Raw genomic sequence first — 43,682 nt, forward strand, 5'->3', positions numbered from 1 at the left:
CAACGCTTTTCCCTACCGAGGTTCCTGTTCTATCAAAAGAGGATTTTATTCAGGCTCGTGAGCTACAGGGGCTTGCGTTACGAGATGTCGCTGTCTCTGTTTTAAACAAAAAGGGCAAGGTGCTCGTAACACATCAAATGGATATGCTCTTTACTCATTTCGGAATAAGCGGTCCTGCAGTTTTACGCTGTAGTCAATTTGTCGTAAAAGAATTAATGAAAACAGGTTATGAGCCTGTGACAATGCGTATTCAAACTCTTGTTGATTATAATGAGGAAACATGCCTGCAATATTTAAACAGACTCATTAAAGAAGATCCAAAAAAAGCTGTAAAAAACGTTTGGAAAGGAATTGCGCCTGAACGCTGGCTATTATTTTTATGTGAACGTGCAGACATCGATGTCCAAATGACAGGCAATGAATTATCACAGGAAAAAATCCGCAACTTAGCTAGACTACTCGTCAATTTCACAATGACAGTTAGTGGTACGCAATCCCTTGAAAAAGCATTTGTCACTGGAGGCGGCATCTCTGTTAAAGAGATTGAACCAAAGACAATGGCTTCGAAGAAAAAGATTGGTTTATTTTTCTGTGGAGAAATCCTCGACATTCATGGCTACACAGGTGGCTATAATATAACGTCTGCACTCGTTACAGGACGTATTGCAGGGATGAACGCAGGAATGTAATATACTCTATGTCTCGGACTTCTATCAGCGATTTTTCGGGAGTTATCGGCGATTTCGATCCTTTTATCAGCGATTTTCAGCGAGTTATCGGCGATTCCAGGTTTTTATCAGCGATTTCTTTCAATTTATCAGCGATTCGAGCTACTTTCTATCATATAAAAAGCGAAAAGCGTGTCCTAAAAATACAGGACACGCTTTTTTAGCTATCTTTAGACATATATACTTCCTCATATGGTTGAATGATGACAAAACCTTCACCTGAAAAAGCCATCTGAATAGATTCACCACTACCACGGCCGATAAATGTTCGGAAGCTAATATCTGTTTTAAATTCTGGTGCCAAATTACCTGACCATGCTACTGTGGCATGTGGATCAGTATAGATCGTTTCACCAGGCTTCACTAACAATGTTAACGGTTCGAAATGAGTTGTAATGGCTACCTTCCCTCTTCCTTGTAAGGTTACATTAAACAGCCCACCTGACATGACTCCTGCCATTTTACGCATTAAATGAATATCCCAATCTATACTTGGCTCAAAGGCGAGTAAATCATTGCCGTTTACACAAATACTTTCATCCTTTAAATCGAAAACCGTTATTTTTTTCCCTTGATCGGCTAAATAAAGTCGCCCCTTACCTTTCGCTTTCATAAGTTGTGTACCTTCGCCTGTTAATGCTTTTTTAAACATTTTACCTAGGCCATGCTCTAGCACACGTTCACGCTCAAATTTTATATCTCCTATGTAAGAAATCATCGCGCCCATTTTCGACCAAACCTCGCCATTTAGGTTGACCTCTAATACACGCTCAGTTTCTAACTCGAAATATTCATTTTCGTTGTCGTCCTGCTGTGTTTTATTAATAAACTCATTTAAAGAAAATTTCCCCATATCAATCTGCCTCCTCATTTACTTTATATACGCATTAACTTTTAAAAAGATTCAATCAACAAAAGGTATACTTCTACTTGAATTTAGCACTCTAACTAGACTTACTCAATAGATCATTAGCGGTTGCTATTTTTCTGACAAATACGATTCCAACTAGCAATAAATCAATGCACAAGGCAGTACTGTTATTATTTTATGCTGAATGAAGATAAAATAGGGTGAAAAAAATCCCTAGTTTTAGGAAACCCTTTTGAAAATTGATTATTGAACCATGCATTTGCTTTCCGTTACAAAATTTCTCTTTTGGTAGCGAAATCACTTTATTTCCCGTAATGATATTGACATCAGACACCGACTGTTATACATTAAACAGAGATTAATCAAGTGTTATATAACAACAACTATAAAAAAAGACCATACAAGCGTCATGTGCGAAATGACACTCATATGGCCAATACCTTCAAGTGCGAATTGAAAGTATTATTTATTGTGTAGCGGAGACGTCTCCAACCTTTTGAGAAGCTTCTTTTAATGCTGTGCGTTTACGTACATCTGCACGTAAAGTTAATGAAATAATTAATGAAGCTGCAATTAACCCTGTAAACACATAGAATACTGGAATATAGCTTCCATAAGCATTTTTAATTGCGCTTACTAAAAGTGGGCCAAATACGCCACCTATTGACCATGTAGTTAATAAATAACCATGAATAACACCAAGTTGCTTCGTACCGAATAAATCACTTGCAAATGCAGGTAAATTCGAGAATCCTCCACCATAGCAACTAACAACTAAGAAAATAAGTGCTTGGAAAATAATTACGTTTGTTGTATATGGTAAGACGATAAATGTAACTAGCTGTGCGATAAAGAAAATTACAAAGACGTTCGAACGACCAATATAGTCAGACACAGCAGCCCATACTAAACGACCACCACCATTAAATAATCCCATTACTCCTACCATTGCTGCGGCTCCCGCAACTGATAATCCTACAATTTCCTGAGCCATTGGAGATGCAACAGAAATCATCATAATACCTGCTGTTACGTTTACTAAATGCATCGACCATAGCATCCAGAAATGCTTAGTTTTTACAGCTTCACGCGCTGACATTACTGCTAAATCTTTTTTCACAACTTCTTTACCATTGTTTGCAGCCGCTTTCATATTCGCTGGCATATAATCAGGTGCAGGCGGTACTATATATAAAGCCCCTAAAATCATTAACGTGAAATAACTTGCCCCTAAAATAAAGTAAGTTGTAGAAATACCCACAGCCTCCATTAAGTTAGCTGCGACAGGCGCTGTAATTAGTGCCCCTGATCCAAATCCAAGTACAGCCATACCTGTTGCTAAACCTCGACGGTCTGGGAACCATTTTACTAATGTCGATACAGGTGAAATATAACCAATACCCATACCCAATCCACTTAGTAAACCATATGTTAACCAGTACATTGTTACGGAATCCATTGAAATCGCCACACCAGCACCAGCTTGTCCTGCTCCAAATAGAACAGCTGCTATCATCGCAGATTTACGTGGCCCCATTTTCTCTACTAAGCTACCAAATAACGCTGCGGAAGAACCAGCAAGCCCCATCATTATTGTAAAGGCAATCGTTACGTTTGTTTCGCTCCATCCCATTTCTGTGACAATCGGTAGCTTGTATACACTGTATGCATAGGCTCCACCGATCGAAAGATGAATAGCGATTGCGGATAATGCAATTAACCATCTATTTTTATTCATAAATTCTCTTTTCTCCCCTCTTTTGCTACCTGTGAAAGTTTTATGAACGTCCATGTAAAACAATTTACCATTTAGAATTATTCAAATGCAAGATGTTTTTTTAAAAAATATTATTTCTCCAAAAAGTATTTTATTTTTTACCCTAGTAATATGATAACGAAAACCCTACAGTCTCTAAGTAAATAGATGTTTATTAAACGAAAATTATTACATTTTTTAGCTAATATTATTTTTCTACTCTATTATCCAACCACTATTAAATTATTTTGATATAATTAATTTTGTGCATATTTTCACATGTAACCTATATGTATTTCACTTTTCCTCCCCCTCACAATTTCTCCATACTTCATTAAAAGACCATAAACAAATATTCATTACATAGAAATATCTAGAACAAAAGAGAATTTTAAAACTTAAATAAATGAATTTCTTTCGTATAAAAAGGAAATCAAAAAAAATATTATATTACACTTTTAACTTTTAATGGATTTTAAATCAAATAAATACAATACACATTTTGCATATTTCAAAATGAATAATCATTACCCATTCATTTTTATTATTCAAATATATATTTTTTCTTTTAAAAAGAATCCTGCATATTCTTTTTAACTATGGCCAGTCATGCTTTTAAATTCAAAAACAACTAAACCTATCAGTTTTCATAAATACATTTGCTATAGCACACAAATAAAAACAGTTCTTTTTAAATGGAGTTCATAATTAATCTAGTAATATATCAAAAAGAGATGCTCTGGAATAATTCGAGCATCTCTTTTTCTTTAGTTTCTCTTTTTATAGAGAATAAAAGAGAAATATAATTATTGTAGGTCCTATTACGATCGATGAAATAATCGTTACGTAATGTCTTTTTTCTTCACGCCCATAATAATATTCAATCATAATAGAACTTACCATGGCGACAGCTAAAAATCCGCATATTGCTGCTGTATATAAAAACCAGCCATTTATATTAAATAAAATTATAACCACTGCATTTATAAACTTAGCAATATACGTTGTAAGTTGATGGCCTGTATTGATATATTTTGGCTCCTTTGGAATGCTAAACATTTTTCGAATAGCTTTTTCAATAAGCCACAATAGAAAGAGAGCAATTATTAAAAAAGTAAACATCTCACCGAAACTAATATCTTTATCATCTTTTCGCATAAGGGCAATAAATGCTAAGGCAGTATCTTCATCTTTCACTTTGTAAAAGATATTTGTATGTCGATCGCTAAAAGCTAGCTGCTCATCGTTTAAGAACATTTTCAGTTGCACAGCCTGCCCATTGTCAAACTCCACCCATACATCACGAAATGCAAAATAATTAGTATCCTTCTGCGATATAACTGCTTTCTGTAGCACATTGGCTATGAGCGTTGTTTCTGAATCTTTTTTATAAGCTCGTTGTCCTATGATCCAGCCAGTTCTTCCAGCCTTAAAGGAATCTCCCTCCCAATTATGTGCACTAGTAAATTGTTTAATATCTTCATGTTGGGCTAGTTCAACAACCGTAGCATGCTTAGCTGTATCTATTTGCTTCCATGGACCAATTAAAATCAAACAGAGTAACGTCACGACTGCTCCAATGATAATCGCTGGATATTGCCATCTATGAGGTTGTTTATTTTGCTGATATACATTTTGCAAAATACTCTCCTGCAATTGTTGCGAAAACCGTGGGGCTTCTCCAAGTTCTTTATCCAGTTTATCCTTAAAAGATGTCATCTTCTAGCACCTCCCAATGACTTTTGTCCAGTTTTTCCTGCAATATTTGTCTAGCTCTACGCAGTCTTGTTTTCACTGTATTTTCTGTACATACAAGAACCTCTGCTATCTCTCGAACCTTTAATTCTTGATAATAATAAAGAATTATAACCTCTCTATAGATGATCGGAAGCTCAAACAAGGCTGCTGTCAAAATTCTTAGCTCATCCTTTTCAAGTAAATTTGTTTCAGGCGTTCGCTTGCTGACTCCGATGTGCAGCTTTTCAAATAAAATATGACGTTTATTTTTCCAGCTTCGTAAATAGTCATGACTTTTATGTACTGTTATTTTTACTAAATATGTTTTTAGTGAGGATCTTTGTTCAAAGCGCTCCTGCTGCCGATAATAGGCAAAAAACACATCTTGAACGATTTCTTCTGCAATTGTCCAGTCTTTAACATATAGATAAGCTACTCGAAGACAATACTCACCATGCTCATCCATAATATTCGCTAAATGCTCACTCAAACAAACACCTCCTATTCACACTATAGTCGTATCGAAATCTCAGTTGGTTTCAGTAGAAAAGAAAAAAGCGCCCAAATATTGGACACTTTTTACATTATTATTTAACTACAATATTAACAAGCTTGCCTGGAATGACAATAATTTTTATTAAATTTTTGCCTGCCATATACTCTTGTACTTTGTCATCTGCAAGTGCTACTTTTTCGATTTCTTCTTTTGAAGCATCTTTCGCTACGATGATTTTTGCACGTACTTTGCCGGCAACCTGAACTGCGATTTCCACTTCATCATCAACAAGTTTAGACTCGTCATATGTTGGCCATTCCTTATATGCAAGTGTTTCGTTATGACCTAAAATCTGCCATAACTCTTCTGCAACGTGCGGAACCATTGGAGCTAACATCTTCACAAAACCTTCAGCGTATGCTGTTGGAATAACATCTGCTTTGTAGCAATCATTGATGAATACCATCATTTGTGAAATAGCTGTATTGAAGCGAATTCCTTCGTAATCCTCTGTCACTTTTTTCACAGTTTGATGATATGACTTTTCAAGAGTTTTGTCATCAGACGCTTGAATTTTAGCAGCGATTGTACCGTCTTCTTCATTGGTAAATAAACGCCAAATACGATCTAAGAAGCGACGTGCCCCGTCCAAGCCATTTGTTGACCATGCAACAGAAGCTTCAAGTGGCCCCATAAACATTTCATATAGACGTAAAGTATCAGCACCATGTGAAGAAATGATTTCATCAGGGTTAACGACATTGCCTTTTGATTTAGACATTTTTTCATTACCTTCACCAAGAATCATCCCTTGGTTAAATAATTTGTGGAATGGCTCTTTCGTGTGTACAACACCTAGATCGTATAATACTTTGTGCCAGAAGCGAGCGTATAGTAAGTGTAATACGGCATGCTCTGCCCCACCGATATAAATATCAACTGGTAACCAGCGTTTTAGTAACTCAGGGTCCGCAATTGCTTCTTTATTTGTTGGGTCAATATAACGTATGAAGTACCAGCTAGAACCTGCCCACTGTGGCATCGTGTTCGTTTCGCGACGACCTTTTTTGCCTGTTTCAGGGTCAACAACATTTACCCATTCAGAAATATTCGCTAGTGGAGATTCACCAGTACCTGAAGGACGAATATTATCTGTTTTAGGTAGCATTAATGGTAATTCTGATTCCGGCACTGGTGTCGTTGTACCATCTTCCCAATGAATCATAGGGATTGGCTCACCCCAGTAACGTTGACGAGAGAATAACCAGTCGCGAAGACGGTAAGAGATTTTCTTCTCCCCTACGCCTTTTTCCTCAAGCCATTCAATTGCCTTAGCAATACCGTCCTCTTTGTTTAAGCCATCAAGGAAGTCAGAGTTAATGTGCTTACCATCCCCTGTGAATGCTTCTTTACTAATGTCTCCACCTTCAAGTACAGGAATAATTTCTAAACCAAATTCTGTTGCGAATTCATAGTCGCGCTCATCATGTGCTGGAACCGCCATGATTGCACCAGTACCGTATGATATTAATACGTAGTCCGCAATCCAAATCGGCATTTTTTTACCGTTAATTGGATTGACTGCATAGGCACCTGTGAATACGCCTGTTTTTTCTTTCGCTAAATCTGTACGCTCTAAATCAGATTTCAATTTTACTTTATCTAAATAAGCTTCAACAGCTTGACGTTGTTCAGCAGTTGTAATTTGCTCTACTAATTTATGCTCAGGTGCAATAACACAGTATGTAGCACCAAATAATGTATCAGGACGAGTTGTAAACACTGTGAAGTTTTCATCTGTGCCATCAATGTTAAATGTTACTTCTGCACCTTCCGAACGACCAATCCAGTTACGTTGCATATCCTTAATAGACTCTGGCCAATCAACTTCCTCTAAGTCATCGATTAAACGGTCAGCATAGGCTGTAATTTTAAGCATCCATTGTTTCATTGGACGACGTTCTACAGGATGACCACCACGCTCTGACTTTCCATCAATAACTTCTTCGTTTGCAAGTACTGTTCCAAGTGCTGGACACCAGTTTACAGCTACTTCATCTACATAGGCTAAGCCTTTTTTATAAAGTTGGATAAAGATCCATTGTGTCCATTTATAATATTCTGGATCTGTTGTGTTAATTTCACGATCCCAATCATAGCTAAAGCCTAGCTCTTGGATTTGACGCTTGAATGTCGCAATATTTTTCGCTGTAAATTCTGCTGGGTCATTTCCTGTATCAAGTGCATATTGTTCTGCTGGTAAACCGAAAGCATCCCAGCCCATAGGATGTAGGACGTTATAGCCTTGCATACGTTTAAAGCGGGAAAGAATGTCTGTTGCTGTGTATCCCTCTGGATGCCCTACATGAAGACCTGCACCAGATGGGTATGGGAACATATCTAACGCATAAAATTTTGGTTTTTCTGTTTCATTTTCAGTTTTGAAAGTTTTATTATCAGCCCAATATTGCTGCCACTTTTTTTCGATTTGTTGATGATTAAAACTCATTATTTTTCCTCCTTTGAATGTGTCATGCTTTTCACTAGAATTGACAAAATATTTAAAAAATAAAAAAACTCGCCCCTTTCTTTATCAGAAAGGGACGAGAGAATTCGTATCTCCCGCGGTACCACCCAAATTAGTGATCACACTCGGCTCTAGCTTCCTTAACGCGGAAGGAACGGCACGCGCTATTTCACGCGGGCAGACTCAGAAGGCGAGTTCAATTTGCTTTCCTACTAGCTCCCACCAACCGCTAGCTCTCTAAAAAGAACCACAAATCTACTATTCCTCATCACTGTCTTTACATGTATTGCATTTATTCTAATGGAAAGTACTAAAAAGCACAAGCCTTTGTTAACATACTAACCCATTACTGAATAATTAAATCCTTTTTCTCCGTTGGTAGGGGGGATAACTCCTGACATTCACGAAAAGCAAAATGCTTACATCCAATGCATTTATTTGTATCTAAATAGCTGAAAGCTTTATTAATCGCCTCTCCTGTATGCTGATAGAAATTCTCTTCACCAATTGCAGTATATAAGCCATTGTTTTGTAGTGCTATTTTCAAATCATCTTGCACACCTGTAACTAAAATGGTACCACCCTGCGTTTTGAAATTTTGAATGATATTACTAAAATACGCCTCACCTGTTGAATCCATAAAGGGCACTTTACTCATGCGTAATATCAAAACTTTTTGTTGATGATGAATGGAACTTACAATTGCCTGCTCAAAAGTTTGAGCTGCACCAAAGAAAAGTGGGCCCTCGATCGTATAAATACTAATTTGTGGACAGTCATGCTTCTGATGAACAACATGTGATTGCACTTTTCCACTCTTTAACGAATGGTCTGGTAATACCTTTGTTACTACTAGCTTTTCGCTCATACGCTTCGCAAATAATACGACTGCTAACACGAGCCCAACCTCTACAGCTAATGTTAAACTTGTAAAAACAGTAAGAAGAAACGTAATGATTAAAACGAGAGAATCTCCTGATTTTAATTTAACAATATGTGCAAAATGCTTTTGTTCACTCATATTCCATGCCACAACCATTAAAACTGGAGCCATACTTGCTAATGGAATATGTGAAGCAAAGGGCGCTAACAATAATAAAGTGACTAATACAAATACACCGTGAATAACACCTGATATTGGTGATACTGCTCCTGTTTTTATATTCGTCGCAGTACGAGCAATAGCACCCGTTGCAGGAATCCCACCAAAGAAAGGAGTGATAATATTAGCAATTCCTTGACCAACAAGTTCTCGATTACTATTATGTTTTGTATTTGTCATGCCATCCGCTACTACTGCAGATAGAAGTGATTCAATTCCACCAAGCATGGCAATTACAAACGCTGGCCCAATAAGTAGCTGAATTCGCTCAAATGTGATATCCGGAATTGCAAAATTCGGTAATGTATTCGGAATTTGACCATAGGCCGTTGCTATTGTGGCAACTTGTCCAGAAAAAAAGAACGTTGCAACTAATGTAGAAACAACAATCCCCGCTAGCGCCCCTGGTACTTTAGGTAATACTTTCGGTGTTATTAAAATAATAATAAGACTAATGATTGCCGTTAAAACACTATAAAGGTTTGTCGTACCAATATGCAAAACAATTTCTTTTACATTGTCAATAAAATACTCATGTCTCTTAATATTAGTCAAACCTAAGAAATTGGCAATCTGACCTGTAAAAATACTAACCGCAATTCCTGCTGTAAATCCTATCGTTACAGGACGAGGAATAAATTTAATTAATGAGCCAAGTTTAAAGATACCCATTAAACACAAAATAATCCCGGCCATTAATCCTGCGACCAGTAAGTTTTCATAGCCATACGAAATGACTATTCCAAGCAGAATTGGCACAAAAGCACCTGTAGGTCCCCCGATTTGATACTTCGAACCACCCAAAAGTGAAATAAGTATCCCAGCAATAACAGCTGTATATATTCCATACTCAGGCTTAACACCTGACGCAATGGCAAAGGACATTGCCAGCGGTATTGCCACAATCCCGACAATAATCCCTGAAATTAAATCTTTCTTCAAATGATGAACAGAATATCCTTCATATCGTCCTGTAAACAGTGACTTCATCTATAAATCTTCCCTTCAAAATAATAGCAAGGTAAATGTTTCATAAGAACTCAGTCTACAAAATTTACATATCCTCTTCATTATTTTCGTTAATAGTCATTTCTTCTAATCTTGAAATTGTATTTATTAAGTGATTGTTGAAAATATCTTTTGCGACACCAAGTAATTCTCCAATCATCGGATCACTCAAAGAATAGTAAACTTTTTTCCCCTCTTTCGTCCCATACACAATATTTTTGCTCCGTAATACACTTAATTGCTGGGAAACAGCTGAGCCTTCTTTTTCTAAGCAGCTTTGAATTTCATTGACATTCTTTTTACCATCTACTAATAATTCCAATATTCTAATTCGTAATGGATGTGCTAAAGCTTTAAAAAAGTCTGCCTTAAATTGCTGCAAGCTCTCTTCCACATAAATCCCTCCACGGAACTTCATTTTTATATATTCAAATATTTGAATATGTATGAATGATTGTACGCTAATATATGCTTACTTTCAATATCAAACATTAAAAAACGAACAAAAAACGTGTTTCCCACACAGTTTTTGCTCGTTCCCTCAAAATATTTGTTAAATTTACCCTATTAATCTGTCACTGTTTTATTCTTTCGTAAAGGATAATCATAGATAAGGCATGGAATAATCGCAAACAATACAATAATTACTAGAATTGATACGAGCGCAATCATGCCAAACTGATCGACCATAACACCACCAAATAATGGGCCAATCATACGACCTGTTGTTGCTGCACTATTAATAATTCCTTGATAAAAGCCCTGACGCCCTTTTGGTGCAAGCTGATTGGCGATGGTAGGTAAAGCAGGCGTATAAAACATTTCACCAAAAGTTAACACGACCATTGCTGCCCCAAACATTTTAAAATCACTTGCAAATGCAATGATTCCAAAGGATATTGCGATGAGGGTAACACCAAATACTAATTGACGCTTCAATTTATTTTCCCAACGTTTTACTAGCGGCGCAATTAGCGGTTGCCCTAAAACGATGAGAAGGCCATTAATAGTCCATAGTAAGCTGTACTGTTTCAATCCTAATCCTAAATCTTGCGTATAGGAAGAAATAGTCGCACTCCATTGTGAATACGCTAACCAGCATAGCACAGAGGATGAACTTATAATTAATAATGCATAAAACGGTGCTTTATTAATAATTCGCTTACTTTCACTCACGACATTCTTCGGAGCAATGCTACCCTCTTCTAATTGTTTAAAAGTAAATAAAGCTATAAAAAAGAACAAAATATACATGGCTAAGTTGACCTTAAAGACGTAGTCAAATTGGTAATCAGCAACAACCCCGGCAAGTGCAGGTCCAATTGCCACTCCTAGATTTTGAGCTAAATAAATAGCGTTAAAGGCCTTTCGTCCACCCTCAGGCCACGCAGTTCCAGCTAAAGCAAACATCCCAGGGAATACGATACCTCCACTAAAGCCAAGTATCGTTAATATCCACACATAATGTGGCCAGCCATGCCAAATCGTTAGGGCTATTAATGAGGCAATCGTCAAAAGAATGCCAAACATTGTTGATTTATAGCCACCTATTCTATCAAATAAATAACCACCCAAGAGATTCCCTATTACACCGGCAGCAGAATTCAACATCAACACAAAGCCAGCCATCGCAAGTGACTTCCCTAAATAATCGTGCAAATAAATGGCGTTTAATGGCCATAAAAATGAGTTGCCCGTCGTGTTCACAAGCATTCCGATAATTAAAAACCAAACGCTTTTTGGCATAAAATATCCTCCAATATTTCGCTACTCTAAATAGTTAGTTTATGTTGAAAAATACAAAAGTACAAGAAAAATAAATTTACTCTTTTTACATAGACTTTAGAACGCTATTAATGAAGGTATTTTTAGTGTTGGTTACGAAAAGCACTCTTTGATTCGCTCAGGTCATTGTCCTTTTTGCTCAGCTACCTCCATGATTCGCACCAGTCGTCTTATTTTTTCGCTCAGCTTTCCCAGTATTAAATAGTAAAGTCCTTAATAATAAATTCTTACCTCATGACGGAACCATTGACACATGATAAAATATAGTGTTAGAGGAGTGAAATAAATGACAGAAACAAACTTTCCTTTTCCTTCAGACGGGAAAAGATATTATACATGGAATCGCTATTTACGTGAGCAATTTGGTCATAAAGTTTTTAAAGTAGCACTAGACGCAGGCTTCGACTGCCCAAATCGTGATGGAACCGTTGCCTTTGGAGGTTGTACGTTTTGTAGTGCAGCAGGTTCAGGTGATTTTGCGGGCAACAAAGTTGATCCTATTGAGGTGCAATTTGCTGAAATACGTGACAAAATGCATCAAAAATGGAAGGATGGCAAATACATGGCCTACTTCCAAGCGTATACAAATACACATGCGCCGCTACCAGTGTTAAAGGAAAAATTTGAAGCTGCGTTGGCTCAAGAAGGTGTTGTTGGATTATCCATCGCAACTCGCCCGGACTGTCTACCAGATGATGTAGTCGAATATTTAGCTGAATTAAACGAGCGCACTTATTTGTGGATTGAGCTTGGGCTTCAAACTGTTCATGAAAAAACTGCAAATCTTATAAATCGTGCCCACGATTATGCAACCTATGTGGAAGGTGTTGAAAAGCTACGAAAACATGGTATTCGAGTTTGTTCGCACATTATTAATGGTCTTCCTCTTGAAGATTATGACATGATGATGGAAACTGCTTGTGAAGTTGCAAAGCTCGATGTACAAGGTATTAAAATTCATTTACTGCACCTTTTAAAGGGTACACCAATGGTTAAGCAATACGAAAAGGGTATGTTAGAATTTTTAGATCAGGACGTTTATACAAAACTTGTAGCAGATCAACTTGAAATTCTACCACCAGATATGGTTATTCATCGTATCACGGGCGATGGACCAATTGATTTAATGATTGGCCCGATGTGGAGTGTTAATAAATGGGAAGTATTAAATGGCATTGATGCTGAGCTTGAACGACGTGGAAGCTGGCAAGGGAAATTTTATCAAGCTGAGGTTGCCAAATGAAGTTACAGCGCGTTTTACAATATGCTCAACAGCTAATAAAAGAAACAGTTAAAGAGGGCGATACTGTAGTGGATGCCACAGCAGGAAACGGCTACGATACATTGTTTTTAGCACAGCTTGTCGGCGATGAAGGCCAAGTATACGCCTTTGATATTCAAAAGAGCGCTGTTGATGCAACTCTCCATCGCCTTTTAGATAATGGCTTAGAGCATCGTGCACTTGTCTTACATAGAGGGCATGAAGAAGTAGTCAACTATGTACACAAGCCAGTAGCTGCTGCAATTTTTAATCTTGGGTATTTGCCTGGAAGTAATCACGACATCATTACACAGCCAAATACGACAATACAAGCAATTGAAGATTTACTACAACTGCTCAAAATCGGTGGTCTTATTGTCCTTGTCATTTATCATGGTCATCCGGGTGGTAAGGAAGAACGAGATGCTGTCATAGAATATGTTAGTCAACTTCCCCAAAAATATGTACATGTATTAAAATACGAGTTTCTAAATCAACAAAATGATCCACCCTTTGTGATTGCTTTAGAAAAAGTGAAAGATTACTCGTTAAGTTAATTAGCTAGTTTTAATATTTAAGGCATGATTCCGATAACGCATTGGAATCATGCCTTTTAATTTAGAAAAAAAATATCCCCCGATGGCGCGGGGGGCATCCGATGATCCCCAAGGAGTTGCCTAGCCTCCACTACAATCAACTTATACATTTGGCATACGTTTTAACAAATTTCATCTACAACTTTTGGTGTTAAGTCTTTTTTATAGCAAACAAAAAAACTATCTAATAGAATGTTAAATCTATTAGATAGCTTTCTCTCTATCATCTATTTATTTTTACGTTTCTCATTATAGTCTACCCAGAAATCTGCACCTTTAATTCCTAGTTTACGAGGATCAAAAACAGGATCTTTTCCTTCTTTTTTCTGTTTCTCATAATCCTTTAATGCGACTATAGCAGGCTTCATAATAATTAAAATTGCTATAACGTTAATCCAAACCATTAAGCCAAGTCCAACATCCCCCATTGCCCAAGCAAGGTCGGATGTACGAATAGTACCGTAAAATGCAGAAATTAAAATTGCAAATTTAGCTAGCCAAATGACGACTTTTTCTGTAGCTCCTGAGAATAAATAAGCCACATTTGTTTCGGCAATGTAGTAGTATGCCATAATCGTTGTAAAAGCAAAGAAGAATAATGCAATCGCTACGAATGGTCCACCAAAACCTGGTAGTGAAGAGTCAACTGCATATTGTGTGTATGCTGCGCCTTCTTTAATACTTTTCGCAAATGTGATTTGTTCTTCCCCAGTTAATCCACCTTTATTGAAATCGCCAACATAAACAAATGAATCAGCGCCCGCTTTTTCATCGTGTACATTATACATACCAGTAAATAAAATCATAAATGCTGTAGCTGTACAGATTAATAAAGTATCAATATATACAGAAGCTGCTTGTACGATACCTTGTTTAGCAGGGTGTGATACTTCTGCAGCCGCTGCCGGATGCGCACCTGTCCCTTGACCTGCTTCATTTGAATAAATACCGCGTTTAACCCCCCATGCAATAGCGGAGCCAATAATACCACCAAAGATTTCTTGTGCACCAAATGCGCTAGAAAAAATTAATGAAAATACAGCTGGTACTTCTTTAATATTCATTGCAATAATGATGACGGCCATAAGAATATATGCTAATGCCATAAACGGTACAATGATCTGTGCAGCATTGGCAATCCATTTAACACCACCGATAATAATAGTGCCTAATAATACAACAATAATAAGTCCTGTAATCCAAGTCTTAACATCGAAAGCGTTTTCAACCGCTGTCGCAATTGCATTCGATTGAACACCCGGCATCAAAATTAACATGGCAGCCAATGCGGCAACAGCAAAAATAACTGCAAACCACTTTTGCCCCATTCCTTTTTCTATGTAAAAAGCTGGCCCACCACGATATTCTGTATCTTTTTCTTCTTTATAAATTTGAGCCAACGTCGACTCAACGTAAGCAGTTGCCGCACCGATAAAGGCGATTGCCCACATCCAAAATACAGCACCAGGTCCCCCCATCCCGATTGCTGTAGCTGTACCGGCTATATTACCTGTACCTACTCGACCAGATAATGCGATAGACATCGCTTGGAAAGATGAAATCCCCTTATCCGATTTTTCGCCTTTAAACATTAAAACAAACATATCTTTAATGTGTCTTACTTGTAGGAACCGTGTAATGATTGAAAAAAAGAGCCCAATTAACAAAATGCCATAAATAAACCACGGTCCCCATAAAATCTCATTAATTTTCCCAACAATTGTTTCCATTTAACCCCTCCAATTTGAAAAAATGTAACTTAAGACATTATAGTATTACACTTTTCAGAAAATTACAACATTATATTCAAGTAACAATAAGTTAGTAATTTTCTAGTTAATTAGAGAGGTAATTCACTATTCAATTATATAGCCAATTCTTCGAAGAGCATTATTAATAAAATCACGTATATAAACAAAAATCTCATCACGTTCTACTTCATGGAATAAATTATGATAACAGTTTGCCCATTCTTTGAATTGAAACTCTGTAAATTCCATCTGATGTAGCCAGTTTCGTGTTTGTTTAGTTTCAGTAATATTATCTTTTTCAGCTGTCATAACTAACATAGGCATATTAGGGAATTCAGCCTTAGGTAATAACACTAAATTGCGCATCATTTGCTGTAGTTCTCGATACCATTTCACTGAAACGACTGACGAAAAAGGAACCTCATCCTTCATCTCATCTCTACCTTCTAAACTGCGCGTTATTGATTCTAATGTAATTTCATGGGTCAGCTTCACATTTGCAGTCAGGGCACTTAAACTAGTTAAAGCATTTGATAGTTTACCTGGTAATAGTTTTAAATGAAGCCAAGGTGAAGTTAAGATAATCCCTGCACATTCATATTTTCGTTTTTGCATGGTATGTAGTAATAGTGTCGCACCAAGCCCATGTCCTATTAAAAAGACAGGTAAATTATACGAAAAAGCATTCTCGATTAAATGCCTTGTATATTTGTTGTATTCTTTAAAATCTTCATCGTGAACACGAGAAAACCCTACATTTACTCCATGATTAGGTAAATCACCCATGACTATGTGGAAGCCTTCCAATCTAAGTTTTTCTATAAGCCATGCATACCATCGGTGATTTTCATATGCACCATGAAGAATAGCAACCACAGCCTTTGCTTGTCCATCAGCTTCCCATTTCCACATTTCACATAGTCCTCCTAAAAAAATAATTACACAATGATTATATCGGAATATCTAGCACATTTTAATTTTATATTTCCATCAAGTTGCGTATTTGATACGATAATATTACATCATAGAAAGAAAAGAGGCGATCCTCATGATCTATCCATTTAAAGGTAAAACACCCAATATCGATCCATCTGTTTTTATTGCCGATTATGCAACCGTTACTGGTGACGTTACAATAGGTGCTGAAACTACAATTTGGTTTAATACAGTTATTCGAGGAGATGTATCACCTACAATTATCGGAAAAAGAGTTAGTATTCAAGACCTCTGTTGCTTACATCAAAGCCCTAAATATCCACTTATTATTGAAGATGAAGTAACAGTCGGACATCAAGTAACTTTACATAGCTGTACGATTCGTAAAAAAGCCTTAATAGGTATGGGCTCTATAGTATTAGACGGAGCGGAGATTGGAGAGGGTGCATTCATTGGGGCCGGTAGTCTTGTACCTCCAGGCAAAGTCATTCCTCCAAATAGCTTAGCATTAGGTCGTCCCGCAAAGGTTGTAAGAAAATTAAATGATGAAGATATAGAAGATATGGAACGCATCATACGTGAATATGTAGAAAAAGGGCAATACTATAAATCTCTTCAAACAGAAAATAAATAGCTATATCAACAGCTCCACGTTTGCTTGGACAACCGAGCCATACATATTAGGAGCTTTTTTTCGATAAAAAAAGTGAAAGGGGCTATTAGAATGTTGAGCCCCTTTCTGTAATAATATTTTAAAATATTTTTTCAGCTACTTTATTACTTTAGCTAGATAGTTTATAAACCTGCTTTTTCTTTTAATGCGTCAGCTTTGTCTGTTTGTTCCCAAGGTACATTTAAGTCTGTACGACCGAAGTGACCATATGCTGCAGTTTGCTTATAAATAGGGCGACGAAGGTTAAGCATTTTAATAATCCCTGCTGGGCGTAGATCAAACAGCTCGCGTACCCATTTTACAATTTCACTTTCCTTCACTTTTCCTGTCCCAAATGTATCGACAGCAATGGATACAGGTTGAGCAACACCAATCGCATAAGCTAGTTGTACTTCAGCTCGATCTGCTAAGCCAGCTGCTACAATATTTTTTGCTACATAGCGTGCTGCATATGCCGCTGAACGGTCCACCTTAGTTGCGTCTTTACCAGAGAAAGCACCTCCACCATGACGCGCATACCCACCGTATGTATCAACGATGATTTTACGTCCAGTTAGACCAGCATCCCCTTTTGGACCACCAATTACAAATCGGCCAGTTGGGTTGATGAAATATTTAGTATTGGCATCTAGTAATTCACTTGGAACTACTGGGGCAATAACGAATTCTTTTAAGTCTGCTTGAATTTGTTCAAGTGTAGCTTCTTCATCATGCTGTGTTGAAATTACAATTGTATCAACGCGTACTGGTACATTGTTTTCATCATATTCAATCGTTACTTGCGTTTTTCCGTCCGGACGTAAATATGCTAGTTCGCCAGATTTACGCACTTCCGTTAAACGACGAGCCAATTTATGCGCTAAACTAATTGGTAATGGCATAAGCTCTGGCGTTTCGTTACATGCATAGCCGAACATTAAGCCTTGGTCACCTGCGCCAATTGCTTCAATATCTGCGTCAGTCATAGAGCCTTCACGCGCCTCTAATGCTTGGTCAACACCTTGAGCAATATCTGGTGATTGCTCGCCAATAGCAACAAGTACAGCTAGGTTTTCAGCATCAAAGCCATATTTTCCGCGTGTATAACCGATTTCTGCTACAGTATCACGAACGATACCTTTAATATCTACATATGTAGAAGTAGTAATTTCTCCTGCTACTAATACTAAGCCTGTTGTTACTGTTGTTTCACACGCTACACGTGCGTTTGGATCTTCTGCTAAAATAGCATCTAAAATGGCATCCGAGATTTGATCACAAATTTTGTCTGGATGTCCTTCTGTTACACTCTCTGATGTAAATAGTCGACGGTTTGTCATTTGATTTTCCTCCTATTACTTTAACAAATAATATTTGCGAATTAATACGGTACTCATTACCCATGTTCAAGTCCGCTCCTAAGGATTGAACTCTCAAGCCGTTGTTGCTGTCGCTACGTTCGCACTACGCTTTCGCACAGAAAAAACATTTGTTGCTGTCGCTACGTTCGCACTACGCTTTCGCACAGAAAAAAACATTTGTTGCTGTCGCTACGTTTGCACTACGCTTTCGCACAGAAAAAAACATTTGTTGCTGTCGCTACGTTTGCACTACGCTTTCGCACAGAAAAAACATTTGTTGCTGTCGCTACGTTTGTACTAATAAACAGCTCTGCTTTTAACACGAGGATTTCGAAAGATCCGTCATTTTAATAAGGAAAGGACTATATATACCTTTGCATTCGTTTTTGACAATAAAAAAATCCTTTTCTCACGCTTACTTAACATGAGGAAAGGAATAATGACTTCGTAACCTTTCACTCTTATCGTTCAAGGGGTGTCCCTTGCATCAGGTTGGCACCAGCGCATGTCGTGAAATAGTTCATGCAGGTTGCCGGGTTTCACAGGGCCTGACCCTCCACCAGCTCGGGATAAGAGTATCCGTTCAATATCTCATAATACGTAAAAGGTCGAACGTTGTCAAATATTTTTAATGTATCTTATTAAGTAAGTATGGGAGAAACTAATTTGGATTATGCTGTAAATTGAAACAAAATAATCCCTATTCTCCACCTCACATCATGTGTTAACATATGTGTGACCCTTTACAGCACATTTTGTAGCGAAAGCAAAGCGTCAGCTCCGGAAGACCATCAGTACATGTGGTGGATGAATATGATTGTAGCCCCTTTTCAGTAGGCGACAAGCTCCAATTGATAATAAAACTAGCTAAACTTCACATCCTGTGCGAACCTCATGTTATCCAAAGGCTTCTAAAAGCAATTTTGCTGTGTCGAAAGTGATTGTAAAATCACTTAATAATAAATAGGGTAAAAAGCATTATCAAAACGAATCAATTTACTTTTTGTCGTTTTCTTGAAAAGTAATAAAATCGCAAAAATAATTTCTGAATTAGTATAGATTATTTAAGCAATTGTGTTATACTATTTTTGAAATTAAGAAAATCTCCCTCAGACTCTAGGGAATACTATAAAAAAGGATGGTATTTAATCGATGAATTCAGTAGAAATTGCAAACGAACTGAAGGAATTATTAAGCGGCGGTAACATTAATGTTCAACTTTCAGTACCACAATTAGCTGAAAAAGCTACATCTCGTGGTGAAGCTATGTTAACAGTAGATGGCGCAGTTCGTGCAGAAACTGGCAAATACACTGGTCGTTCACCTAAAGATAAATATACGGTAGAAGAAGAAAGCACAAAGGACAAAATTGACTGGGGAAAAGTTAACCAACCAATTTCTTCTGAAGTGTTCGATAACTTATATGTAAAAGTAGTAAAATATTTAAAAGAACGTGACGAATTATTCGTATTCAAAGGCTTTGCTGGTGCTGACAAAGATTCACAATTAAGCATCCAAGTAATCAATGAATATGCTTGGCACAATCTTTTCGCTCATCAATTATTTATCCGTCCAACTAAAGAAGAATTAGCTTCTCATGTTGCTGACTTCACAGTTATCTCAGCTCCTAACTTTAAAGCAGACCCTGCTGTTGATGGCACTGCTTCTGAAACATTCATCATTGTATCACTTGAAAAGAAAATTATCCTAATCGGTGGTACTGAATACGCTGGTGAAATCAAAAAATCTATTTTCGGTATTATGAACTACTTATTACCACAACAAGGCATCCTTTCAATGCACTGCTCAGCAAACGTTGGTGAAGCTGGTGATGTTGCATTATTCTTCGGTTTATCTGGTACTGGTAAAACTACTTTATCAGCTGATCCTGACCGTAAGCTTATCGGTGACGATGAACACGGTTGGTCTGATAACGGTGTATTCAACATTGAGGGCGGTTGTTATGCAAAAACAATTAACCTTTCTGCTGAAAAAGAACCAGAAATCTACAACGCAATCCGCTTCGGTTCTGTTCTAGAAAACGTAGCAGTTGATCCAGAAACTCGAGTTTGTGACTATGACGATGGTTCATTAACAGAAAATACACGTGTCGCTTATCCAATTCAATACATTGAAAATATTGTTGATCCATCTGTTGCAGGTCACCCAAAAACAATCATCTTCTTAACGGCTGATGCATTTGGTGTATTACCTCCAATCAGTAAATTAACAAAAGAGCAAGCAATGTACCACTTCCTAAGCGGTTTCACATCTAAACTTGCTGGTACAGAACGTGGAGTAACAGAGCCAGAACCAGTATTCTCAACTTGCTTCGGTTCTCCATTCCTTCCACTTCCAGCAACAGTTTATGCTGAAATGTTAGGTCAAAAAATTGACGAGCATGGTGCACAAGTATACTTAGTGAACACTGGTTGGACTGGTGGCGAATATGGTACTGGTAGCCGTATGAAACTTTCTTACACTCGTACAATGGTACGTGCTGCAATTGATGGAAAATTAGCTGATGTTGAAACAATTCAAGATTCAGTATTCGGTTTAAACATTCCAACTTCTATTGAAGGTGTACCAACAGAAGTGCTTAACCCTCGTGATGCATGGACAGACAAAGCTGCTTATGATGCTAAAGCTGCTGAACTTGCTGGCTTATTCAACAAAAACTTCGAGAAATTCTCAAATGTTTCTGAAGCCATCACTAAACTTGGCGGTCCATTAAAATAAAGCAAAGGGAACGATTTAATAGTCGTTCCCTTTTTTGTATTGAAAAAGAAAATTTTTGTAAATATATAGCTCTTTAAATGAGGGTGATTTCCATTCTAGACTACTCGCTATCCTATGTATCTAGCCACTTCTTCTGCTTTGTGTTTTGCTAACTCTTCGATTTCGCACACAAAACAGTACCGTTTTATCACTATTAATTAGAGTAGCATGCCAGAAGATACATGCCGAGTGAAAGGATTGATTGGAGCGGAGACTGGGCGACTCCTTGGGGATCACAGCGTCACAGATGAGACCCTGGAGCGAGCAACGCGAGTGAAGCGGCTCATCGGACGCCCCCAGGAAGCTCTGCTCTGCGCGAAAGCGAAGCGTCAGCGGCAAAGCGCCCAGTCGGAGCGGAAATCAATCTCTCATTTTTGCCGAAGAGCCACACTAAATTATTAGCATTTCGACAACATTCAAAGGGAACGATTCAAGTCGTTCCCTTTTTTATATCCCCTTATTTTGAAAAGTCCACTTTTCATATTGTTAACTTTGTGTATAATTCATAATAGTAGTTTTAGGGGGATACATATGAAAAGAAAGTACAAAGTGATTATTACCATTGTCAGTCTTCTATTAGTATTGTTTGTTGGGGCTGGATTTTTTGCAGGGAATTATTTTTATAACTTCGCATTAAATCCTAATACTGATAAATCAGAAGTCTTTAATGCTCCGCACAATTCTATTGCTGTTAGTCCTAAGGATGCTAAAGAAAAAGAAGAGAGTGAGAAGTGGTTTAAAGAGAATTATGAGGATTCTTATATACAGTCTTTCGATAATTTGAAATTACATGCTTATACGCTTAAAAATACAAACGAAACAAATAAATGGGCAATTGTTTTCCACGGATATTCATCTGATGGCTCACAAATGACAAAGTACGCTAAGCATTTTTATGATACAGGCTACAACGTTCTCGTACCTGATGCAAGGGCTCACGGAAAAAGTGACGGTGACTATATTGGTATGGGCTGGCATGATCGACTTGATGTAGTCTCTTGGATTAATAATATTATCAGTTCTGATAAAAACGCTGAAATTGTTTTGTATGGTGTTTCCATGGGTGGTGCTACAGTGATGATGGCCTCAGGAGAAGATCTACCTGACAATGTTAAGGCTATTATTGAGGATTGTGGTTATTCCTCAGTTTGGGATGAATTCTCCTATCAATTGAAAGCACTCTTTAATTTACCTGAATTTCCTATTATGCAATTCTCTTCAATTGTTACGAAGTTAAGAGCTGACTTTACGCTTGGTGAAGCTAATACTGTCGAGCAAGTAGCAAAATCAAAAACGCCGATGCTATTCATTCATGGAAGTAATGATACATTTGTTCCCTCTGATATGCTTAATGAAGTATATGAGGCTGCCAATGTACCGAAGGAGAAATTGATAGTTGAAGGTGCTGGGCATGGTAATGCTGAAAGTGTTGCTGGAGATACTTATTGGGAAACTATTAATAACTTTTTAGCAAAATATATAGAGTAAATATCCTTAATTTTTGCTACCGCTCAGGTGTCTACCCAAAGCACCTGAGCGGTTCTTTGTCCTACCCGAGCAGTTTTCCCACTGACCCGAGCAATTCTGAGGTCTACCCCGCGTTAATATCTTTTTGATTCCAAAGAGTTTCTACATTAGAATCGTTGAATGGAAAGACAGCTTGAATACCTTATTGTCGTTTCATCCATTCGCAAAGTGCATGTACTGTCTCTCTATTTTTGGCCGGTGGATACTGATGAGCGTAGCGGTGATCATACCATGTCTCATATGTTTTATTGGCATCCTTTAAATAAAATTCTAACTGTCTTGCATGTTCAATATCTACATTTTCATCAAGATAGCCATGAATAATAAGTATTGGAGCTGTAATGTGCTCTACCTCAAATAGTGGTGTTCGAGCATCATAAGCCTCTGGTACACGATTAGGCGTCCCTCCTATAACACGCTTCATCATACGGCGCATATCTGACCGCTCCCAATATGTAGCTGTTGCATCAGATACTCCTGCCCATGTTACAACAGAGGTGATATCTCTACGTAATATCGCCGTCCAAAGTGCCATAATACCACCACGTGAAAAACCAAAGACATGAATATTATCATTACAAAACTGTTTTAGCACGTCTACAGCGTATACAGCGTCATAACGATCCGCTCCAGCAAACTCATCTCGTCCTTCTCCACCTCGATTGCCACGGTAATACGGGGCGAAAACGATAAAGCCTTGAGCTGCAAACTGTGCGACACGCGAAGGTCTAACCATGCCAATGCTTTGCATGCCTCCCCGTAAATATAAAAAGCCATCATATGTACCTTCTGCTTTAGGCTCCGCTAATAATCCCTTCACACGTAGTCCCTGTGACATATAAGTAATTTCGGTTAAACGTATAGCTGGATTCGGCGAAGGATAGGCACGCTTTTTTACGATATCACCATTGTTTGTCACGATGTTTCAACTCCTCCAGCATTTTCTTCATACCCTCATCCCTCATATGAAAACTCAAGTTAGGATGCTGAGCAAATTCTTCATCTGTTAACCAAAGCATGCCTGACGTTTCTAAATCAAATTCTATGTCCTCTTGACCTACAAACTGTGCGGTAAAGACCGTTTTACAAAATAAGATGTCATCATGAACGGCGTATTCTGCAAACCATTTAAGATTTTTCACATGAACACCAGTCTCCTCAAATACTTCCCTAACTGCTGCCTGCTCTAATGTTTCTCCAGGTTCTTGCTTGCCACCTGGGACCTCTACACCACGACGTTTATGAATCGTACATAACCACTTATTTTCATGCTTTAATAAAACAAGTACATGCTTAGGCTCAATGTCCAATTCGCCTCTTATAAAACTTAAATCCACTTGTAAACCATTTAAATCTGTAAATGAGAACATGCTCTTCAACCCCTTATTTATATTGTTAAAGTCTTATTTCATGCAATGAGTCGAATCAATTACTAAAATATATTGGCATTCTTCAGCATTTGTGATGATCTTTTATTTCACTATAGTGTAATCATATAGCTACAATCAACAAATAAAATCACTAATATTCAACTCCTGAAGTGTAAATATATTGTCATTAGGACCATTAATCGGTGCGATCGAGGATTTTAACAGGGAGCGATACCGCATTCAATACTATATTTATTCAATTGTAAGCAACTACAGCGCAACAAATTTTGAAACTTCTCTACTTGGATGAGCTCATCTTTTATAACAATGGTTAATCCATCAAAATCATAGCTGTTCAGTTTGCCAAATTAGTGAATTGGAAAATAGGAAATTAACTTTTGTAGGCATTGGAACCCTTAGTAGTTTTCAAAATTAGCTTTCATTAACATTATCGTTTCTTCAATAAAAAAAGGGTCACTGAAAGTTTTTTTCAGTGACCCTCTATTTTTATACACGTTTGTTGAAGTAAGGAAGCTGTTCTACAAATGCCTTCGTATCATCATCCCCATACTCATGAACAAGTGCATAGATTTTTTTTAATCGCAAATCAATTTCATCATTTTCTCTATCAAGATGATATTGTATATATGGCAATTGCGCACGCCATGCATTCGAAATTTCTAACATCTGCATTTGCTGAAAAATCTTTTCAAAGACATCTAATGCTTGTCGATCTATATTGAGTTCAAAGTTCCACGGTCCTGCATATGGATTTGTATAATACGTTCTATTGGCAAGTGAAAAGTATACACGCTGACGCTCCATCTCTACAAAACACTCCTTTTACCATAGTATGGTGATAAAAGTGTTGTTTTATTCGCTGGAATGTCAAACTTCCTTCACAACTAAGTAAGATTATCTAATTTATAATAGATATGATGAATAAGGAACGGAGTGAATGCCATGAGTTTAATCACACTCTTAATTGTAGCAGCAATCATTGTTATTTTAATAACTGTCGCGACTATTATCAGTGTCAATCGTGCGTATGCTTTTAAACATACAGTTGATGAAAAACCTCAGCAGAGCTTTCATCAAGACGATGACTAGTTCAATTTGTACATTTTTTCATGAAATTCTTTTATAATATTATTAACGAATAGAATTTGGAGTGAACGCAATGGGAGTACCATTACCTATAATCATTATGATCGCAATGATGATGCTTATGTTTGGCGTTTCTGTCATTGTCCTGTTGAAGAAAAAAAGTAATTTCTTTACACAAACTATCGATGCTAAGCCTAAGCAGATTAACGATCAACAAAAGGATAAACAAATATGAAATATCCCTTTATATGGCTCATTAAGTTTTACAGAAAATTCATATCACCAATGACGCCGCCATCCTGCCGCTTCTACCCTACATGCTCCTCCTATGGGCTTGAAGCTTTTCAAAAACACGGTGCCATTAAAGGATTCTATTTAACGATTAAACGTATATCAAAATGCCAACCATTCCATTCTGGAGGCTTTGATCCTGTGCCTGAAAAATGGCCTTCGAAAAAGAAATAATTTTCGAGGGTCATTTTTTCTTGTACTTTTTTCAGATGTGCGTTATCATAGAAACTGTTCTAAAAATCAAATCGTAACGATTACTATTTGAAAGAGGTATACTACAAGATGAAAAAAATATTTTTATTATGTTTAGTTGCAGTTCTTGCCCTATTCACGGCTGCCTGCGGAGATAAAACATCCACATCTAAACAGTCAGAAAAAAAGGATAAATTAACAATTTACACAACTGTCTATCCATTAAGTTATTTTGCACAACGAATTGGTGGCGATTTTGTAAAGGTTTCTTCTATTTACCCTGCTGGCGCCAATGAACACACATTTGAGCCAACACAAAAAGATATGATGAAATTAGCAGATGCTGATATATTTTTCTATATCGGTTTAGGGTTAGAGGGCTTTGTTGAAAATGCCAAAAAGACCCTAGCTAATGAAGATGTAACAATGGTGGCAACTGCAGATCAGGTTTCAGATGAAAAATTAGCTATGAGCACCGGTCACACACATGATGATGAAGAGGATGCTCATCATGATCATGAAGACGGACATGGTGATCATGAACATGGTAATGTAGATCCACATGTTTGGCTATCACCAACTATCAGTCAAGACTTAGCACTTTCCATTAAAAACAATCTAGTTAAAAAAATGCCAGAACAAGAAGCTACATTTACAGCTAACTACGAGGCATTGGTAAAAGAACTACAGGATTTAGACAATGAATATAAAGCAATGGCTGATAAAGCGCAAGAGAAGACGTTCTTCGTATCACATGCAGCATTTGGCTATATCGCAGGTCAATACGGCTTAAAGCAAATTCCAATAGCCGGTCTAAATTCACAAAATGAGCCTTCTCAAAAAGAACTTACGGCGATTGTTGATAAAGCAAATGAGTTGCATATTCACTACATTTTATTCGAGCAAAATGTTTCTTCTAAATTAGCCGAGGTTATCCAAAAAGAAGTTGGAGCAAAGTCTCTTGTCCTGCATAATTTAAGTGTTTTAACAGCAGATGACGTGAAGAATGATGAAACTTACTTCACCCTTATGAAGAGAAATATTAAAACTTTAGATACCGCATTAAACACTCAAAAATAAATGAGTAAGGAGGTGCCCCGAAAATCGTTTGGGACACCTCCTTTATTATGACGTACTTTTCTTGTGGCATTCGTTTTTCCATTCTATAAACACTTATTAGCCCATTTCTCTTATGCAAATCATTTTGTATTATATTTCGATTAGCCTTTACTTGGGCTACATTACTTTCTAAAATGATTGGTTCCCATTCATTTAAATTCAACTGAACAGGATTATCGCTTTTTTTACCTTTCAAAAGCTTTGTAGGCTGTACTATTAATTGCTTTACCATTTGTTTATTTTTACTTAAAATAGATAGCCCTTTATCAAAGTTAAAATAACTATCCAATATTGGTTTTGTAAGAGCATCAACCTTACTCTTTTTTTGTAAATCAATATAGGCTTCACTTGTAGCAGCTGGGAAACTTGTATAGTCCCAAGAGTGATCCTGTGCTAATTGGCGATCAGACACTAAAAAATAATTATAACGTACCTCACCTTTACGATCAGGCAATGGATCATCCCATGTAACGTCGATATGATACCATGCATTATCAAGCTTCACTAAGACCCATGCGTGAAGTTGCTCCCCTACTTTTCCTGGTACATATTGTACTTCAAAGCCTAACATCTCTAACATTCGATAAAGCACTAAAGCATATGCCTGACAAACTCCCTTGTTTTCCGTAAGCAATGTGTAGGGAGAATATTGACTTCCTTTGGTTTCCTTTGAATATTCAGTAGATAGAACGATAAAATCATGTGCGGCCTGTATTTTCTGCATTTCGCTTAATCCATGCATAGGTTCAATAATATTCGCCAAAGTCTGTTCTACAAATGTCTCCTCTTCCTGTGAAATATGGTAGGTAAACTCAAATCTAATGACAATATTATCGGCGTAACCATCATATTTCCATTTAAAACTAGAAATATTGGCGTAAATATATGGATCTTGAATAGCATGTTTAATAAGCTCTGATAGTTCATCTTTTATTTCCGACGTATTACCAGTATAGCGAATGTCAAATTCAGTAGTTAATTGCATGACTTGTTTTTGAATTAGATGTTGTAGTGTTTCTATTGAATTGGCAGTTGCAATATTCTTTTGTTCATAGTTTGCGAATACTTGCACATGACTCATTTGTAGAACAAATAATATAATGACAACATTATATATATATTTTCTCATATGAGTCATTCTCCTTTACTAACTAGTTTATGCCTGTCATTTTTTATTATGTTAATGAATGATTAATTAAATCCTAAATTTTAACTAAAAATGACTTATTAATTATCCCTCGGCATAATTCGTCCAGAACCGGCAGGAGGCCAACATGATGTTGGTCACTCAGTCGTTGCCACAGGACGTGGCGTTCTTAGACTGAGTTCCTCTATTTTAGCGGATGTTTGGACACCCGCTGAAATAATTTAAAACGAATAAAAGAAGCCTTCATATAATGAAGGCTTCTTTCATTGTGGTGAAAAAATGGCCAAAGAAATCTTTTTGAATGTTGGGGCGCTTTAAATAAGGAGGATTTTCCGTTCCAGGCGCGATGCTTTCTTCACTTTTGTTGCCCCTACCGCTTCATTAGCACTTCGCTTTTGTGCAGATAAATAATGTTGCTGTCCATTCGTTTTTGAACAAATATTAATTACTGAAGATACGTTTTTTACGTGTTATATGCCATAAGATACATGCCAAGTCAAAGGTTGATTGGAGTGGAGACTGGGCGACTCCTTGGGGATCAGCGTCACAGATGAGACCCTGCAGCGAAGCGGATGTTTTCTGTGCGAAAGCGTAGTGCTAACGTAGCGACAGCAAATGTTTTATCTGTGCGAAAGTGTAGCGACAGCAACAACGAAGCGGCTCATCGGACGCCCCCAGGAAGCTCTGCTCTGCGCGAAAGCGAAGCGTCAGCGGCAAAGCGCCCAGTCGGAACGGAAATCAACCACTCGTTTTGCCGAAGAGCCATACTTTGCAATTAAAAACACGAAAAGAAGCCATCATATCAATGAAGGCTTCTTTTTGTTATTAGTCCATTAATTTTCGACGAAGTAGCTTGTTGGCTCCGTTTCGAGGGAGCTCGTCCGTAACAATAATTTCTTTTGGTATTTTATATTTCGCAAGCTTCCTTTGACAAAATGCTTGTATTTGTTCTACCTGTACTTCTTCTTTTAATACAACAAAGGCGATTGGTACCTGCCCCCAAGCATCATCATCGATGCCGCATACTCCCGCTTCCTTAACAGCAGGGTGTGTAAGTAGCACATTTTCGATTTCAGCAGGATAAATATTTTCTCCACCTGAAATAATTAAATCCGCCCGACGATCAATGACAAATAAATAACCTTCTTCATCTATATAACCAATATCCCCAGTATGGAGCCAGCCATCAATCGTTGCACCTTTTTCGGCAAAACGACCGATATACCCTGGTGTAACATGCGGGCCACGTATGCAAATTTCTCCTTCACCATTGTCATTCGGCTCAGCAATGCGAATTTGATTAAAAAATAATGGTTTTCCCGCAGAACCAATTTTTTGCATCGCATCTTCATTTGCTAATGTTGCAGTTTGTGACGAAGTTTCAGTCATACCATACGTTTGAGCTACAGCTAAATTTAATGCATGCGCTCTCTTTAAATAATCTACTGGCACAGGCCCACCACCCGCTAGCATCATTTTAAATTTTGGTGAAGCTTGTGCATTTTTCTGTTCAAGGGTATGTAGAATCCTTTCCAATGTGACAGCAACTACTGACATATGTGTAACCTCGCCATCCATTATATTTTGTGAAATGGCTTCTGCATCAAATTGATCATATAAATGTACTTTATTGCCATACAACAATGAGCGCACTAAAATAGAAAAGCCACTAATATGAAAAAGTGGTACAGCACATAACCAAGTATCGTCCGCATTCAAACCTATATTTAAAACGGAGGCAGTTGCACTTGCCTGATGATTTCCAACTGTTTGACAAACCCCCTTTGGAAAACCAGTCGTGCCAGATGTGTACATAATCGATGTTGTTTGGTTTAAAGACCATTCTTTCGTAATATCAATAGCCACTTCTGTACTTTTTTCTATAGTAGAAAATAAATAATATGACGTATGTGATGGTAATTTTTCTATATCCTCATCTGCAATTAATACCGCTACAGCCTCTGAATCCTCTAGCTGATAGGAAATTTCATCCTGTGTTAGCCTACGATTTAGCATGACCATTTCACATTGTAAATGCATACACGCGTACATCATAATGACAAGGGAAGGCTTACTCGGCCCCATTATGGCAATACGGTCTCCTTGCTTAATATCCAGTGCTGTCAGTTGACGAGCACGTTTTAAAGATAAATCATTTAATTCTTGAAATGTCCAAGTCTGCCCATTATATGTTAAACCGTTTCGTAAAGGTGTTAAATACGCTCGCTGTAATATCCAATTTAGATACATCTCGTTATTCCTCCAATCAGCCTTAATCTTACCGCTTTATCACATCATCCGTCTATTTGTTAGTTTGAGGAGATATGTCCATTGCTTTGATGAGGTAATCCGTTGCTTTACATGTCTATTCAGTGCTCTGACACGGTGTTCCGCTGCTAAAGCAGGCTGTTTCACCGCTAATAAAACGTTTTCCGCCGCTAATGCATCGCTTTCCGCCGCTAACGTATCGCTTTCCGCCGCTAACGCACCGCTTTCCGCCGCTAATGCACCGGGTTCCGCCACTAAACCGTAACTTTCCGTCGCTCTAGCAAGTCTATCCGTCTCGCTACTTTAGATATACAAAAAGCTCGTATCTCATTAAGATACGAGCCGTTAAACGTTTCAGATAATCAAGGGAATCTTGGGAATTGACCGAAATCTGGTTGACGTTTTTCTTTGAATGCGTCACGACCTTCTTTAGCTTCATCTGTTGTGTAGTAAAGAAGAGTAGCGTCGCCAGCCATTTGTTGAAGACCTGCTAAACCATCTGTATCTGCATTCATTGCTGCTTTTAAGAAGCGTAGAGCAGTTGGAGACATTTGTAGCATTTCTTCACACCATTGTACAGTTTCATCTTCTAATTGCTCATATGGAACAACTGTGTTAACTAATCCCATATCAAGTGCTTGCTGTGCATCATATTGACGGCAAAGGTACCAAATTTCACGCGCCTTTTTATGACCGATAATACGTGCAAGATAGCCTGAGCCATAACCAGCATCGAATGAACCAACTTTTGGTCCAGTTTGTCCAAAGCGAGCGTTGTCGGCAGCAATAGTTAAGTCACAGACAACGTGTAATACGTGTCCACCACCGATTGCATAACCTGCAACCATCGCTACTACAGGTTTTGGAATAACACGGATTAAACGTTGTAAATCAAGAACGTTTAGACGTGGGATCTCATCTTCACCAACGTAGCCGCCATGACCGCGTACTTTTTGGTCTCCACCTGAACAGAAGGCATGCTCACCTTCACCAGTCAAAATGATAACTCCAACATTTTTGTCATCACGTGCACGTGAAAAAGCATCGATCATTTCCATTACCGTTTTTGGTCGGAATGCGTTGCGCACTTCAGGACGGTTGATCGTAATTTTTGCGATACCGTTATAGAACTCATACTTAATGTCTTCATAAGTATGTAAACTTGTCCATTGACGTGTCATTGAATTGCCTCCTAATAATTAAATTCGTCTCGTTCAAAACCGAGGCGATAACGTAAAAATTATATTACGTTAAATACTCCTCTACCATTGTAGCAAACTGAGCGGGATTTTCCACATGAATTGCATGTCCAACGTCATTTACTGTCGTATGCTTGGCATTTTTTAATAACGCTTTCATTTCTAGTGCGATTTTACAAAATTTCTCATCAAGTGAGCCTGTAATTAAAAGAACAGGAAATTCAAGCTTATCCAACGACATCCAATTCGATGGCTGACTACCTGTACCAATCCCTCGTAAGCTACCTGCCAAGCCTTCCTCTTTCTGAGAAAGTCGCTCTAACCTAATCGCTTCTAGAACACTGTGAGGTAAACGCTTTTGAGACTCAAACAAAGGAATGTTCTCCCATGCATTAACAAATGATAACAAACCTTTACTAATTATCTTTTCAGCTAGAGCGTTATCCCGCTCACGACGTTCAGAACTTTCCTTTGAAGTTCTTAAACCTGGCGAAGCACTTTCTAAAATTAGCTTTTCAATACGTTCAGGGTAGGAGATTGCATACGATAATGCAACTCTCCCTCCCATTGAATAGCCTAACAGCGTAAATTTCTTGAGCTGTAGCTGGCCAAAAACTTCCTCTAAATCTTGGATTTGCTCTTGCATTGAGAAACGACTAATTTGCTGAGGTATAGCTGTTTGACCATGCCCCATTAAATCAACAGCAATAACTCGTACACTAGGTAGAGCTTTCGCCAAATTTTGCCATGTAGCCGTACTACCTGTAAAACCATGTAATGCCACGAGCGTTTGCTCCGCTTCTTCATTCCAGATTTCCACGTATGTTTCAAGCCCGCGAATCATTAGCTTTGCCATGCTTTTAACCCCGCATTAATGCGATTCCACAGTGCCCGATGCGCATAGACATTTTCCTCACGATCCGTGAAAATTTCGATTAAGCGCATTGGTCGTTTTTTGCTCATAGTGAACTTTACAGATAGCTCTGAAATATCTTCTACGCGGATATAGTCCATATTGTACATATTGGCAATATCCCGGAACTCAAGTGCAGTTGGTGTGCCAAATAAATCTTCATAATGTGCCTCAACTGTGGATTGTGGTAAATAAGAGAAAATACCGCCGCCATCATTATTCATAACGATTATTGTTAGGTTGCATTCCTGATATCTTGAAGCAATAAGACCGTTGACATCATGTAAAAAGGCTAAATCACCAATAAGCAAGTAAGTTTCACGGTTATTTCCTTGACTAAAGCCCATTGCAGTTGATACGACGCCATCAATACCATTCGTTCCACGATTCGCAACAAGACGAATATCCTTCGATGTCGCCATTAAAAACGTATCAATATCACGTACTGGCATACTGCTACTAACAAAAATATCACTACCATTAGGAATCATTTTTAATAATCGACTTACCATTGCTCCCTCATCGATTGCAGCGTCAGCATAATGCTCAATATACTCCAAAGCAATATCATTAGCATCTTGCCACTCAGCTAAATATTCTACTTCTAATGCTGTCCCAGAGATTTCTAATTGAGTGAGCCACTCACCAATACTTGCGTGAATAAAATGAGTTGACACGCTTGTAGAATCGCGGAACATCGGATCTTCATCAACAACAATATAAGCATTAGGCTGAGATTTTGTAATAAACTGCATAATAAATTTAGAAACAGGCTGTGCTCCTAAACGAAGTACCGTATCTGGTTCAACTAATGCTTTAAAATCATCACTCTTCATAATTGCATCATACGTTGTGATGATATATGGCAGACAATCCTCTGGAACAGAAGCTCGCATATTCGATAAACTCTCGACAATGACTGGCCATTTTAATCGGCGAACAAACTCCCACATAATTGTTAAATCTGTACCAAGTGCTAGCTCACCTATAATCACAAAGCCTCTTTTGGTTGCACGTAAAATCTCCGCTAGCTCCTGTTGAGTCGCCATAGAAGGTATTAACTGCCCCATACTACTGTGCTTAAATGTCGCTTCTGGAAGTTCATCTCGAAAATCAATCAACAAAGGTTCTCTAAACGGTACATTAATATGCACCGGTCCAAATGGAGCGCTCATTGCCACCGCTACCGCACGTGCAATATGACGCTCAATAAACGGTAGTGTTGGTGCGGCACCATCTGCCAAAGGGAAATCCACGCTCCATTTAACATTCGTACCATATAAATTCGGCTGATTAATAGCCTGTGGTGCACCGACCTCTCGCAGTTCATGTGGACGGTCAGCTGTAATTACAATTAACGGTACACGAGCATAGCTTGCTTCAACAATGGCAGGAAAATAGTTTGCCGCAGCTGTTCCCGATGTACATAAAAGAACAACAGGTTTTGCTGTAGCCTTTGCAATTCCTAGCGCAAAAAAGGCAGCAGATCGTTCATCAACCTGACGATACATATGGAGCTGTTTCGTTGAAGCAAATGCATAAGCTAAAGGTGTCGAACGTGAGCCAGGGCTGACAACAACGTTTTCAACACCAGCTTGCACTAGTGATGCCACCATTTTATAAACATAGTCCGTTAAAATTTTCTGTTCACTCATGTAATTGTCCTCCTAGCGCACGAAGCATTGGACGGAATTTCACTAATGTTTCCTCATATTCAGATTGTGGCTCTGAATCTGCTACAATACCGCCACCAGCATATAAATAAGCTTTATCCTTAAGTAAAGCAGCCGAACGAATGGCCACCGCAAATTCCCCATTGCCTTCTGCATCTACCCAACCAATTGGAGCAGCGTAAAGTCCACGATTCATAGGCTCATACTTACGTATAGCTGCCATTGCCTCTTTTCTTGGCACACCACCTAAAGCTGGCGTTGGATGCAAAGATTTTGTCAGTTGTAATATTGTTGCTTCATTTTTTAACTGACCTTCAACAGGTGTATATAAATGTTGTATATCTCTAATTTTTAGTAGGCGAGGGCTATCCGGTATTGTCATCTCTACACAATTTTTACGGAATGTTTCCGCAATCATATCGACAACATATTGATGCTCGCCACCATTTTTCGAATCATTTAATAAGCTTTGTCCATAGGCTTCATCTTCCTCTGCTGTCTTACCACGTTTAATAGAGCCTGCAACACAAGATGAAAAGGCGCGGCCCTTTTCTACTTTTACAAGACGTTCAGGGGACGCACCAAAGAACAATATTTCTTGACGTTCTAAACCAAATAAATAGCTCTCTGGCTGCTCATGAATAATTTGTGATAGTACCTGTGGTGAGGAAACTTGTTCTTTAAATTGCAATGCTAGTGAGCGTGCAATAACGACTTTATCTGCCTTCTTCTGCTTAATCAATGCTGTTACTTGGTCAATCGAAGCTAAATATGGCTCCTTATATGGTTCAAAATAACTTGTGATTTCAGGTTTTGAATACGTTTTCACTTCTTTTACCTGAGCAGCATGAATTAAATGATCTCGCTCTTTACGTAATGCTTCAAATTGAGACTCTGCCTGCTCATTTTCTGAAATAAGATGTATACTTACAAACGCTTTGTCATCACGGATGACAAGCTGATATGTTGCGAGTGCAAAATAAGCCTCTGGAAAGTCTGTCCACTCCCCAGTTACATCATTTTGTGGATCGAATGTAAATCCGCCAAACAAAATTGGCTGTAACTCGCTTTGACCCTTAACACAGTTTTTCGTTAAGCTTCTCCATTCCGCTTCTACCGCATCGAAGCGATCATTTTTGGCGTTATTTTGAATTGTATAGGCATGTCCTAGCCCTACTAATGTCATTGTTTTTTCTCTATTTTGCCAATAAAATCGTTCACCTTTATAATGCTCCTCGCCCGCCGCATAAAATGCGAGCGCCGATAAGCGACTTACTTCAATTGTTTCCATATAAAAATGAAGGCTTTGGCCCAAAGAGTCCACTTCTACCTCTGTGGCTTGGTACCACTTCTGTTGCATGAAAATTACCTCCGTTGTTGCAATGTACATAATGAATGACGCACGGTATGTTTTGTACTCGTTCTACACTTTCAGTCATAAATATCAACCACTTTGGCTTTTCTTGAAGCACAAATTGACCAAGACTTTGCATAATGAAGTGAGCGTTTGTACTTTTTCCACATCGTATTTCTTTTGTTAAAATAGTTGTCATTGTTTGTTTGCTAGCCTATTTTTCGTACTGTTGCTATTATCTTAATTATTGTTTTCAGTTCATAAATGCATGTTCTATTGTATCATTTTTTTAACTGAACTGTATGTAATAAGCTGTGAACCTACCCAATTTCTCATTCTTCGTATAAAATAGGAATAGTCTACAACATTTGAAGGAGAGAAAGACCTTATGACAAAAGTCATTGAAGCTGATAGGGGTTTTAAAGTTTGGTGGCATTTAACACGTCCACACACTTTAACCGCTTCATTCGTTCCAGTATTTTTAGGAACAGCGATTGCCTTAGCAATTGAAAAACAAACAATTGATTTTGGACTATTTTTTGCTATGCTCATTGCAAGTATGCTTATACAAGCAGCAACAAATATGTTCAATGAATATTACGATTACAAATTAGGATTAGACAATGAAAATTCTGTCGGTATCGGCGGAACGATTGTGCGTCACGGTGTTCAACCAAAAACAATTATGATGATTGCCTTAAGCTTCTATGCAATCGCTATGTTGCTTGGCATTTACATATGTGCCTCAACCTCTTGGTGGCTTGCTGCTGTCGGGCTTGTTTGTATGCTTATTGGTTTTTTATATACTGGAGGACCATACCCAATAGCCTACTCACCATTCGGGGAACTTGTATCTGGCGCTGTTATGGGAATGGGGATTGTCTTAATCGCCTTTTATATTCAAACGCTTACAGTAACATTTGATGCTGTTATGCTTTCAGTACCGAGTATGATTTTAGTTGGGGCTATCATGCTGTCCAACAATATTCGTGATATCGTTGGCGATACAGAAGGTGGTCGTAGAACACTTGCTATTTTAGTAGGTCGAGATAATGCCATTTCTGTGCTATCAGGCTTTTTTATCGTTTCGTACTTATGGGTAATCGCTCTTGTAGCGATTGATGGTATTACATTTTGGGCTCTAATCATTTTCTTAAGCGTTCCAAAGCCACTACGTGCGATTCAAATTTTCCGCGATAAAAAAGAAGCAAAAGAAGTTATGCCTGCGATGAAATTTACAGCGCAAACAAATACATTCTTCGGCTTCCTCTTAGGAATCGGTTTATTAATTCAATATTTCTTTTATTAAGATACGAAAATGCAGCAGCCTTAACAGGTTGCTGCATTTTTTACATAACGTCGAAAATTATTACTCGCAAGACCACGAACTTCTTCGACTGAAAAATGTTCACGTAACGCCTCTAATAAATTTTGTACCTCTCCTGCGTGTGCTAATCCTTTTACAGTAGCATCTATTCCATCGAAGTCTGAACCTAGTCCAAGGTGCTCTACCCCTACTATATTCGCTAGATGCTTCACATGCGCTACTAAATCATCCATCGTAGCATTGTCATGGATAAAAGGCGGATAGTAAACGACATGAATATGGCCTCCATGCTTGATAAGTGCTTTTGCCTGAGCATCCGTTAAATTTCTTGGATGATCACAAATTGCACGTGCATTACTATGGCTCGCAATGATATGCTTCGAAAGTGGCAGGACATCCCAGAAGCTTTGTTCATTTAAATGTGAGACATCGATAATAATATCTCTCTCATTTAGCAAGTTTATAACCTCTTTACCAAATGGTTTTAAACCAAGACTTGCATCCTGTTCAGCACCGTGGGCCACAGCATTTTCTTCATTCCACGTTAGGCCAACAAGCTTTACACCTGCATCTAATATGGCAGAAAGCTTTGCTAAATCTTCACCGACTGGACCACAGCCCTCTAAGCTTAAAATTGCGCCAATTTCATGCGGAGCTAAAGTATCTAATTGCGACCAATCAGTAATATGCACCATACCTTCAGTTTGTAATACATGTGTATGAAAAGCTTCAATTTGCCGCACTGCCTCTAAAAATTGCATATTTTGCGGAATTTTAGGGTTAATAAAAATAGCAAATACTTGTGCCTTAACCCGCCCTAATTGTAATCTCTCTCGATTGGCATGCAAACGCACATCATCTTCAAATTTTGCCGCTTCTAAAGTTGTTAATTTCAATAGAGCATCGCAGTGTAAATCAATTATATCCATATCCTCACCCCATACAGCTATTATACTGCCTGTGAGTGAAAATGCTTACTAACTTTTATCTTGAGGTGTATCAGAAGAGCCAAATTCCTCAAGTTCAATGAAATCATCCGATTTTGGGGTAGAAGACAACACATCTTCCTCCACTGGCCTTAAATTATCTTCTTTGTGCTCCGCATGTTCAACACACGTCAATACTTTCGGCATAGCTTCTAAGCGACCAATAGGAATCTCTTCACCACATACAGCACATTTACCATATGTACCTTCCTCCATCGCTTGAAGTGCAGCCTTTATTTCCTCAGCATTGTCCCCACGGTGCTCATCAATCGCCATTTCCGTTAGCTGATCCGTTAAATCACTCGCATTGTCAGCTGGATGATTATCATAATTAGATAGCTCTGTCGCTTGCGGACGCTCTGATTCCTCAAGTTGCTGTTCTATTTCCTGTAGTTCCTGCTCTAATTGCTTTTTTAATTTTTCCATTACTTGTGGGTTCAAAAAAATCTCCTCCTCATGCCTTCATTTTTTCCTAAATAAATATTTCTAAAACATTAAAGCATGAGAAGGAATCACTTATTTTTTCGTATAATTACGCCAATGCGAAATTAATTATGGCATCATGTAAAAATTTTGTGGCTCCCTGAGAAACGCGCTCATCATAATAAGCTGTAAATCGTTCATCTGCTATATACATCTGCGCTATACCAGCATGTGCCTCCTTAGAATATTGTGACCATGAAAAGCTAAGCCAACGCTTATGAAGCTCCGCTACCTCCATTGCCACATCATTTTTCGTATCGCCAATTTCCATCGCTTCTTTTAAACGATTAAATAATTGCTGTTCTAGCTGCTGCATTGCCTCATACTGTTCCTCTGTCATATTCATTAGCTTAGCATTCGATGCATCAACCTTCTTGTTACCATATTTCCCACGAATTTCTTCACCATATTGCTTTTCATTTTCCTCGATTAGCTTCTCTTTAAATCCATTAAATTTCTCTTCATTTGTCATTGGCTGTTCCTCCTCAATAGATTGAATGGTTTTTTCCACTGTTTGTAATATTTTTTCCAGCTGCTCCTTGCGTTTCAGTAAGGCTACACGATGGATTTTGAGTGCCTCTGTATGTTGGAAATTAGGCGCTTGAGTAATTTCCTTAATGGTTGCTAATTTCATATCTAATGCTCTATAAAATAAAATTTGCTGGAGCATATCAACTTCAAACTGTCCGTAAAATCGATAGCCCGCTTCATTCGTTCTTGCTGGCTTCAGTAATCCAATTTCATCGTAATAACGTAGTGTTCTTGTGCTAACCCCAGACAATCGGGCAAGCTCTTGAATTGTATATTCCATACTTTTTCACCTCCACTAATGCTACTGTAAATCTTTACGTAACGTTAAGGTCAAGAAAAATTTACTCATTACCATAACATTGAGTTGATTTCCATTCCGACTGGGCACTTTCCTAGGGGCGTTCAGCCTTCATTCAATCATCTTATAGCCGTGGCACACGCTTTAACAAATGTCATCCTAGATTTTTGGTGATGATACTAATTTTACATAACTTAGCCAAGAATAGAAAAAACCCGAAACCTTTCTTAAGGTTTGTCGGTATATTTACTATCACGCTTAGTTGGAGGTATATAATGAATAGCCCTTATAAGATAGCTATAATTGGAGGAACAGGGAAAGTAGGAAGACATATAGCAACTCACGCTATACAGAAAGGATACCATGTTCGAATGCTTGTAAGAAATCCGGAAAGGTTGTTATTTAAAAATAAGAAAATTGAAGTAGTGAAGGGGCAAGTACAAGATATAGATAGTATCCGAGAGCTTCTTAAAGATTGTAAAATCGTAATTAATACATTTGGTCAACCAACTAAAGGAGAACAAATATATAGCAAAGTAACTAAAAATATTCTTGATGTGATGAAAGATTTAAACATTAGTCGTTATATAGGTGTGTCTGGGGGTTCTTTAACTATTCTTGAGGACAAAAAGAGCATTTTGAATCGTTTTGGAGCAAAAATATTCGAAGTTTTCTTTCCAAAAATGATGCAGGATAAAAAATTAGAATGGGAAATTTTATTACATAATAAACATATCAACTGGACATTAATTAGATTGCCATTTGTAAAAGATAGTTTAAAATCATATCAGATCATGGAAAACCTTACTGATATGCCTGGTACAAAAATTACTAATCAAGATATAGCCACCTTTATCATTAATCATGTAAATAACACGCAGTACATACACAAAGCACCGTTCATCTCCAATTAGTCTAGTATCAATAAAATGACATAAGAAAATAGCATGCTAAGAATACATCTAGCATGCTATTTTTTAGTGTGGATTTACCTCATTATGTCTTAGGAAATTTTAATTCCTTTTATCTTGGTAATGTAACTGTTTGTGGAGTGAAATCTAACTTATTCCCACTGAAATCCATAATAGCATTACGAGGTGAAGCTTGAATCGTAACATTTCCATATAAACCTTGTGGTACTGTAATCAACACTCTATCATTGCCATTGCCTTGTGAATAGGTAGTTGTTGTTACTGTAGAACCGTTCACAACAATGTCAAAGTCCAAAATATTAACGTTTATTACTGGCTCACTAAAAACAACCTCTAAAGTTTGTGAATTGCTAACATTAACAGTTACATTCTTTGGTGCGACATTTTCCTTAAGATTAACTGATGTTCGCACCTCATCGAATGATTCCATAGAGTTTGCTGCTCTTAAGCCTTTAATCGTGAAATTACGTATGCCACTAAAATAATTCGAATCCTTTTTCAATGTTAGCTTAATACGATTTAAATTAGATGCCTCTACTACTGCACTTTCTACCTGAGCATTATCAATAATATAATTTTGAACGTTTTGAGCGAGTGATGGATCTACTGGATAATTGAAATTTAAATAAACAATATTATTATCCTTTATAGAATAATCTGTTGCAGATGTTTGAATTGGATTGTTCTGCGTTAATGCTAGTTTATTACCATTAACATTTAAATCACCATTACGCGAAAATTTGACATTTTGCACTTCATAGATTGGCACACCGTATAAATTTGTAACATTAGATAAAAATAGTTTGCCATCGTAAGAAGCTCCCTTTGAATCATAAGGGCCTAGCAATCCTGCTATTTTCACACGTAATTTTGTAGGTTGATCTTTTACGCTATGAATATCACTTTGAGGTCCTCTTGATAACTCATACAAAATGTGGTTATTCATATAGCTTCCAGTAAATGATGCTTTTGCGTTAGCTCCCAACTGTACTGGCTTATCGAAAGTTAATTGTAAATATTCTACATTATCCTCGTAAACTATATCAGAACCCATTAGGGCAGGAGCTTTGTCATCTCTTATAAAGTTATACGCTGTTGAGAATGTTGCTGTTTCACCTGATAAATCAGTAATTACACGGCTAGAAGCTGTCCCAATCGTTGTAATTCCTTGAAGTATACTTTTCGGATCAACCGTAACATTAAATAAACGACCATTTTTAGGATCTTTCTCTACTTTATTAACGGAAATTGAAGTCTGACCGCTCTTGATTGAAAGATCATATGGATAAAGCTGTTGAATCTCCTCTGAGAACAATAGCTGGAAAGTATTTGGTCCAGTTTGTGTGACAGAAGATAGTGTCGGCGCAACACCATCCTTATCTCCTTTTTTCACTGATACAGTAGCAGGGTTTGGTGAAATTATGTTTCCTGACAAATCTGTTGCAGCTACGAATGTAATCTGCATAGCTGTACCAGGTGATAAATAATTACCATTTACTGTTGCAGCTGATAAGTCAAAGGTTGCTTCAGTTGCATTTTGCTCAATGCTGCCTACTACATTTGCCACTCTTGTACCATTTGGTAATGTGAATTGAATGCGTTCATTAGGAAATGCTGCCATTGGCTTAGAAAACTGCACTTTAACGATTGAAGAATTGTTTCCTTGCGTTGTTCCTAAAATCGTAGGCGATTGTGTATCCCCAGCAATAACAAAGTTCGCATCTACTTTTTGAAGCACTAAGCCCTTTTCAGATTTGATGTTATTAAACACATAACGATGTGTACCTTTTAATGGCTCATTCATTGTAAAGATGATTGATTTTCGATCTGCACTGATTTCTGTTTTCACTACAGATAGTGATTTTAAAGTATCCACATTAGAGAAAGCTACAATATTATCCTGTAATTTCCCATCTACTTTTAGCACAGACAGTGGGTCAATTGCTTGGTTGAAAACAACTTTAATCTGAGAGGCATTAATCCCCTCAATTGATTGTACTTTTAGCTCATTGACTTCATATGTAACAACAGCGGAATATGATTTGTCATTAATTTTAAAATCTACCTTCGTCTCCACATTTTCAGTAAGTGGCTTTGCTAATGTTACCTTATGGCTTGTCCCATCTGTTAATGTCACCTGTAGTGTATTTGCATCTACAACTTTAACTGTTTGGATGAGTAATGGCACTTCAGGTTCCTTAAGCATATCATTGATATTCGTCATCGAACGATGTAAAAATGACGCAAATTGACCACGTGTTAATGAGTTTTTCGGATTAAATGCCTTTACATTTGTAATTTTTGCATATTCTAACGCGATGATGGCTTCACGATTTTCTGGTAAAGCTAACTTTAAATCTGTAATAGAAGATTTAAAGTTATCTTTTTTATACATCGCAATTAAATTGATATCGTAAACTTTTTCAATCGCACGTACTAAAATAGAAGCCATTTGTTCACGTGGGAGATACTCAGAAGGTAATAACTTGTTGTTAGTCCCTTTGAAAATACCAGTATCATTTATAAGCGCAGCGTATTGTAGTAATTCTTTATCTTTTGAAGATGTAGGCAAGTCTGTAAAACGTACTTTCTTATTGTAGTCTGCTGGCACTTGGAAGTGTTCTGATACAAGCCATTTTCCTAAAAATTTCGTTACATTGCCTTTCGTAAGGACTGCATTTGGCCTAAATGTGCCGTCTTGATATCCACCTACAATTTTTAAATCTGCTAGTGCCAAAATGGCCTCTTTATGATCACTTTTTGCAATATCTGTAAAGCTAGCTGCACTTGCAGTAGGCACAACAGCCGCAGCAACCAATGCAGCAGATGCTGTACTCATAATCCATTTACTTTGCTTTTTTTTCATTTTTATTACCTCCAACTAATTCTATTCATTCCCATTATAAAAGAAAGATAGATTTATTCCAAAGGATATACCAATACTATAGTGATTTTCCATGGATTATTTGCCCAAAGAAAGTGAGCTCTTAGCAAATCTAAATTATATTTAGTTTTTTCTATATGAAATTGCATAATTTTATTGCTTATATTTGATAGAGACGAGGAATAAAGTATGATTTTTAGAGCCTTTTTTTATAGTATAGAGCTATGGTTAAACAAATCTTATATGCGGTTGTCTCTGAACGGGATAAACAAAAGGATGTTAGTCACAACGAATGACACGTTCCTATGGAAGAATTGTTATTCTGATGGCTCTGTGAAGTCGAAGGAACGGGCTTATTTGACTCCTACTTGAACGACTATTCTAACCACAACAGCGGATCGTAGAAAGGATTTTTAGACGTTTTCACATATTAGAGGGAGGAATTGAAAATTGATATCTATGTTTGCTATGCCTATTTTTCTTAGTGGCGTAGGAAATAATGGAAATACAGAAGACTTTCTTCTTGAGTGCTAACCGTAGAAAAACAATTTTAATGAGTTATTAGAGGAAAGTTTTATCGAAGTCTTACACAAATTTAATAACGTCTTAGTTAGATTATAGAGCAACTGTTGCACATAATTAAAAAAATGCAGTAGATGTAAGTTACATCTACTGCATTTAGTATGACCCGTACGGGATTCGAACCCGTGTTACCGCCGTGAAAGGGCGGTGTCTT

General features: G+C 37.6%; 36 protein-coding genes, 1 riboswitch and 1 other annotated feature (1 of these 38 only partly in view). Of the genes, 12 read left to right on the top strand and 24 right to left on the bottom strand.

The window, feature by feature from the left end; translation table 11 throughout:
* On the top strand, window positions 1–689 hold the 3' portion of the coding sequence (locus ACQKMV_RS18635) for an NAD(P)/FAD-dependent oxidoreductase (RefSeq protein ID WP_427505745.1). The gene continues 562 nt to the left of window position 1, outside the view; only the last 689 of its 1,251 coding nucleotides appear in the window; its start codon lies off the left edge, out of view; it ends in the stop codon at window positions 687–689.
* 199 nt (window positions 690–888) lie between these two features.
* Here ACQKMV_RS18635 and ACQKMV_RS18640 read toward each other — a convergent pair whose 3' ends face one another.
* From ACQKMV_RS18640 to ACQKMV_RS18675, 8 genes are all read right to left on the bottom strand, one after another.
* Window positions 889–1,581, bottom strand: coding sequence for an AIM24 family protein (locus tag ACQKMV_RS18640; protein ID WP_427505747.1), 693 nt, complete (start codon window positions 1,579–1,581; stop codon window positions 889–891).
* Window positions 1,582–2,065: 484 nt separating this feature from the next.
* A complete protein-coding gene (locus ACQKMV_RS18645; protein ID WP_427505749.1) occupies window positions 2,066–3,337 on the bottom strand; it encodes an L-lactate MFS transporter in 1,272 nt (423 codons plus the stop codon).
* Between the two features lie 798 nt (window positions 3,338–4,135).
* Window positions 4,136–5,074, bottom strand: coding sequence for a DUF4181 domain-containing protein (locus tag ACQKMV_RS18650; protein ID WP_427505751.1), 939 nt, complete (start codon window positions 5,072–5,074; stop codon window positions 4,136–4,138).
* Entirely contained in the window at window positions 5,061–5,582 is a 522-nt protein-coding gene (locus tag ACQKMV_RS18655; protein ID WP_427505752.1) for a sigma-70 family RNA polymerase sigma factor, read from the bottom strand. Before ACQKMV_RS18655 ends, ACQKMV_RS18650 begins: the two co-directional genes overlap by 14 nt.
* Window positions 5,583–5,679: 97 nt before the next feature.
* Window positions 5,680–8,097 carry a leucine--tRNA ligase gene (leuS, locus tag ACQKMV_RS18660; protein ID WP_427505753.1) on the bottom strand — a complete coding sequence of 806 codons (2,418 nt, stop codon included), beginning with the start codon at window positions 8,095–8,097 and terminating at the stop codon, window positions 5,680–5,682.
* 87 nt (window positions 8,098–8,184) lie between these two features.
* Window positions 8,185–8,396: a binding site (T-box leader), on the bottom strand.
* A 65-nt stretch (window positions 8,397–8,461) separates the two neighbouring features.
* Window positions 8,462–10,207, bottom strand: coding sequence for a SulP family inorganic anion transporter (locus tag ACQKMV_RS18665; RefSeq protein ID WP_427505755.1), 1,746 nt, complete (start codon window positions 10,205–10,207; stop codon window positions 8,462–8,464).
* A 64-nt stretch (window positions 10,208–10,271) separates the two neighbouring features.
* The gene (locus ACQKMV_RS18670) at window positions 10,272–10,619 is read right to left on the bottom strand and encodes an ArsR/SmtB family transcription factor (protein WP_427505757.1); all 348 of its coding nucleotides are present in this window, start codon (window positions 10,617–10,619) and stop codon (window positions 10,272–10,274) included.
* A 173-nt stretch (window positions 10,620–10,792) separates the two neighbouring features.
* On the bottom strand, window positions 10,793–11,971 hold the full coding sequence (locus ACQKMV_RS18675; RefSeq protein WP_427505758.1) for an MDR family MFS transporter: 1,179 nt from the start codon (window positions 11,969–11,971) through the stop codon (window positions 10,793–10,795).
* 325 nt (window positions 11,972–12,296) lie between these two features.
* Here ACQKMV_RS18675 and ACQKMV_RS18680 point away from each other — a divergent pair, with 325 nt between their 5' ends.
* On the top strand, window positions 12,297–13,253 hold the full coding sequence (locus ACQKMV_RS18680; protein ID WP_427505759.1) for a TIGR01212 family radical SAM protein: 957 nt from the start codon (window positions 12,297–12,299) through the stop codon (window positions 13,251–13,253).
* Window positions 13,250–13,828 carry a class I SAM-dependent methyltransferase gene (locus ACQKMV_RS18685; protein WP_427505761.1) on the top strand — a complete coding sequence of 193 codons (579 nt, stop codon included), beginning with the start codon at window positions 13,250–13,252 and terminating at the stop codon, window positions 13,826–13,828. Before ACQKMV_RS18680 ends, ACQKMV_RS18685 begins: the two co-directional genes overlap by 4 nt.
* A 266-nt stretch (window positions 13,829–14,094) precedes the next feature.
* Here the strand turns inward: ACQKMV_RS18685 and ACQKMV_RS18690 are convergent, their stop codons facing one another.
* Both ACQKMV_RS18690 and ACQKMV_RS18695 read right to left on the bottom strand, forming a co-directional pair.
* Complete coding sequence (locus ACQKMV_RS18690; protein WP_427505763.1) at window positions 14,095–15,597, bottom strand: alanine/glycine:cation symporter family protein; 1,503 nt, start codon at window positions 15,595–15,597, stop codon at window positions 14,095–14,097.
* Between the two features lie 126 nt (window positions 15,598–15,723).
* Window positions 15,724–16,530: an alpha/beta hydrolase gene (locus ACQKMV_RS18695; RefSeq protein WP_427505764.1), complete on the bottom strand. Its 807-nt coding sequence runs from the start codon at window positions 16,528–16,530 to the stop codon at window positions 15,724–15,726.
* 136 nt (window positions 16,531–16,666) lie between these two features.
* Here ACQKMV_RS18695 and ACQKMV_RS18700 point away from each other — a divergent pair, with 136 nt between their 5' ends.
* Window positions 16,667–17,188 carry a gamma carbonic anhydrase family protein gene (locus ACQKMV_RS18700; RefSeq protein ID WP_427505766.1) on the top strand — a complete coding sequence of 174 codons (522 nt, stop codon included), beginning with the start codon at window positions 16,667–16,669 and terminating at the stop codon, window positions 17,186–17,188.
* 161 nt (window positions 17,189–17,349) lie between these two features.
* On the opposite strand, the gene metK is transcribed toward ACQKMV_RS18700, so the two are convergent.
* Window positions 17,350–18,546, bottom strand: coding sequence for a methionine adenosyltransferase (gene metK / locus ACQKMV_RS18705; protein WP_427505768.1), 1,197 nt, complete (start codon window positions 18,544–18,546; stop codon window positions 17,350–17,352).
* Between the two features lie 479 nt (window positions 18,547–19,025).
* Window positions 19,026–19,143: riboswitch (SAM riboswitch) on the bottom strand.
* 576 nt (window positions 19,144–19,719) lie between these two features.
* Between metK and pckA the strand changes: the two genes are divergently transcribed.
* The gene (gene pckA, locus ACQKMV_RS18710; RefSeq protein WP_427505770.1) at window positions 19,720–21,306 is read left to right on the top strand and encodes a phosphoenolpyruvate carboxykinase (ATP); all 1,587 of its coding nucleotides are present in this window, start codon (window positions 19,720–19,722) and stop codon (window positions 21,304–21,306) included.
* Between the two features lie 570 nt (window positions 21,307–21,876).
* Window positions 21,877–22,833 (top strand): alpha/beta hydrolase, encoded by a 957-nt coding sequence (locus ACQKMV_RS18715; protein WP_427505771.1) that lies wholly within the window; start codon window positions 21,877–21,879, stop codon window positions 22,831–22,833.
* Window positions 22,834–23,014: 181 nt separating this feature from the next.
* Here ACQKMV_RS18715 and ACQKMV_RS18720 read toward each other — a convergent pair whose 3' ends face one another.
* The 3 genes from ACQKMV_RS18720 to ACQKMV_RS18730 form a co-directional block, all read right to left on the bottom strand.
* Entirely contained in the window at window positions 23,015–23,791 is a 777-nt protein-coding gene (locus tag ACQKMV_RS18720) for an alpha/beta hydrolase family protein (protein WP_427505773.1), read from the bottom strand.
* Complete coding sequence (locus ACQKMV_RS18725; protein WP_427505774.1) at window positions 23,775–24,242, bottom strand: NUDIX domain-containing protein; 468 nt, start codon at window positions 24,240–24,242, stop codon at window positions 23,775–23,777. Before ACQKMV_RS18725 ends, ACQKMV_RS18720 begins: the two co-directional genes overlap by 17 nt.
* 507 nt (window positions 24,243–24,749) lie before the next feature.
* Window positions 24,750–25,067, bottom strand: a complete 318-nt coding sequence (locus ACQKMV_RS18730) for a transposase (protein WP_427505775.1) — start codon at window positions 25,065–25,067, stop codon at window positions 24,750–24,752.
* Window positions 25,068–25,205: 138 nt separating this feature from the next.
* Between ACQKMV_RS18730 and ytzI the strand changes: the two genes are divergently transcribed.
* From ytzI to ACQKMV_RS18750, 4 genes are all read left to right on the top strand, one after another.
* Window positions 25,206–25,352, top strand: coding sequence for a YtzI protein (ytzI, locus tag ACQKMV_RS18735; RefSeq protein WP_427425584.1), 147 nt, complete (start codon window positions 25,206–25,208; stop codon window positions 25,350–25,352).
* Window positions 25,353–25,422: 70 nt separating this feature from the next.
* Window positions 25,423–25,584, top strand: a complete 162-nt coding sequence (locus ACQKMV_RS18740) for a hypothetical protein (protein WP_427505777.1) — start codon at window positions 25,423–25,425, stop codon at window positions 25,582–25,584.
* Complete coding sequence (gene yidD, locus ACQKMV_RS18745; protein ID WP_427425585.1) at window positions 25,581–25,814, top strand: membrane protein insertion efficiency factor YidD; 234 nt, start codon at window positions 25,581–25,583, stop codon at window positions 25,812–25,814. The genes ACQKMV_RS18740 and yidD overlap by 4 nt, the downstream gene beginning before the upstream one ends.
* Window positions 25,815–25,922: 108 nt before the next feature.
* Window positions 25,923–26,912 carry a metal ABC transporter solute-binding protein, Zn/Mn family gene (locus ACQKMV_RS18750; protein ID WP_427505778.1) on the top strand — a complete coding sequence of 330 codons (990 nt, stop codon included), beginning with the start codon at window positions 25,923–25,925 and terminating at the stop codon, window positions 26,910–26,912.
* Here the strand turns inward: ACQKMV_RS18750 and ACQKMV_RS18755 are convergent.
* The 6 genes from ACQKMV_RS18755 to ACQKMV_RS18780 all read right to left on the bottom strand — a co-directional run bounded on the left by ACQKMV_RS18755 (window position 26,875) and on the right by ACQKMV_RS18780 (window position 35,511).
* Window positions 26,875–28,080 (bottom strand): transglutaminase domain-containing protein, encoded by a 1,206-nt coding sequence (locus ACQKMV_RS18755; RefSeq protein ID WP_427505780.1) that lies wholly within the window; start codon window positions 28,078–28,080, stop codon window positions 26,875–26,877. The two genes, ACQKMV_RS18750 and ACQKMV_RS18755, sit on opposite strands and share 38 nt — an antisense overlap.
* 843 nt (window positions 28,081–28,923) lie before the next feature.
* Complete coding sequence (locus tag ACQKMV_RS18760) at window positions 28,924–30,348, bottom strand: o-succinylbenzoate--CoA ligase (RefSeq protein WP_427505782.1); 1,425 nt, start codon at window positions 30,346–30,348, stop codon at window positions 28,924–28,926.
* Between the two features lie 380 nt (window positions 30,349–30,728).
* Window positions 30,729–31,547 (bottom strand): 1,4-dihydroxy-2-naphthoyl-CoA synthase, encoded by an 819-nt coding sequence (gene menB, locus ACQKMV_RS18765; protein WP_132364614.1) that lies wholly within the window; start codon window positions 31,545–31,547, stop codon window positions 30,729–30,731.
* Between the two features lie 64 nt (window positions 31,548–31,611).
* Window positions 31,612–32,421 carry a 2-succinyl-6-hydroxy-2,4-cyclohexadiene-1-carboxylate synthase gene (gene menH, locus ACQKMV_RS18770; protein WP_427505783.1) on the bottom strand — a complete coding sequence of 270 codons (810 nt, stop codon included), beginning with the start codon at window positions 32,419–32,421 and terminating at the stop codon, window positions 31,612–31,614.
* On the bottom strand, window positions 32,409–34,133 hold the full coding sequence (gene menD / locus ACQKMV_RS18775; protein ID WP_427505784.1) for a 2-succinyl-5-enolpyruvyl-6-hydroxy-3-cyclohexene-1-carboxylic-acid synthase: 1,725 nt from the start codon (window positions 34,131–34,133) through the stop codon (window positions 32,409–32,411). The genes menH and menD overlap by 13 nt, the downstream gene beginning before the upstream one ends.
* Window positions 34,126–35,511 carry an isochorismate synthase gene (locus ACQKMV_RS18780; RefSeq protein WP_427505786.1) on the bottom strand — a complete coding sequence of 462 codons (1,386 nt, stop codon included), beginning with the start codon at window positions 35,509–35,511 and terminating at the stop codon, window positions 34,126–34,128. Before ACQKMV_RS18780 ends, menD begins: the two co-directional genes overlap by 8 nt.
* Window positions 35,512–35,893: 382 nt before the next feature.
* On the opposite strand from ACQKMV_RS18780, the gene ACQKMV_RS18785 reads away from it, so the two are divergent.
* On the top strand, window positions 35,894–36,814 hold the full coding sequence (locus tag ACQKMV_RS18785; protein ID WP_053485082.1) for a 1,4-dihydroxy-2-naphthoate polyprenyltransferase: 921 nt from the start codon (window positions 35,894–35,896) through the stop codon (window positions 36,812–36,814).
* A 20-nt stretch (window positions 36,815–36,834) separates the two neighbouring features.
* On the opposite strand, the gene ACQKMV_RS18790 is transcribed toward ACQKMV_RS18785, so the two are convergent.
* From ACQKMV_RS18790 to ACQKMV_RS18800, 3 genes are all read right to left on the bottom strand, one after another.
* The gene (locus ACQKMV_RS18790; RefSeq protein ID WP_427505787.1) at window positions 36,835–37,761 is read right to left on the bottom strand and encodes a dipeptidase; all 927 of its coding nucleotides are present in this window, start codon (window positions 37,759–37,761) and stop codon (window positions 36,835–36,837) included.
* Window positions 37,762–37,809: 48 nt separating this feature from the next.
* Window positions 37,810–38,259 (bottom strand): TraR/DksA C4-type zinc finger protein, encoded by a 450-nt coding sequence (locus tag ACQKMV_RS18795; RefSeq protein ID WP_427505789.1) that lies wholly within the window; start codon window positions 38,257–38,259, stop codon window positions 37,810–37,812.
* A gap of 91 nt (window positions 38,260–38,350) precedes the next feature.
* Complete coding sequence (locus tag ACQKMV_RS18800; RefSeq protein ID WP_427505790.1) at window positions 38,351–39,112, bottom strand: MerR family transcriptional regulator; 762 nt, start codon at window positions 39,110–39,112, stop codon at window positions 38,351–38,353.
* Window positions 39,113–39,405: 293 nt separating this feature from the next.
* Between ACQKMV_RS18800 and ACQKMV_RS18805 the strand changes: the two genes are divergently transcribed.
* Window positions 39,406–40,044 (top strand): NAD(P)-dependent oxidoreductase, encoded by a 639-nt coding sequence (locus ACQKMV_RS18805; protein WP_427505792.1) that lies wholly within the window; start codon window positions 39,406–39,408, stop codon window positions 40,042–40,044.
* Between the two features lie 109 nt (window positions 40,045–40,153).
* Here the strand turns inward: ACQKMV_RS18805 and ACQKMV_RS18810 are convergent, their stop codons facing one another.
* A complete protein-coding gene (locus tag ACQKMV_RS18810; RefSeq protein ID WP_427505793.1) occupies window positions 40,154–42,928 on the bottom strand; it encodes an S-layer homology domain-containing protein in 2,775 nt (924 codons plus the stop codon).
* Between the last annotated feature and the right edge of the window lie 754 nt (window positions 42,929–43,682).

The sequence above is a fragment of the Lysinibacillus sp. NPDC094403 genome (assembly GCF_050278745.1).
Classification (GTDB): domain Bacteria; phylum Bacillota; class Bacilli; order Bacillales_A; family Planococcaceae; genus Lysinibacillus.

Coding starts and splice junctions, on each gene's coding strand:
- ACQKMV_RS18755 (WP_427505780.1), bottom strand. CDS start 28,080: ATGAGAAAATATATATATAATGTTGTCATTATATTATTTGTTCTACAA.
- ACQKMV_RS18675 (WP_427505758.1), bottom strand. CDS start 11,971: ATGCCAAAAAGCGTTTGGTTTTTAATTATCGGAATGCTTGTGAACACG.
- leuS (WP_427505753.1), bottom strand. CDS start 8,097: ATGAGTTTTAATCATCAACAAATCGAAAAAAAGTGGCAGCAATATTGG.
- ACQKMV_RS18740 (WP_427505777.1), top strand. CDS start 25,423: ATGGGAGTACCATTACCTATAATCATTATGATCGCAATGATGATGCTT.
- ACQKMV_RS18680 (WP_427505759.1), top strand. CDS start 12,297: ATGACAGAAACAAACTTTCCTTTTCCTTCAGACGGGAAAAGATATTAT.
- ACQKMV_RS18750 (WP_427505778.1), top strand. CDS start 25,923: ATGAAAAAAATATTTTTATTATGTTTAGTTGCAGTTCTTGCCCTATTC.
- ACQKMV_RS18685 (WP_427505761.1), top strand. CDS start 13,250: ATGAAGTTACAGCGCGTTTTACAATATGCTCAACAGCTAATAAAAGAA.
- ACQKMV_RS18805 (WP_427505792.1), top strand. CDS start 39,406: ATGAATAGCCCTTATAAGATAGCTATAATTGGAGGAACAGGGAAAGTA.
- ACQKMV_RS18725 (WP_427505774.1), bottom strand. CDS start 24,242: ATGTTCTCATTTACAGATTTAAATGGTTTACAAGTGGATTTAAGTTTT.
- ACQKMV_RS18645 (WP_427505749.1), bottom strand. CDS start 3,337: ATGAATAAAAATAGATGGTTAATTGCATTATCCGCAATCGCTATTCAT.
- ACQKMV_RS18700 (WP_427505766.1), top strand. CDS start 16,667: ATGATCTATCCATTTAAAGGTAAAACACCCAATATCGATCCATCTGTT.
- menD (WP_427505784.1), bottom strand. CDS start 34,133: ATGAGTGAACAGAAAATTTTAACGGACTATGTTTATAAAATGGTGGCA.
- ACQKMV_RS18790 (WP_427505787.1), bottom strand. CDS start 37,761: ATGGATATAATTGATTTACACTGCGATGCTCTATTGAAATTAACAACT.
- ACQKMV_RS18640 (WP_427505747.1), bottom strand. CDS start 1,581: ATGGGGAAATTTTCTTTAAATGAGTTTATTAATAAAACACAGCAGGAC.
- ACQKMV_RS18785 (WP_053485082.1), top strand. CDS start 35,894: ATGACAAAAGTCATTGAAGCTGATAGGGGTTTTAAAGTTTGGTGGCAT.
- menH (WP_427505783.1), bottom strand. CDS start 32,421: ATGGCAAAGCTAATGATTCGCGGGCTTGAAACATACGTGGAAATCTGG.
- ACQKMV_RS18760 (WP_427505782.1), bottom strand. CDS start 30,348: ATGTATCTAAATTGGATATTACAGCGAGCGTATTTAACACCTTTACGA.
- ACQKMV_RS18665 (WP_427505755.1), bottom strand. CDS start 10,207: ATGAAGTCACTGTTTACAGGACGATATGAAGGATATTCTGTTCATCAT.
- ACQKMV_RS18810 (WP_427505793.1), bottom strand. CDS start 42,928: ATGAAAAAAAAGCAAAGTAAATGGATTATGAGTACAGCATCTGCTGCA.
- ytzI (WP_427425584.1), top strand. CDS start 25,206: ATGAGTTTAATCACACTCTTAATTGTAGCAGCAATCATTGTTATTTTA.
- ACQKMV_RS18730 (WP_427505775.1), bottom strand. CDS start 25,067: ATGGAGCGTCAGCGTGTATACTTTTCACTTGCCAATAGAACGTATTAT.
- ACQKMV_RS18650 (WP_427505751.1), bottom strand. CDS start 5,074: ATGACATCTTTTAAGGATAAACTGGATAAAGAACTTGGAGAAGCCCCA.
- yidD (WP_427425585.1), top strand. CDS start 25,581: ATGAAATATCCCTTTATATGGCTCATTAAGTTTTACAGAAAATTCATA.
- ACQKMV_RS18715 (WP_427505771.1), top strand. CDS start 21,877: ATGAAAAGAAAGTACAAAGTGATTATTACCATTGTCAGTCTTCTATTA.
- menB (WP_132364614.1), bottom strand. CDS start 31,547: ATGACACGTCAATGGACAAGTTTACATACTTATGAAGACATTAAGTAT.
- pckA (WP_427505770.1), top strand. CDS start 19,720: ATGAATTCAGTAGAAATTGCAAACGAACTGAAGGAATTATTAAGCGGC.
- ACQKMV_RS18695 (WP_427505764.1), bottom strand. CDS start 16,530: ATGTGGAAATGGGAAGCTGATGGACAAGCAAAGGCTGTGGTTGCTATT.
- ACQKMV_RS18780 (WP_427505786.1), bottom strand. CDS start 35,511: ATGCAACAGAAGTGGTACCAAGCCACAGAGGTAGAAGTGGACTCTTTG.
- ACQKMV_RS18800 (WP_427505790.1), bottom strand. CDS start 39,112: ATGGAATATACAATTCAAGAGCTTGCCCGATTGTCTGGGGTTAGCACA.
- ACQKMV_RS18690 (WP_427505763.1), bottom strand. CDS start 15,597: ATGGAAACAATTGTTGGGAAAATTAATGAGATTTTATGGGGACCGTGG.
- metK (WP_427505768.1), bottom strand. CDS start 18,546: ATGACAAACCGTCGACTATTTACATCAGAGAGTGTAACAGAAGGACAT.